Consider the following 57106-nt stretch of genomic DNA (forward strand, 5'->3'; position numbering starts at 1 on the left):
TCCCCGCAGGGCCGCGCCGTCGCGCTGCGCCGGCTGCCCGCCGCGCTGGTCCGGCTGCGGCACATCTCGGCCCGCGAGGCCGGCGCGGGCGACGCGATGCCCGAGGCCGGTGCGGTGCAGCGCGGCTCGCGGCTCGCCCGCGGCGGCTGGGCCTACCTGCGGAAGAGCCGCGCCGTCCGGCGCACCGGCGGTGCGGTTCCGCCGCTGCTGCTGCCCGAGCGGCCGCGGTCGGTCCCCGGCAACGTCCGGCGGGCCGCCGCGCGGGCGAACGCGGAGCAGGCCGACCGGGTCTCCCGCGCGTCGGTCACCACCATGCCGGGGCCGCGCCCCGCGCCGTCCTCCCGCGAGGCCCAGCCGGCCTGAGGTGGCGACCCTTCACCTCGCCGTGACGAACGGTTAGCCTGGCCTGGGTACCGGTGAGGGAGGGCTCATGTCGCTGCGCCTGCCGACCGGCAGCGTCACCGTGCTGCTCGGTCCGTCCGTGCACCGCCGTCGCACGATGAACCGGCTCGACGACACCACCGGCCGCGATCCGGTCGGCCGGCGCGCCGCCGTGCTGCGCGTCCGGGCCCGCGAGGCGGATCCGGTCGCGGATCGCCTGGCGACCGTCGCGTCGGTGCGGGGCGGGATCGCCGCGGTGGTCCTGGTCGACCGGCTCACCGACGGGCTCGGCTCCCGCGACCGCGGCCGGGTGCTGGCCGCGCTGCGCGGGGTCGCCGCCGACGGGACGGCCGTCCTGGTCGACGACGTCGATCCGGTCGCCGCGCTCGCCGTCGCCGACGGCGCGCTGCGGGTCGACGACCGGGGCGGGATCGAGCCCGAGGAGCTGGCCTACCTCGCCTCGTAGGTGAGGCAGTCCGCGGCGTCGGCGCCCGCGCCGATGTTCACCGACGACGCGGTGCACTCGAGCTTCTCGTTGAACCGGCAGTCCGCGCGGTGGCAGGCCCCGACGAGGCCGTTGCCCCCGGAGCCGCCGCGGAACGAGATCTCCACGAAGGTGCCGCAGTGCGCGTGGTCACCGGAGATGGTGATCGCGCCCGCGTGGCAGCTGTCGTCGGAGTTGTACGAACAGGTCGAGGCGGAGCACTGCTGAACCCGGGGCATCTCCTGAGCGGTCGTCATGACGGTGAGGGTGGACCGGTCCCCGGCTGCCTGCCAGGCAACGGAGGCTGCCCTGACCGGCGGTGCGGTGATCCTCAGATCCCCGTTCCACCTGGGAACGGACGGATCGAAACAGTACTTCACTGTGACGTGTGCCACTGATAGGTGCAGCTGTCCGGGTGACGGGCGCCGACGGTGCGCGGCGCGCCGCAGCACCCCGGCGATCAGCGCCGGGCGGGTGGGGCGGCATGCTCGGACCGGGAGGGGATCGTGGACGACGAGCTGATGTACCGGTTGATCCGCTACGCCGACCTGACCGCGTGGCCGGCCTTCGCCGCGTTCGGGGTGCAGGAGGAGGCGATCGACCGGCTGCTCGCCGGCACCGCCGGCCTGAACCCGGCCGACGTGGCCGGGGTGCGCGACGGGCTCGCGGCGCGGGTGCGCGCCGACGCCGCCGCTCTGCTCACCGAACGGCCGGTCGCGGCCGGACTGCACCGGATGGCGCTGCGCCCCGGCGAGCGGGTCGTCGTCGTCGGCGACTCGATCTCGGCGGACCGGCTGAGCTGGGCCCGGCTGCTCGCCGAGCTGGTGCCGCGGGTGCAGCGGGATGCGTCGGTGGAGGTGCTGGCCCTGTCCGGGCGCACCAGCTCCGAGGCGCTCGCGCTCGGCCCGGTGCTGGTCTCCCGGATGCCGACCCGGGTGCTGGTGCTGCTGGGCAGCAACGACGTCCGGCGGGAGGGCGGCACCACCGGCGTCCGGATGGTGTCGGCGCCGGAGACGGTGCGGAACCTGCGCGCCCTGCGCCTGCTGCTGGAGACCGAGTCCGGCGCCCGCGTCCGGTTCCTGATCCCGCCGCCGGTCGATCCGGCCCGGGTCGGGCTGACCCGCGAGCTCACCGGGGAGTGGTGGGACGCCGCCGACTTCCCCGAGCTGGTCTCCACGGTCCGCGAGGTCGATCCGGACGCGATCGACCTGAGCACCGTCCCGGTCCGCCCGGAGTTCTGGGAGGACGACGGCCTGCACCCCAGCCCGGTCGGCCAGGTCGTGCTGCTGCGCGCCGTGCTGTCCGCCATGTGACCCGCCAGGCTCAGCCGCGCAGCGCCGCCAGCGTCGTGCGGGTGGCCGCGGCGACCGCCGCCTCGCCGCGGTCCGGATCCTCGTCCGGGTCGTCGGGCACGGTGAACACGGTGAGCACCACCGGTGCGCCCTGCGGTGGGAACAGCACGCCCGAGTCGTTGCGCTCGCCGAGCGGCCCGCTGCCGGTCTTGTCCCCGACCTGCCAGCCGGCCGGCACGCCGGCCCGGATCTGCCGGTCACCGGTGGTGTTGGCGCGCAGCCAGCCGAGCAGCCGGTCGCGCTGCGCGCCCGGCAGCGCGTCGCCGGTGGTCAGCACCCGCAGGGTCGCGGCGAGCGCGGCCGGGGTGCTGGTGTCGAGATCGCCGTCGCGCTCGTTCAGCGCGGTCTCGGTACGGTCCGCGCGGGTCACGTCGTCGCCGAGCCCGCGCAGCCAGCCGGTCAGCTCGGCGGGCGGGCCGACCTGGCGCAGCAGCAGGTTCTGCGCGGTGTTGTCGGAGACGGTGACGGCCGCGTCGCACAGCTGCTCCACGGTCAGCCCGGTCGCCAGGTGCCGCTCGGTCACCGGCGCGTACTCCAGCAGGTCGGCCCGGTCCCAGCGGACCGGACGGGCGAGCAGCCCCGGCTCCTGCACCGAGCGGTGCAGCACGAACGCGGCGGTCAGCGCCTTCACCACCGAGCACATCAGGAACCGTTCGCCGTCCCGGTGCCCGACGGCGGCGCCGGTACCGATGTCCAGTGCGTGCACCCCGATCCGCCTGCCGAACTCGCGCTCGAGGTCGGGGAGCCCGGGCACCGGCCCGGTCGGCGCGGGTGCCGGAGGGGCTGCGGTACAGCTGACGATGCCGCCGGCCAGGGCGGTACCCAGGCCGGCGGCGAGCAGCGAACGGCGGGAGAGCGTCACCCGCCCATCGCAGCAGGCCGCAGGCGGGACGGGTGAACCGGCCGCCCTACCGCTGCCGGACCGGCCGCACGACGATCTCGTTGACGTCGACCTCCGCGGGCTGCGACACCGCGTAGGCGACGGCGTCCGCGATCGCCTCCGGCCCGATGGCGTGCGCCCGGTAGGTGGTCATCGCCGCCTGCGCGAGCGGATCGGAGATGCCCTCCGCGAGCTCGGAGGTGACGACGCCGGGGGAGACGGTGGTGACCCGGATCCCGGGCGGGGACTCCTGCCGCAGTCCCTCGGTGATCGCCCAGGCGGCGAACTTGGTGCCGCAGTAGACGGCGGCGGTCGGGCTGACCGCGTACGCGCCGACCGAGGCGACGGTGACCACGTGGCCGCTCCCGGCGCGGGTGAAGTGCGGCAGGACGGCGTCGATCCCGTACAGCAGACCGCGGACGTTCACGTCGATCATCCGGTCCCACTCCTCGACCAGGCCGGCGTCGAGCCGGGACAGCGGCATCACCCCGGCGTTGGCGACGAGCAGGTCGACCCGGTCGTGCCGGGCGACAACGTCGTCCACGGCGGCGCGGACTCCGGCGTGGTCGGTGACGTCCAGCTCGCAGGGCTCGATCCGGCCGGCCGGGGCGGATGCGGCGAGCTCGGCGAGGCGGTCGGCGCGGCGGGCCGCGGCGACGACCGTCGTGCCGTCGGCGGCGAGCCGGGTGGCGACCGCCCGGCCGATCCCGCTGCTGGCTCCGGTCACGATGGCGACGGGGTTCTCGTTCGTCATGGGACCAGCCGACCCCCGCCGCGGCCCGGGCGGCAGGCCGCGCCGATCGGGGGAGCGCCACACCCACCCACCCGCCGCCGTCCCGGGGGATGATCGGTGCCATGACGCCACTCGGCGAGTACCTCCGCGCCCGCCGCGCCCAGGTCACCCCCACCGAGGCCGGTCTGCCCGGCGGCAGCAGGCGCCGGGTCCCCGGGCTGCGCCGCGAGGAGGTCGCGCTGCTCGCCGGGGTGAGCGCCGACTACTACGTCCGGCTGGAGCAGGGGCGGGAGCGGACCCCGTCGGTGCAGGTCCTGGACGCGCTCGCGGACGTCCTGCGGCTCGGCGACGACGCCCGCACCCACCTGCTGCACCTGGCGGGCGCCACGCCCCGCCCGCGCCGCCCCGGCACCCGGGAGCGGGTGGACCCGCAGCTGCGGATGCTGATGGACGGCTGGGACACCCAGCCCGCGATCGTCCTCGGCCGGGCCTACGACGTGCTCGCCGCGAACGCGCTCGGCGACGCCCTGTTCACCGTCGGCTCCAACCTGCTGGTCAGCGTGTTCTGCGATCCGGCGGCGCGAACGTTCCAGCACGACTGGGAGCGCGCCGCACACGCCGTCACCGCCGGGTTCCGGCTGCTGCACGGCGCCGCGCCGGACGATCCGCGGATCCGCGAGGTGCTCGACGAGGTGCTGTCCCGCAGCCCCGAGTTCGCCCGGCTGTGGGCCCGGCACGACGTCCGCGGGAAGACCGCCGAGCCGAAGATCCTGGTGCATCCGCAGGTCGGCGAGCTGGAGCTGCGGATGGAGAGCTTCGACGTGCGCTCCGCACCCGGGCAGCAGCTCGTCGTGTACCACGCCGAACCCGGCTCGCCGACCGCACAGAACCTGGCGCTGCTCGGCACCCTGGTCGCCACCGGCGCCCGGGACTGATCCGGGTCAGGGCACCGGCAGCCACTCCCGGGCCGCGGCGACCAGCGCGGCGACCCCGGTCGACAGCGTCGGCTCGATCACCGGGGCGTAGCGCGGCGAGTGGTTCGACGGCAGCCCGGCGACCCGGGCCCGGATCGCGTCGACGGTCGCGGCGCCCTCGAACGCCGCCGGATCGGCTCCGCCGAGCAGCCAGTAGACGCACGGCGCCCCGGCCGCGACGGCGAACTGGCCGACGTCCTCGCTGCCGGTGACCGGCCCCGGATCGACGACCGGCAGCGGCGTGACCGTCGCCAGCGCGGCCCGGGTGCGCTCGACCGCGGCCGGGTCGTTGACCACCGGCGGGAACGTCTCGACGACCCGGATCTCCGGATCCCGCGGGGCGCCCGCGGTCGCGGCCTCGCCGCGCACGATCCGCTCGATCGAGCCGAGCAGCCGGTCGCGGACGGCGTCGGTGTAGGAGCGCACCGTCAGCCCCAGCTCTGCCGAGTCGGGGATGACGTTCTCCTTCGTCCCGGCCCGCAGCAGCCCGACCGTGAGCACCGCGGTGTCGGTGGCCGCCACCTCCCGGGACACCACCGTGTGCAGCCGGTGCACGGTCGACGCGGCCAGCAGCACCGGGTCCACCGTGGTCTCCGGACGGGACCCGTGCCCGCCGGAGCCGTGCAGCGTCGCCCGGACGGTGTCGCTGCCGGCGAACGCCGGGCCGGGGGTGACGGCGAGCAGCCCGGCGGGCAGCGGCGCGACGTGCTGGCCGAGCACCACGTCCGGGGTGCCGAACCGGGCGTACAGGTCGTCGTCGAGCATCGCCCGTGCGCCGCCGCCGATCTCCTCGGCCGGCTGGAACACCACCAGCAGGGTGCCCGACCAGGTGTCCGGTGTGGACGCCAGCTCGGCCGCCGCCCCGAGCAGGCAGGTGACGTGCATGTCATGACCGCAGGCGTGCGCGACGGCGGTGTCCTCGCCGTCCGGTGTGGTCCCGCGGGCGGTGCTGGCGTAGTCGAGACCGGTGTCCTCGGCGACCGGCAGCGCGTCCATGTCGGCGCGCAGCAGCGCCACCGGGCCGTCGCCGTTGCGCAGCACGCCGACCACCCCGGTCCGGCCGACCTGCTCGGTGACCTCGTACCCGGCCGCGCGCAACCGGCCCGCCGCGATCGCGGCGGTCCGGGTCTCGGCGAACGAGAGCTCCGGATGGCGGTGCAGGTCGCGGTACAGCTCGGCGAGATCGGCGGTCACGGGGCCGGACGCTAGCCGGGTTTCCACCCGTCCGGGGTGCCGCCGCGCTGCTAGGTTCGCCCGGCACGTCCGGCACCGGGGGAGACACGATGTCGCTGAGCCGCCGCACCCTGCTCGGTGCCGCCGCCGTCCTGTTCGGAGCGACCGCCTGCTCGGCGTCCGCAGTCGACCGGATCACCGGCGCGCCGCCCGCCCCGCCGGACCCGGACGACCCGTTCGGCAGCTTCTTCGAGCGGCTGACGGCCGCCCCGCAGGGCTGGTCGCTGCACCTCGACGACGGCCGTGGCGGCGTCCTCGAACACCGCGCCGACGAGCTATCGCCGCTCGCCTCGGCGTCGACCGTGGTGCACCTCGCCGCGTACGCGCGGGCGGTCGCCGCGGGCTTCCCCGCCGACGCGCCGGTCCCGGTCGCCGAGTGGGCGCGCTGGTACGTGCCCGGCACCGACGGCGGTGCCCACCAGCGGGCGCTGGTGACGCTCGGCGCGACCGCGGAGAGCACCGTGACCTGGACCGACGTCGCCGACGCGATGCTGCTGCACGGTGACGTCGCCGCCGCCGACCTGCTCCGCGAGACCTTCGGCGACGACCCGCTGACCGAGGCCGTCGCGGCCGCCGGCCTGCCGGGCCCGGACCTGCCGTGCTTCGCGGGCGAGACCCTGCGCTCCTGGTCGGCGCCGGTCGACCCGGCGACCCGGCGGGCCGACGCGCTGGCCGCCGGGCAGGAGTACGCGGCGTCACCGCAGCGCCGCGCCGAGGTCGCCGACCGGATGGCCGCGGCCGGCGCGGAGACGACCCGGGCGCTCGCCGATCCCGGCTACTGGGCCGGCTCACCCGGCGGCACCGCACGCGGGCTGGCCGCCGCGCACCGGGCCTGCGCGAGCGGCGACCTCGGGGTGCCCGGCGCCGGGCGGGTCGCCCGCGGCCACCTGGAGCGGGTGCCCACCGGGAAGCTCCCGGACGGCGCAGGCGCGGTCGGGGTGACCGAAGGCAGCCTGCCCGGGGTGCTCGCCGCCGGCCTCTACCAGCGGCACGATGACGGCACCGTCGCGACCGCGGCGCTGCTGCTCACCGGGCCGGTGCTGGACCCGGACGGGACGGACGCCCGGTCCCGGACCGCGGTGGCGGCGTCGCTGCGGGCGCTGCGCTCGCCGCAGACGTGGGACCGGTTCGCGGCGCTCGCCGGGTGAGCGCGGGCGGCCGGCGGCCACCGACTGGTTGATCTGGCTGTTACCGCGCGGCAACCGGCAATCGCACGCGAATTCCTAGATTCGGCGGATCGTCGGTGTCGGGGGACCGGACGGGGTGGGGGAGTCGACCACGCCTGCGGTCGGCCGACGATCCGTCGTCGCCGTCGTCAGGAGCACCGTCCATGCGTTCCGCACGCCCCTACACCCCGTCCCGCCGGGACGTCCTCCGCCTCGCCGGGATCGGCGCCGGTCTCGGCGCGGCCGGCCTGGTTCTCGGCGCCTGTGGCTCCGGTGGGTCCGAGCCGGCCGAGGCCGCGGCCGGCGAGTTCGGGGACATCGCGATCCAGCTGTCCTGGATCAAGAACATCGAGTTCGGCGGCGAGTACATGGCCGACTCCCGCGGCTACTACACCGAGGCGGGCTTCTCGAACGTCGAGCTGGTCAGCGGCCCGGTGGACAGCGCCGACGCGCTCGTGCTGGCCGGCAACGTCGACATCGGCATCACCGCCCCGGACGCCACCGCCCGGTTCATCACCGAGCAGGGCGCCCCGCTGAAGGTCATCGGCAGCACCTTCCAGCGCAACCCGTTCTGCATCCTGTCGCTGGAGGACGGCACCCCGATCCGCACCCTGGCCGATCTCGCGGGCAAGCGCATCGGCATCCAGGCCGGCACCAACCAGCAGATCTTCGCCGGGCTGCTCGCCGCCAACGACATCGACCCGTCGACGATCGAGCAGGTCGTCGTCCAGTACGAGCCGGCCCCGCTGGTGGAGGGCACCGTCGACGGCTTCATGGCGTTCCTGACCAACGAGCCGTTCCTGGTCGCCGCCGACGGGCACACGCCGGTCACGCTGTCGTTCGCCGACAACGGCCTGCCGCTGACGTCTGAGGTGTTCACCGTGCTGCAGGAGACCATCGACGAGCGCCGGGACATGCTCAAGGCGTTCCTGAAGGCCGAGATCCGCGGCTGGACCGACGCCGTCGCGGAGCCCGGGGAGTCCGCCCGGCTGGCCGTCGAGGTGTACGGCGCCGATCTCGGCCTGGACATTCCCGGGCAGACCGAGCAGGCGATCGCGCAGAACGACCTGATCGTCACCGACGACACCCGGGCCAACGGGCTGTTCACCTCCACCCCGGAGGCGCTGGAGCGGACGATCGGCGCGATCGGCGACATGGGCATCTCGATCACCGCCGAGGAGCTGTTCGACCTGTCGCTCCTCGACGAGGTCTACGCCGAGAACCCGGACCTGGTCACGGCATGACCGAGACGGCAGCCGGCCGGATCGCCACGACCGACCCGGCGGCCCATCCGGCCGCCGCGACCGGGATCAACATCCGGGGCCTGACCAGGACGTTCAGCATGGGGCGGCAGTCGGTGCAGGCGCTGTCCGAGGTGGACCTGGGCACCGCGCAGAACTCGTTCCTGTCGCTGCTCGGGCCGTCCGGCTGCGGCAAGTCGACGATCCTGCGGATCCTGGCCGGGCTGGACACGCCGTCGTCCGGGGAGGCGTTGATCAACGGCAGGTCCACCCGGGAGATCCAGCGTGACCACGAGCTCGGCATCGCCTTCCAGGAGGCGGCGCTGCTGCCGTGGCGCAGCGTCACGGCGAACATCGCGCTGCCGCTGGAGGTCGCCGGGATCACCCCGGAGAAGGGCCTGATCGACGGCCTGGTGGAGCTGGTCGGGCTCACCGGGTTCGAGAAGGCGAAGCCGGCGCAGCTCTCCGGCGGGATGCGGCAGCGGGTCGCGATCGCCCGCTGCCTGGTCGTGCAGCCCACCGTGATGCTGCTCGACGAGCCGTTCGGGGCGCTGGACGACATGACCCGCCAGCGATTGAACGTGGAGCTGCTGCGGATCTGGACCGAGCGCCCGGCGACCACCCTGATGGTCACCCACGGCATCTCGGAGGCGGTGTTCCTGTCCGACGTCGTCGCCGTGATGAGCGCCCGGCCCGGCCGGATCGTCGAGGTCGTCGAGATCGACCTGCCGCGCCCCCGGGCGCCGCAGCTGACCCGCACGCCGGAGTTCCACGGCTACGTCGACCGGCTCTCGGAGATCCTGTTCGGCGGAGGTGCGGCGGAGTGAACGCCCGCGTCGGCGGCGCGATCGGGGTGCTGGTCATCCTCGGCGTGTGGTGGCTCGCGTCGGTCACCCTGTTCACCGGGAGCGGCACCATCCCGACCCCGGGCGCCGTGCTGGCCGAGATGCTCTCGCCGCAGCGGTGGGCCTCGACGCTGCGCAACTCGGTGTCCACGGTGACCGCGGCGACCCAGGGCTACCTGCTCGGCAACGGGCTGGCGGTGCTGCTCGCCGTCGTCGTGATCCTGGTGCCGCGGTTCGAGCCGCTGGCCCACCAGATCGCGATCGTCACCTACTGCATCCCGCCGGTCGCGATCGGCCCGGTGATCGTCATCGTGGCCGGCCGGGACGCGCCGTCCGGGGCGTCGGTGGTGCTCGCCGCACTGCTCTGCTTCTTCACCACGGTGGTCGGCTGCCTGGTCGGGCTGCGCGCCGCCCCGCGGGCCGGGCTGGACCTGGTGCGCGCCTACGGCGGCTCGTCCTGGACGGTGCTGCGCAAGGTGCAGCTGATCTCCGCGCTGCCCAGCCTGTTCGCCGCGCTGAAGATCGCCGCGCCGTCGGCGTTCCTCGGCGCGATCCTCGCCGAGTACCTGGGCAGCGGCGGCGAGCAGACCCTGGGGCGCGCGCTGATCGCCGCCCAGACCCAGGCCGACGCGCCGCTGCTCTGGTACCTCGCCCTGGTCAGCGGCCTGTTCTCCGGGGTCGCCTACCTGCTCGTCGGGCTGGTCGCGCGGGTCGTGACACCGTGGTCCTCGGGCACCGACGTCATGGCAGGTGCCCGGTGACGGCCGTCCTCGCCGCCGGGACCACGACCGGCGCCGGGCTCGGATCGGTGGCCGCCGCGGTGGCCCGCCGGGCCGCCAGGGCCGCGCTCACCGTCGCCGTCGCGCTGGTCGCGCTGGTGATCCTGTGGACCGTGCTGCTGTGGGTGTTCGACGTGCCCTCGTTCGTCGGCAAGCCGCCCTGGGAGGTGCTGCAGTACCTGTTCGCCGAGGACCCGGCGCGCGGGGTGCGGCCGGCGTCGCTGTCCGCGGCCGACGCCCGCGCGCAGAGCTTCGGGGCGCTGTGGGTGACGCTGGGCAACGCCGCGCTCGGCTTCGTCGCCGGGATGGGGCTGGCCACCGTCACCGCCGTGTTGTTCGTGCTGTTCCGGCCGTTCGAGCTGGCGTTCATGCCGATCGCGATGCTGCTGCGGTCGGTGCCGCTGGTCGCGATGGCGCCGCTGCTGCTGCTGATCTTCGGGCAGGGCCCGCTCGGGATCGCGGTGATCGCCGCGATCGTGGTGCTGTTCCCGGTGCTGGTGAACGTGGTGCTCGGGCTGAACTCGGTGCCCGCGCAGACGGTCGACCTGATCCGGGTCAACGGCGGATCGGCGTGGACGGTGATGGTCAAGGCGCGCCTGCCCTCGGCGCTGCCGCAGCTGCTCGCGTCCGCCCGGATCTCGGTGCCGGGCGCGATCGTCGGCGCGATGCTGGCCGAGTGGCTGTCCGGGTTCGTCGGGATGGGCGGGGTGCTGTCCGGGTACAACGGCTCCGGCAACTACGGCGGCGTCTGGACGATCGTGGCGCTCGCGGTGCTGGTGTCGATCGTGCTCTACGAGGTGATGACCGTCGTGGAGACCGCGGCGCTGGCGAGCTGGGGGCCGGACGCGGGGCGGCCGCCGCAGGGGTGACGCGGCCGGCTCACGTCCAGCGCCGCAGCAGCGCCCGCTCCGCCACCCCCAGCACGGCGTCGGTGAGCTTCCCGAGCAGCGCGAGCAGCACGATCGCCAGCAGCAGGATGTCGGTGCGCCCGGTGTTCTGACTGTCGATCAGCAGGAAGCCCAGCCCGATCGACGACGCGATCAGCTCCGCCGCGACCAGGAACAGCCAGCCCTGGGCGAGGCCGAGGCGCAGCCCGGACAGCGCGGGCGGCGCGATCGCGGGCAGCTGGACCTGCAGGAACAGCCGCAGGCCCGAGCGTCCGTAGGCCCGGCCGACCTCGACCAGCCTGCTGTCGACGTGCTCCAGCGCGGCCGCGATCGTGGTGTAGACGGGGAAGAACGCGCCGATCGCGACCAGGGTGATCTTGGGTGTCTCGCCGATCCCCAGCCACAGCAGCAGCAACGGGACCCAGGCCAGCGACGGCACCGCCCGCACGGCCTGGATGGTGGGTGCCAGGAACGACCGGGCCCGCGCCGAGAGCCCGACGATCCCGCCGAGCACCAGGCCGGCGCCGGCGCCCGCGGCGAACCCGAGCACCACCCGCTGCACGCTGATCGCGATGTGCTGCCACAGCTCGCCGCGCCCGGCGAGCTCGCCGAGCGCGGCGACCACGTCGAGCGGGGCGGGCAGCTGGGCCGGGGAGAACCGGCCCGACGCGGCCAGCAGGTGCCAGCCGATCACCAGCAGGACCGGCAGCACGAGTCCCGCACCGAGACCGGCCAGGAGCCGGCGGCGCCGGGCGCCGCGCACCCGCCCGGACGGCCGGGCGGCCGGTTCCGTGCGCTGCGCCCCGGGGGTCTCGGTGACGGTCACGACCCGGCCGTCCCGTCGGACCGGGTGCCGGCCGCCTCCTGCGCGAACCGCGGCTCGAACAGGGTGTCCAGGGCGGTGCGGGCATCGTCCTCGGAGCGGACCAGGCCCTCCGAGACCAGGATCGGGACCAGCCGCTCCAGCACCTCGCGCTGCGCGTCGCCGGGCACCGGGTCGATGTCGATCTGGGTGCGCTCCAGCAGCTGCTTGCGGGCCACCTCGGGGCTGATGCTGGCGGCCTCGGCCAGGGTGGCGACGGCCTCCTCGGGGTTCTCCACGATCCACGCCCTGGCCCGCTCGTAGGCCCGGACGACGACGGCGGCGGTCTCCGGGTCGCGCTCCAGGAACGACTCGTTGGCGTTGAGCAGCCCGTAGGAGTTGAAGTCGAGGTTGCGGTAGATCAGCGTCGATCCGGCGTCCAGTTCGGACTGGGCCATGAACGGGTCGAGCCCGGCCCAGGCGTCCACGTCGCCGCGCTCCAGCGCGGTCCGGCCGTCTGAGTGCTGCAGGTTCACGATCTCCACGTCGGCCCGGTCGAGCCCGGCCCCGGCGAGCGTCTGTACCAGGAAGAAGTACGGGTCGGTGCCCTGGGTGACGGCGATCTTCGTGCCGCGCAGCCCTGCCGGGTCGGTGATCGGCGAGCCCTGCGGCACGACGATCGCGGACCACTCCGGCCTGCTGTAGACGTCGATCGACTTGATCGGCGAGCCGTTCGCCCTGGCGAGCAGCGCCGGGGTGCCGGCCGTCGATCCGATGTCGACGACGCCGGCCCGCAGGTTCTCGTTCGCCTTGTTGCTGCCCTGCGACAGCACCCACTCGACCGAGTCCTGGCCGAGCTCCTCCTCCAGCCAGCCCTGCTTCTTGATCACCAGGCTCTCGGGGTTGTAGTAGGCGTAGTCCAGGCTGACCCGGGTGTCGCGGGTGTCGTCGGCGGCGACGGTGCCGTCGGAGTTCTCGCCGGCGGCGCAGCCGGCGAGAACGAGCAACGAGGCGACGAGCAGGACGACGGGGCGGGTGAGTCGACGCACGGGGATGCTCCGCTTCATCGGGGGGCGCGGGTGTGGTGGACGGGGACGCCGAGCCGGTCGAGCAGGTCGGCGCGCAGCGCGGTGAGGCCCGGATCGGCCCGGTCGCGGGGGCGCGGGCCGGGCGGGGCGAGCACGTGCACGATCCCGGCTCCGGAGTGGCCGTCGCCGTCGTCGTCGGGCCGGCCGAGCACGACGATCCGGTCGGCCAGCTGCAGCGCCTCGTCGACGTCGTGGGTGACCAGCAGGACGGTCGCGCCGGAGCGCTGCTGCAGGTCGTCGACCAGGTCCTGCATCCGGATCCGGGTCAGCGCGTCGAGTGCGGCGAACGGCTCGTCGAGCAGCAGCACGCCCGGTGCGCGGACGAGTGCGCGGGCGAGCGCGGTGCGCTGCGCCATGCCGCCGGAGACGGCGCGCGGCCGGTAGCGGGCGAACTCGGCGAGCCCGACGGCGTCCAGTGCCCGGTCGACGGCGGCGTCCCGGTCGGCCCGCGACGTCCCGTCCGGCACGCCGAAGGCGACGTTGTCGGCGAGGCTGCGCCAGGGCAGCAGCCGCGGCTCCTGGAACACCACGGCGGCCCGGCGTTCGACGCCGTCGACCTCGTCGCCGTCGACCAGCACGGCGCCGCCGGTCGGCCGGTCGAGCCCGGACACCAGGCGCAGCAGCGTCGACTTGCCGCAGCCGGACGCGCCCAGCAGGGCGACCACCTCACCGGCGGCGACGTCGAGATCGACGTGTTCGAGCACGACCCGGCGGTCGGCGCCGGTACCGAAGGTCCGGTCGACCGCGCGGAGCTGCACGGACGCAGGGGGTGCCCAGGAGGTGGCGGTCTGCACGGAAAGGGTCCTGTTCGGGATGGTGCGGGCGGTGTCGGCCGGGGCGGGGCAGGCGTCAGGGCCGACAGGTCGCGCTCGCCACGTACCCGAGATCGAGCCAGGCACGGCCGACCAACAGGTCACCGGCTCCCGATCCGAGGTGCAGCACGCAGGCATCGTACGGACGGGCGAGCCGATCGCGTAGCGGAAAGTGAGCTTCGTCCGGATGCCGGGCGATCGGTCCTCCGCGCTACCGCGAACGGGCTAAGGTGTCCAGCTCCTTGCGATGCGGGCCGTGACGGGGCTCAGGTCCGTCGTAACCACCTCGGTAGCTTTGCTCCGGTTGGCCGGGCAGTGCAGACCGGGAGACTCTCGACGTGCCGCTCGCACCGGGCACATCGCTCCCGTGGTGCGCAGACGAGCGGTGCGGGGACGATCGGCCTGCCACACAGGGCCCCGACAACGTTCTCGACGACGGTGAGGGAGACCTCCGGGACGAGGTGGTCGACTGTCTCGTTCACACAGGTCGTCCAGTTCGCACGCACGAACGGCATCACCGCGACCCGGTGATCTCGGCCGTTGCCATGAGGCGCTCCCGGGGTGGACCAGCAGCTCGAGGGAGTTCAGCGGGCGGATACCGGTCTCGATCTTCTTGAGCCAGTCGCTGCTCCGGCCGACGAGGCCCGCCAGTACGGGACGTGACATCCCCCGAGCCTCACGCGCAGCCCGAATGCGCTCGCCGGTGCTCGGCGCGTTCACCTGCTCCTCAGGTCGCATGGCCGGTCACGGTAGCGTCGACGACCGGCATCCGAAGGCGCCATGACGGGCCGGATGGTCCGGTGGTCCGGATGGAGCCTGTGGAAGGAAACGAGCCATGACGGTCGTCGGCGTCACCGGGCACAGCAACCTCACCCCCGACGCGCTGGAGCCGGTCCGGCGCGCGCTGCGCGACCACCTCCGTCCACTGCGGACCGGGCTGGTCGGGGTCAGCTGCATCGCCCGCGGCGCCGACCAGGTCTTCGCCGACGTGGTCCTGGAGCTCGGCGGCGCGCTCGAGGTGGTGCTGCCGGCCGCCGACTACCTGGCGCGGATCCCGGACCCGGTCGACCGGGAACGCTGCGACGCCTACCTGGCGAGCGCACGGTCGGTGCTGACGACCGGTCGTCCGGCCTCCGGCGCGGCCGCCTACCTGGCGGGCAGCCTGCTCGTGCTGGACCGGTGCGAGGAGCTGGTCGCGGTCTGGGACGGGCGGCTGTCGGGTGGCACCGCCGAGGCCGTCGGGCGGGCCCGTGAGCTCGGGGTGCCGACGACGGTGCTGTGGCCGGCCGGCGCCCGGCGCGGCTGAGGCGAGCGGCGCGGCGCCCGCGGTGTGGTCCGTCCCGCGGCGCCGCCGGGAGCACGGTCGGCGGCGCTGTGCCGGCAGCCGGTCAGCGGCGCGGCGCCGGGAGCGCGGCGAGCAGCCGCCACAGTGGACGCTGCAGCGCCTCCGGCACGCCGTGCAGCACGAAGCTCAGGTCGTGCTCGACGTTGATCCGGGCCAGCCGGCGCAGCGGCGGCAGCCGGCCTGCGTCGGCGAGGGCCCGGAACTGCTGCTCCAGCGGACCGGCCGGGGTCTCCACGGTGCGGATCCGGACCGGTTCGGAGGTCGGGTTCGCGAACGCGTGCACCACGCCGGGTGGCACGGTCACCGACTCGCCGGGGCCGATGACGCGGCTGTCCCGGCCGATCCGGACCCGCAGCTCGCCGTCGACCGCGGTGAACGTCTCGGTCTCGAACCGGTGCCGGTGTGCGGGCGGCCCGGCCAGCCCGGGCGGGAGGACGGCCTCGACCTCGAAGGCGGCGCCGCCGGTGCCCGATCCGGTGCGCAGGAAGGTCAGCGTCTCGCCGGTCGGCATGGTCAGGCGGTCGAGGCTCATCGCGTCGTCTCCGGGGTGGGAGGGGTCAGGGTGGCAGCGCCAGCGCGGTGAGATCGGCCATCGCCGCGTCCGCCTCGATGAACTCGCCGGTGACCAGCGCGTCGTGCAGCAGGCCGCGGGCGGCACCGATCACGAGCCGGGCCCGGGTGCGGGCCGCCGCCGGTGCCAGGCCGCCCCGTTCGAGCAGCGCGCCGAGCGGCGCGATCCAGGGTGCGACGAGGGTCTCCCGGAGCCGGGCGGCATGCGCCCGGCCCTGCATGGCCTGCGCGGACAGCTCGAAGAACAGCGGGCCGTAGCGCCGGGCCCCGGCCGAGACGGTCACCCAGAACCGGTCGACTACCTCCCGCGGGCCGGCCCCCGGATCGGCGGTGAGCGCGGCCAGGGCCGCCTGCTGGCCCGCCTCCACGGTCGCGACGACCTCGGTGAGCAGCCCCTCCCGGGAGCCGAAGTGGTAGATCAGCATCCGGTGGCTGGTGCCGGTCGCGGTGGCGAGCGCGCGCAGGCTGCGGTCCGCGATCCCCTGCCCGGCGAGCTGCTCGACGACCGTCTGCAGCAGCCGGTCCCTGGCCGGTCCGGCACCTGTCACGTACCGGATGGTACGTCTCGCTCGACCGGGCTCCCATGGCGTCCTCCGCGGGGCGTACCGATTGGTACAGACTGTGTACCAGATGGTACATGCGGCGGCCGGGGAGTGCCCGTGTCACTCGATCGTGTTTCGGGCGGATGACGCCGGAGCGGGTGTCGCGGGGGTCTCCGGAAACGGCCCGGCAACGGCGATCGTGCTGTCGCCGCAATACGGCGTTCCTACGGTACTCACCGCCGGATCCACGGATGTATCCAGCAGTTCAGGCCGGGTACCGGGCAACGGACCCGGCCCGGCCGAGCCCCGGGGACGTCCTCCGGTGCGCTTCACGGAGGCGTTGTGATGAGAAGTGCGAAGCGGCTGCGCCGCGCCCTGGCGGGGGTCGCCCTGCTGTCGATGGGGTTGGGGATCGCCGCCTGCGGTGCCCGGGTCGACGACGAGGCGGACGCCGGTGCCGCCGCGGCGTCCTGCGTCGACACCAGCGGGGACAGCGTCAAGATCGGCTTCCTGAACTCGCGCTCGGGCACGATGGCGATCAGCGAGAACACCGTCTACAACAGCCTCGCGATGGCCGCCGAGGAGATCAACGAGACCGGCGGCGTGCTGGGCAAGCAGCTGGAGGTCGTCGCCGAGGACGGCGCCTCCGAGCCCACGATCTTCGCCGAGAAGGCCGAGAAGCTGATCCGGGCCGACTGCGTGGCCGCGGTGTTCGGCGGCTGGACCTCGTCCTCCCGCAAGGCGATGCTGCCGGTCTTCGAGTCGAACGACGCGCTGCTGTTCTACCCGGTGCAGTACGAGGGCCTGGAGTCCTCGGAGAACATCTTCTACTCGGGCGCGACCACCAACCAGCAGATCGTCCCGGCCCTGGACTACCTCAAGGAGCAGGGCGCGACCAGCCTGTTCCTGGTCGGCAGCGACTACGTCTTCCCGCAGACCGCCAACAAGATCATCAAGGCGTACGCCGAGGCGAACGGCATCGAGATCCTGGGCGAGGAGTACGCCCCGCTCGGGCACACCGACTTCTCCACGATCGTCTCCAAGGTCCGCGACGCGGGCGCCGACGCCGTGTTCAACACCCTCAACGGCGACTCCAACGTGGCGTTCTTCAAGGAGTACAAGAGCCTCGGCCTGACCCCGGACACGATGCCGGTGCTGAGCGTGTCGATCGCCGAGGAGGAGGTCGGCGGCATCGGCGTCGACAACATCGTCGGCCAGCCGGTGGCCTGGAACTACTACCAGACCATCGACAGCCCGGAGAACGCCGAGTTCGTCGCCGCCTTCAAGGCGCGCTACGGCGACGACAAGGTCACCTCCGACCCGATGGAGGCCGCCTACACCTCGCTGTACCTCTGGAAGGCGATGGTCGAGAAGGCCGACTCGTTCGCCGTGCCGGACGTGCAGGCGGCCGCCGACGGCGTCACCTTCGACGCCCCCGAGGGCACCGTCACCGTCAACGGCGACAACCACCACATCGCCAAGACCGCGCTGATCGGCAAGATCGGGCCGGACGGCCTGATCTACACCGAGTGGTCCTCCGGTGAGCCGATCGAGCCGGACCCGTACCTGGAGTCCTACCCCTGGGCGAGCGGGCTCGCCGGCTGATCCGCACCGCCCGACCATCCCGGGCGGGTGGCCCGGCGCGCCGCGACGGCGCGCCGGGCCATCGCCGCCGGTCCTCCGGAGGACGCATGGAAACCCTCGTCACGCAGGTCTTCAACGGCCTGTCCGTCGGCTCGATCCTGCTGCTCGCGGCACTGGGTCTGGCCCTGACGTTCGGTCAGATGGGCGTCATCAACATGGCGCACGGTGAGTTCATCATGGCCGGTGCCTACACCGCGTTCGTCGTCCAGCAGGCGCTCGGCGCGGCCGGGCTCTCGCTGCTGGCGTCGCTGCCGCTGGCGTTCGTCATCGGCGGCCTGCTCGGCGTGGTGCTGGAACTGATCCTGCTGCGCCGCATGTACCACCGGCCGCTGGACACCCTGCTGGTGACCTGGGGCGTGGCGCTGGTCCTGCAGCAGCTCGCCCGGGACATCTTCGGCACCGCCGGGGTGGACGTCGCGGCGCCCGCCTGGCTGGCCGGGCCGGTGCAGATCCTCGGCTTCTCCTTCCCGCGGTCCCGGCTGTTCATCCTGGTGCTCGCGGTCCTGTCGGTCACCGCGGTGGTGCTGCTGCTGCGCTACACCTCGCTCGGCCGCCGGATCCGGGCGACCGTGCAGAACCGGCAGCTCGCCGAGTCCTCCGGCATCTCCACCCGCCGCACCGACATGCTGACCTTCTTCATCGGCTCCGGCCTGGCCGGGGTCGCCGGTGTCGCGCTCACCCTGATGGGGTCGATCTCGCCGAACCTGGGCAGCAGCTACATCGTCGACGCCTTCCTGGTCGTCATCGTCGGCGGGCTCGGCCAGCTCAAGGGCGCCATCATCGCCGCCTTCTCGCTCGGCGTCGCCCAGTCCTGGATCGAGTACACGACCTCGGCGTCGATCGCGAAGGTGCTGGTGCTCGCGCTCGTCGTCGCCTTCCTGCAGTTCCGCCCACAGGGGATCTTCGCGCTGCGGACGAGGAGTCTGGTGTGACCACACTGCTGCGGAGCCGCTACGCGGTCGGGCTCGGGTTCCTGGCCGCGGCGGTCGTCCTGTTCGCCGTCGCCCCGCTGGTGCTGTCCGACTTCCGGCTGAACCTGCTCGGCAAGTACCTCTGCTACGCCATGGTCGCCGTCGGCATCGGCCTGGCCTGGGGCCGCGGCGGCATGCTCACCCTGGGCCAGGGGGTGTTCTTCGGCATCGGCGCCTACCTGATGGCGATGCACCTCAAGCTCGCCGACGCGGGGCCCGGCGAGGCCCCCGACTTCATGACGCTGATCTCCTCGAACGGCGTCCCGTGGTGGTGGGAGCCGTTCCGCTCCGGCGCCGTCACCGTCGTCGCGATCCTGGTGCTGCCCGCGCTGCTGGCGACCGTGCTCGGCCTGGCGACGTTCCGGCGCCGGGTGCGCGGCGCCTACTTCGCGATCCTGTCCCAGGCGCTGGCCGCCGCGTTCGCGATCCTGCTCGTCGGCAACCCGGCCACCACCGGCGGCTCGACCGGGCTGAACAACTTCCGCGGCTTCTTCGGGTTCTCGCTGCGGGACCCGGCGAACCGACTGATGCTCTACTTCGTCGCGGCCGGCGTGCTGCTCGCGATGCTGCTGGTCGCCCGCCAGCTGATGGTCAGCCGGTACGGCGAGCTGCTGGTCGCCTGCCGCGACTCCGAGGAGCGGGTCCGCTTCCTCGGCTACGACCCGGCGACGGTGAAGACCGTTGCGTTCGCCGTCGCCGCCCTGATGGCCGGCATCGGCGGGGCGCTGTTCGTCCCGATCGTCGGGATCATCTCGCCGAACGACGTCGGCGTCGTCCCGTCGATCGGGCTGCTCATCGGCGTCGCGATCGGCGGCCGCACCACCCTCGCCGGGCCCGCGCTCGGCGCGATCGCGGTGGCCTGGGCGGCGTCCTCGCTGTCCGAGCAGTTCCCGTCCGGCTGGACCTACGTCCAGGGCCTGATGTTCATGCTCGTCGTCGCGTTCCTGCCGGGCGGCATCGCCTCGCTGGTGACGCTGCGCCGGCGCCGCCGCGCCGGACCGCCCGCGGACGACGGACCGGCGGACCGATCCGTACCCGAACCGGCCGGAGGGGCCCAGCGATGACCGACGACCTCGAACTGACCGACCTCACCGTGACCTTCGACGGCTTCGTCGCGGTCGACCACGTCGCCCTGACCGTCGGGGCGGGCGACCTGCGGTTCCTGATCGGGCCGAACGGCGCCGGCAAGACCACCCTGATCGACGCCGTCTCCGGCCTGGTGCCCGCCACCGGCACCGCCCGGTTCGCCGGGGCCGACCTGCTCGGGCGCAAGGTGCACGCGGTCGCCCGGCTCGGGATCGGCCGCACCTTCCAGACGGCGACCGTGTTCGAGCAGCTCACCGTGCTGCAGAACCTGGACATCGCGGCCGGCGCCGGCCGCTCCCCGTGGACGCTGCTGCGCCGCAGGCGCGCCATCCCGGCGGTGGTGACCGAGGCGCTGGAGACGGTCGGGCTGACCGCGCTGGCCGACGCCCCCGCGGGGACCCTGGCGCACGGCCAGAAGCAGTGGCTGGAGATCGGGATGCTGCTCGTGCAGGACGCCCGGCTGCTGATGCTCGACGAACCGGTCGCCGGCATGAGCGCGGAGGAGAAGGACGAGACCGGCCGGCTGCTGCAGCGGATCAGCGGCGACCACACGGTCGTCGTCGTCGAGCACGACATGGACTTCATGCGGTCCTTCGCCCGGTCGGTGACCGTGCTGCACGCCGGCCGGGTGCTCTCCGAGGGCACGGTCGCGCAGGTGCAGGCCGACCCGAAGGTGCAGGAGGTCTACCTCGGGCCGGGGCACCACACCGCCGAGGAGGCCGCGATCGTGCTGGGTGCGGAGGTGGCCGGATGAGCGGGCCGATGCTGCTGGTGGACGGCGTCGACGTCGCCTACGGCCGGACGACGGTCGTGCACGGGGTGACCGTCGAGGTGCCCGCCGACGGGGTCACCTCGGTGCTCGGGCACAACGGCGCGGGCAAGACCACCCTGCTGCGGGCGGCGGCCGGCCTGCTGCCGGTCACCGCCGGGCGGGTGCTGCTCGACGGCGAGGATGTGACCGGGCTGCCGCCGAACCGGCGGGTGGCCCGCGGGCTCGCCTACGTGCCGCAGGGCCAGCAGTCGTTCGGGCAGCTGACCACCTGGGAGAACCTGCAGGTCGTCGCGGACGGCCGGCGCCGCGGCCGGGCGCTGATCGACGAGTCGCTGGACCTGTTCCCGGCGCTGCGCGAGCTGCTCGGCCGGGCCGCGGGCCTGCTGTCCGGCGGGCAGCGCCAGCAGCTCGCGATCGCCCGCGCGCTGATCACCGAGCCGCGGCTGCTGATCCTCGACGAGCCCACCGAGGGCATCCAGCCCTCGGTGGTCACCGAGATCGAGCGCACCATCGTCGATCTCACCCGGCGCGGCGGGCTGTCGGTGCTGCTGGTCGAACAGCACGTCGGCTTCGCGCTGGACGTCGCGGGCGGCTACTACGTGCTGGCCTCGGGCCGGGTGCGGGCGTCCGGCGCGGGCGGCGGCGCAGCGGCCGTCGATGTGCGGTCGGCGATGGCGATCTGACGGTGGAGGGCCGCGGGGCGGGAACCAGCAGGCCGGCATCCAGCACTGTGGCGGCCCGACCCGGAACCATGGACCCGTGGACGAGCAGAGCACGGTCATGTCGTCGGCCGCGGTGATCCCGGGCGGTGAGCAGCCGCCGCCGTTGCGCGAGCAGGTCTACGTCGCCATCCGCGACGCCGTCCTGAACGGCGATTTCCCGGCCGGCGAGCGGCTCACCGAGCCGAAGCTGGCGAAGCGGTACGGGATGTCCCGGACCCCGGTCCGGGACGCGGTGACCAGGCTGCTCGCCGACGGCCTGCTGAACCGGGAGGAGTACGGCTACTCGGTGGTCGTGCCCAGCGTGTCCCGGGTCCGCGACCTCTACGAGGTGCGGATCGCGGTCGAGCTGCGCGGCATCGCCCGGTGCATCGAGAACCCGGGCGTCCGCCACGACACCGGGGCGCTGGAGACCGAGCTGGCGTACTGGCACGACCTGCGGGCCGCCCCGCCCCAGCCGGCGCCGGAGTTCGTGCTCGCCGACGAGCGGTACCACGCGGCGCTGCTGTCGGCGTCCGGCAACGCGGAGCTGGTCGCCGTGCTGACCGACGTGAACAGCCGGATCCGCCGGGTCCGGATGTACGACTTCATCATCCCCGGCCGCATCGAGACCTCCATCGACGAGCACATCGAGATCGTCGAGCGGGTGCTGGACGGCAGGCTGGAGACCGCGCACCGGCTGCTGCACGAGCACATCGGCGCCTCGCTGGAGATCGTCGTCGAGCGGGCCACCCGGGCGCTGGTCGCGATGAACGCCCGGGAGTCGGGCCTGCCGCCACGGCCCTGACCTCGATCCTGACCTGGAGTCCCGTGTTCGACACCCTGCTGGTCGCCAACCGCGGCGAGATCGCCCGCCGGATCATCCGCTCCGCCCGCGCGCTCGGCCTGCGCACGGTCGCCGTGTACTCCGACGCCGACTCCGACGCGCTGCACGTGCTGGAGGCCGATCACGCGGTGCGGCTCGGCCCGGCGCCGCCCGCGGAGTCCTACCTGCGGGCCGACGCCGTGCTCGGCGCGGCCACCGCCACCGGCGCCGGCGCCGTGCATCCCGGGTACGGGTTCCTCGCCGAGAACGCCGGGTTCGCCGAGTCCTGCGAGCGGGCCGGGCTGCGGTTCGTCGGCCCCACCCCCGGGCAGCTGCGGGCCTTCGGGGACAAGCACGCGGCCCGCACCGCGGCCCGCGCCGCCGGGGTGCCGGTCCAGCCCGGGTCCGGGCTGCTCGGCTCCGCGGCCGAGGCGGTCGCGGCGGCCGCCGGGATCGGGTACCCGGTGGTGCTGAAGGCGGTCGGCGGCGGCGGCGGGATCGGCATGCGGGTCTGCCACCGGCCGGACGAGGTGCCCGCCGCGTTCGCCTCGGTGACCCGCACCGCGGCCGCCCAGTTCGGCTCGTCCGGGGTGTTCTGCGAGCGCTACGTGACCCGGGCCCGGCACGTCGAGGTCCAGCTGTTCGGCGACGGCGCGGGCCGGGTGGTCAGCCTGGGCACCCGGGACTGCACGCTGCAGCGCCGGCACCAGAAGGTGGTCGAGGAGGCACCGGCACCCGATCTGCCGCCCGCGGTGGCCGCGACGGTCACGGCGACGGCCAGGGCGCTGGCCCGGTCGGTCGCCTACCGCTCGGCCGGGACCGTCGAGTTCGTCTACGACGCCGACCGGTGCACCGCCTCGTTCCTGGAGGTGAACACCCGGCTCCAGGTGGAGCACCCGGTCACCGAGCTGGTCACCGGGATCGACCTGGTCGGCTGGATGCTGCGGCTGGCCCGCGGCGAGCACGACCTGCTCGACGGCGTCCCGGACACCGGGCCGCCGGTGACCGGGGTGGCCGTGGAGGCGCGGATCTGCGCGGAGGACCCGGCGCGGGATCACCGGCCGTCTTCCGGGCTGCTCACCCGGGTCGCGTTCGGGCCGGGCGTGCGGGTGGACGGCTGGGTGGAGACCGGCACCGTGGTCGGCCACCACTACGACCCGATGCTGGCCAAGGTCGTCGCGCACCGGCCGACCCGGGCGGCAGCGCTCGACGCGCTCGGTGCCGCCCTGGACGCGACCGCGGTCGACGGCGTGTGCACCAACCTCGACCAGCTGCGGGCCGCCGTGCGGGAACCGGCGGTGCGCCGGGCCCGGCACACCACCGCGACGCTGGGCGCGGGTCCCGGTGGATCGGCCGCCCGGATCGACGTGCTCCGCGGCGGCACCATGACCACCGTGCAGGACCTGCCCGGCCGCACCGGGCTGTGGGAGGTCGGGATCCCGCCGTCCGGGCCGATGGACGACCTGTCGTTCCGGCTGGCCAACCGGTGCCTCGGCAATCCCGACGGCACGCCGGCGCTGGAGGCGACGCTGACCGGGCCGGCGCTGCGGTTCACCCGGCCCGGCCGGGTGTGCGTCACCGGCGCCGGCGCCCCGGTCACCGTCGACGGCGATCCGGTCCCGATGTGGACCGGGGTGGACGTGCCCGCCGGGGGCCTGCTCGACGTCGGCGCCCCGACCGGCGCCGGCCTGCGCACCTACGTCGCGCTCGCCGGCGGGCTGGACGTGCCGTCGTTCCAGGGCAGCGCGTCCACCTTCACCCTCGGCGGGTTCGGCGGGTACACCGGCCGCGCGCTCGCCACCGGCGACGTGCTGGCACCCGGCAGCTGCCCGGCGGGCGAGCCCGCTCCGGCCGGGACCCGGCCGGAGATCGGCCACGAGTGGGAGCTCGCGGTCACCGAGGGCCCGCAGCCGGCGCCGGACTACTTCACCCCGGAGGACATGCGGCAGTTCTACGACACCGCGTGGACCGTGCAGAGCCACGCCAACCGGAGTGGCATCCGGCTGTCCGGGCCGCGCCCGCGCTGGGCCCGGCCCGACGGCGGCGACGCCGGGCTGCACCCGTCGAACCTGCACGACAACGCCTACAGCGTCGGCGCGCTCAACGTCTCCGGGGACACCCCGATCCTGCTCGGCCCGGACGGCCCCAGCCTGGGCGGGTTCGCGTGCCCGCTCACCGTGGTCAGCGGGCACCGCTGGAAGCTCGGCCAGATCCGGCCCGGCGACACCGTCCGGTTCGTGCCGGTCGGCACGGCCGCGGCCGGCCGGATCCGCGCCGACGACGGCGTCCGGTCCCAGGCCCGGCTGCCGGCCGGGCTGCGCACCGGCCCGGACGGCGACGACGGCGTGCTCGCCCGCCGGCCGGCCGGCCCGGACGCCCCGGCGGTGGCCTACCGGCGCGGCGGCGACGACAACCTGCTCGTCGAGTACGGCGAGCAGGTGCTCGATCTCGGGCTGCGGCTGCGGGTGCACGCGCTGGCCGCCGCGCTGCGCGAGCACGCCCCGGCCGGGCTGGTCGATCTCACCCCCGGCGTCCGGTCGCTGCACGTGCACGTCGATCCGGACGTGCTGTCGGTGCGCCGGCTCGCCGGGCTGCTCGCCGCGATCGAGGACGGGCTGCCCGCCACCGACGAGCTCGCCGTGCCGAGCCGCACCATCCGGCTGCCGCTGTCGTTCGACGACCCGGTCGTCCGGACCGCGATCGAGCGGTACTCGGCCGGCGTCCGGCCGGACGCGCCGTGGCTACCGTCGAACATCGATTTCGTCCGCCGGATCAACGGCCTGGACCGGTCGGACGACGTCGAGCGGATCATGTTCGACGCCGAGTACCTGGTGCTCGGCCTGGGCGACGTCTACCTCGGCGCGCCGCTGGCCGTCCCGGTCGACCCGCGGCACCGGCTGGTCACCACCAAGTACAACCCGGCCCGGACCTGGACCGCCGCCGACACCGTCGGGCTCGGCGGCTCCTACCTGTGCGTCTACGGCATGGAGTCGCCGGGCGGCTACCAGCTCGTCGGCCGGACCGTGCCGATCTGGTCCGGCTACCGGCAGCGGCCGCCGTTCGAGGACGGCGTGCCGTGGCTGCTCCGGTTCTTCGACCGGATCCGCTGGTACCCGGTCACCCCGGACGAGCTCGCCGAGCAGCGGACCGCGTTCGCGGCCGGCCGGTTCCAGCCGGAGATCGGGCACGGCGAGTTCACCCTCGCCGCGCACCGCGCGTTCCTGGCCCGCAACGCCGGCTCCATCGCGGCGTTCGAGCGGCGCCGGGGCGCGGCCTTCGCCGCCGAGCGGGACGCCTGGCGGGCCTCCGGCGAGCTCGGCCGGGTCGCCACCGGCGCCCCCGCAGCCGCACCGCCGGCCGCGCCGCGGACCACCGCCGGGATCGACGTCCCGCCCGGCGCGCGAGTGGTCGAGGCGCCGATGGCGGCCGGGGTGTGGCGGATGCACGTCACCGCGGGCGACCGGGTCACCGAGGGCGAGCCGCTGCTCACCCTGGAGGCGATGAAGCTGGAGATGGACGTCCCGGCCCCGGTCAGCGGCACCGTCCTGTCGGTGCACGTCGCGCCGGGCGACCAAGTGGACAGCGGCCACTCGCTGGCCGTGATCGGGGAAAGGGCAGCATGACCGACAGCCACGTCGCCGCCGGGATCGAGCGGGGGCTCCCGCCGGTCGAGCGGGTCCGCGAGGCCTACCGGCGGATCGCCGCGGCGGACCGGCCGGAGGTGTGGATCACGCTGCGGCCGGAGCGCGACGTGCTCGCCGACGCCGCGGCCGTGCAGCGCAGGCTGGCCGCCGGCGAGCAGCTGCCGCTGGCCGGGCTGCTGACCGCGGTGAAGGACAACATCGACGTCGCCGGGGTGCGCACCACGGCGGCCTGCCCGGAGTACGCCTACCTCCCGCACACCGACGCGACGGCGGTCGCCCGGCTGCGCGCGGCCGGTGCGGTGATCGTCGGCAAGACGAACCTGGACCAGTTCGCGACCGGCCTGGTCGGCACCCGCAGCCCGTACGGCGCGGTCCGCTGCTCCTGGGACCCGGACCGGATCTCCGGCGGCTCGTCGTCCGGGTCGGCGGTCGCGGTCGGGCTCGGGCTGGCCGATCTGGCGCTCGGTACCGACACCGCCGGGTCCGGCCGGGTCCCGGCCGCCTTCCAGGGCATCGTCGGGGTGAAGGCGACGCCCGGCGTGGTGCCCTCCACCGGGGTGGTGCCCGCCTGCGCCGACTACGACTGCGTCTCCGTGCTCGCCGCCGACCTGCGCACCGCCCGGCGGGCGATGGCGGTGCTCAGCGGGTTCGACCCGGCGGACCCGCGCAGCCGGGTCTGGCCCGCCGACCTGCCGCTCGCCGCGCCGGACCGGCCCCGCGTCGTCGTCCCGCGGGCGGCCGACCTGGCCGCGCTCACCGCCGGCTACCGGCGGGCGTTCGCCAGGGCCGTCGCCGGGCTGCGCGCCCGCGGCGCGGACACCGTCGAGGCCGACGTGTCGGTGCTGCTCGACGCCGCGACCCTGCTCTACGACGGCGCGCTGGTCGCCGAGCGATACACCGCGGTGGGCGGCTTCCTCGACGGCCGCCCGGCCGGGGCCGATCCGGTGGTCGCCGGGATCGTGCGGGCCGCCGCCGAGCCGCGGGCGCACGACTTCGCGGCCGACCTGGACCGGGTCGCCCGCGCCCGCAGGTACGCCCGTCACCTGCTCGACGGCAGCGCGGCGCTGCTGCTGCCCACCACCACCGAGCACCCCACCCTGGCCGAGGTCGGCGCCGACCCGGTCGGGGTCAACCGGCGGCTCGGGACCTACACCAACTTCGCCAACCTGCTCGACATGCCGGCCGTCGCGGTGCCCGCCGGCTGCGCCGACGGCGGGCCGTTCGGGGTGACGGTGTTGTCCCAGAGCATGCACGACCACGTCGCGCTGGACGTCGCGGCGCTGATCACCGGCGGCGCGCCGGGGCCGCTGCTGACCGCGGACGTCTGCACCGTGCTGGTGGTCGGCGCGCACCTGCGCGGCGAGCCGCTCAACCCGCAGCTGCGGGTGCTCGGCGCCCGGTTCCGCGGCGAGGTCACCACCTCCGACGCCTACCGGCTGGTCGCGCTCGCCTCGGTGCCCGCGAAACCCGGCCTGGTCCGCTGCGGGCCGGGGCGGGGCGCGCCGATCGCGGGCGAGCTGTGGGACCTCCCGGCCGCCGGGCTCGGCCGGTTCCTGGCCGGGCTGCCGTCACCGATGTCGCTGGGGAAGGTCGAGCTGTCCGACGGCCGCTGGGTGGTCGGGTTCGGCTGCGCCGCCGACGCCGGGGCGGACGGCGCCGACATCACCGAGCACGGCGGCTGGCGGCGCTACCTGCTGGCGTCCGCCGGGTCCTGACCGTCCTGGCTGTCGTCGCCGGGGGCGGCCGCCCTCCGCCGCGGCACCAGGTGCGCCACGGCCACCACGAGCGCGCCCACCACGGCACCGACGATCGCCGAGCCGACCGTGTTGGTGAGCCAGCCGAGGAACCCGCCGAGCGCCCCGGTCGCGTCGTGCACCAGCAGCTCGACGTGGTGCACCAGCGCGTAGGGCGCGTGCAGGCCCAGCTCGTCCGCGCCGACCAGCAGGATGTGCCCGCCGACCCACAGCATCGCCGCGATGCCGACCACCGACAGCACCGACAGCACGATCGGCATCGCCCGGACCAGCCCGCGGCCCAGCGCGCTGACCGCTCCGGTGTCCCGCGCGGCCAGCGCGAGGCCGGCGTCGTCCATCTTCACGATCAGCGCGACGACGCCGTAGACCAGCACGGTGATCGCGACCGCGACCACCGCGAGGATCACGGCGCGGGACACGAACCCCTCGGCGGCGACCTCGTTCAGCGCGATCACCATGATCTCGGCGGAGAGGATGAAGTCGGTGCGCACCGCGCCGGAGACGACGCTCCGCTCGTGGCCCTCCGGATCGGCCGCGGCGGCCTCGTCCTTGGCCTCCGGATCGGGTTCGTGGCCGGCCAGCTTCTCCCAGATCTTCTCCGCGCCCTCGTAGCAGAGGTAGAGCCCGCCGAGCATCAGGATCGGGGTGAGCAGCCACGGCGCGAACTGGCTCAGCAGCAGCGCCACCGGCAGGATGATCAGGAGCTTGTTCCGCAGCGATCCCTTGGCGATCCGCCAGATGATCGACAGCTCCCGCTCCGGGCGCAGACCCTGCACGTAGCGGGGCGTCACGGCGGCGTCGTCGACGACCACCCCGGCGGCCTTCGCACCGGCCCGCCCGGCGGCGCCCGCGACGTCGTCCAGCGACGACGCGGTCAGCCGGACGAGGGCGGCCACGTCGTCCAGCAGTGCGAAGAGCCCGCTCACCGGGCGTCCGAGGTCGGCACCCGGCCGAGCCTACGGCTCCGGTGTCGCGACGCAACGGCCACCGGCCGGTGCGGCACGATATCCCGGCCGCGAGACCGTGTCCCCGCTCCGGGGCGTCAGTGGGTCAGCGGCCCGGACGCTCGGGTTCGGTCCCGCTGTCGTCAGCGGGGAACGCCCGACCGTCCGACGGTGCGCGGGGACGCACCGGCCGAGTACGCGCTCCGAAGGTCCGCAGCACCACGCCGAGAGCCACCACGATGACCACCGCCAGCAGCGCGGACACGAGGAGCGTGCTCGTGACCGTACTCGTGACCTCGGAGCCGATGCCGATGACAACGACCGGGACCGACATGCCCAGGTAGCCGGCGAGGAAGAAGGCGGAGACCACGGCTGCGCGGCGGTCGGCGGGAACGAGTCGATTGAGCTCGGCCAGGCCGCCGCGGAAGATGAAGCCGATCGCGACACCGCTGGCGACGGTGGCCAGCAGGAACAGCCAGAGCGCCGTGATGACGAGCGCGGAGTCCAGTGCGGCCAGGCCGAGTAGCAGCAGCACGAGTCCCGTCGCCGCCGAACGCCTGCTGGGCAGCCGAGCAGAGACCGCCTGGCCGATCGCACCTGCAGCGAAGATCAGGAACGACACCGCACCGACGACGGCCAGATTCCGGACCCCGAATCCGTCTGTCAGGAATGTCGGTGTCAAGCTGCTGAAGAGACCGAGGAGCGTGAACGCGGCGAAGATCCCGAGGGCGGCTCCGGCCATCACCGACCGCAGGTCGGCGGGAACCTCGACGTCCGGTGTGAGCACGACGACCCCGTCCCGCCCGACGGCCGTCTCCGGTACCACCACGAGCGCACAGGCGGCCAGGAGCAGCAGGCCGAGATAGACCCAGAACACGGTCGTCGTGGGCCCCGGGACGTACTGGGCGAGCGCACCCGCCAGCAGCGGCCCCAGGCCCAGACCGGTCAGATTGGCGCCCGACGCGACGACGGCGGCAGCATTCTGATCCCCGCGAGGATGGAGCTCGGCGATGGCGGCGGTGGCGGTTCCGGTGGCGAGGCCGACCGCGATACCGCTCAGCACCCGGGCCACGATCAGGAGCGGCACCGCGGATGCCACGAGGAACACCACCGTACTGGCAGCGGCCACGACGACCGTGCCGGCCAGGACCTTCTTCCGTCCGATGTGGTCACTGATGCCGCCGAGGAACAACAGGGCGAGGAGCGTCCCCCCGGCGTAGGCGGCGAACACGATGGTGATCGTCAACTCGCCGAAACCGATCTGTTGCCGGTACAGCTCGTACAGCGGAGCCGGGATGGTCCCACCCAGCATCATCAGCAACAAGACACCTGCCATGAGGGAGTACGCAGCCCTCGATCGTCCGGAGTGCGTGCTCGACCTCGTCGCCCCGCTCGCCATCGGCTCCCTCGATCCACTCCCGTACACGGAGCATTTCCGGCACCGGCCCGTTGATCCGGCGATGTTCTGGAGGAGATCCGTCCAGCGGTCCGTGCCGGTTCCCCGACGCGTACCGCGCCGCGCGACCCGTCGTGTCAGCTGCGGCGGCGGGCCAGGCCCACCACGAATGCGAGGAGGACTGCGACGCCGACGGCCGGACCCCATCTCCGGATCCAGGCCGGAGTCATCGACGACAGCAGGTCACCGACGTCGAGCGCTTCCTGCGATGTCGCCGACGGAGCGGGCTGTCCGGGACGAGCGGAGATCCCAGCAGCCGGCGCGGTCGCCGGGCCCGGTCCGGGTGCAGCGGGAGCGTCGTCCTGCGCGAGGGTGGTCGCGAGGCACGTCGCGAACTGCCCGATCATCTTGTCGGCGACATCCGAGATCACGCCGCGGCCGAACTGGGCCGGCCTGCCGGTGACGGCCATGTCCGTCGTCATCCGGACCTCGCTGCGCCCGGGGCCTGCCTCCGAGACCGTGCCGGTGACCTGGGCCTTGGCCGTTCCGTTCCCACGGGAGTCGCGGCCGGTCGCGGAGATGAGGACCCGCCGTGCGGCGTCGTCGCGCTCGACGTAGACGCCCTCGCCCTTGTAGGTCAGCGAGATCGGACCGAGCTTGACCTTCACGACGCCCGCGAAGGTGTCCCCGGTGAACTCGGTCAGAGCGGCGCCGGGGAAGCAGGGAGCGACGAGCTCCGGGTCGTTCAACGCCTTCCATGCATCCTCGACGGGGACGTCGATGACGAAGCTGTTCTGCAGGATCATGTGTGGTCCGTTCTCAGACGCCCGGGGCGTAGAGCCCGAAGCGGAGCTCCGGGTCGCCCGGGGTCCAGGTGTTGGTGAACTGCGAGCGGGCGCCCATCGCGGCCACTCGGTCGATCAGCTGGTTGCCGAGCTCGAGCCGGCCCGGTTCCCACTGCTCGAGGGCGTCCCGGACGTCGGTCGCCGCGCCGAGGTGCTCGTAGAGCGTCCACGCGTCAGCGGCGGCCTTCGCCGAGCCCGCGGCCGCGTGCGGGCGGGCGGCGAACGCCGCGTCCCCGATGATCGCGACCCGCCCGTCGACCATGCCCGGGATCCGGGTGTCGAACACGACCTGGATGTAGGGCTCATCGGTCCGGGTGACGACCTCGGCCGGTCCGGGGGCCAGATCGCGGACGGCGGCCTCCCGCAGCTCGTCGACGTAGCGCTGCTGGACCGTCCCCGGATGGATCGAGACCGGGCACTCGAACCCGCGGGTGTCGGTGGTGAGCTCGTGCAGCTCGCGGCCCGGCGCCACGTTGCGGTACCAGACGTAGTTGATCAGCCGCCTACCCTCGGTGAGCTCGCCGTCCATGCCGGGGATCGTGTAGAGCACGATGTGGCTGTGGTCAGCGACGTTGTAGTTCAGGGCGTCGTCGAGAAGCGCGCGGGTCCCGGAGCTGACCTGGTCCTCGCGGACGGTGCCGCGCCAGCCGACATAGCCGGAGTACTCGCGCTCCAGGTCGGGGAACACCCGCCGGCGGCCGGTGGAGGTGATGCCGTCGGCGAACACCACCAGGTCGGCGCGCTCCCGGCGGCCCGAGACGAAGCGCAGGTCGACCCCGTCGGCGTCCTGGTCGAAACCGGCGCAGAACTCGCCCAGGTGGTAGTGCTCGGTTCCGAAGTCCGCCAGCAACGCGCGGTAGACGGAGCCCCACGAGGTGTACCGCCACTCGGCGGGTTCCTCGAACACGATCTCGTTGCGGGCACCGATGTAGCGCAGCTTGCTCGAACGGGTGCTGAGGTCCTCGATGCGGTGCGCGCTGTGCTCGTGGAACCACTTCATGGTGATCGGCTGCAGCACGATGCCGCCACCGCGGTGGTCCAGCTGCTCGGGTGTCCGCTCGAAGACGTCGACCGAGAAGCCGAGTCGGCGCAGCAGCAGCGCACTGGTGAGGCCACCGATCGAGCCCCCGACCACAACGGCGCGCGAGCCGGTGTACTGATTCACGGCCAGTCCTCCCTGACGTGGTGCGACCGACCCAGCCTGACAAGCCACGCCCCGTTCCTCGCTGTGTGAGAACACAGCGAGGAACGGATCCCTTGGGGATTTCCCCAGTGGCTGCGGGCAGCGCCCTCTCAGGTGACGGGCTCCCGGTCGTCACCGAGGACGTCGGAGGCCATGAGGGCCACCGTGAAGTGGAGCAGGGATTCCGAACGCGCCAGCACCATCCCGGTCAGCTCCTCGATCCGTTTGAGGCGCAGGCTGATCGTGTTGGGGTGGACGTAGAGGTCCTCGGCCGTGCGCGCGACGCTCGCGCCCCGGTCGAGGTACGCCCGGATCGTCTGCACCAGCTGCGCACCCCGGCGGTCGTCGTGCTCGCGCAGCGGTGCCAGCACGTGCTGCGCGAAGCGGCGCAGCTCCTCGGGGTCGTCGAGCTGGAGCAGCAGCCCGTAGACACCCAGCTCCGGCAGGGAGACCGTCCGGTCCTGACCGCGGAGCAGCGCGAGGTTCAGCGCCCCGCGCGCCGTCCGGACGGCCGGGAGCAGCTCCGCCGCCCGCTCACGCCGGTGCCCCACGACGACCGTCGCAGTGCCGCCGTCGAACGCACGACGCGCCGAGACCCGGATCAGTTCGGCGGCCTCGGCCGCCGACGGCCCGCCGGTGGTCCCGGGCCACAGCACGACGATGTGGCCTCCCGACGAGGTCACGAGGGGCCGGGGCTCGCAGCGGTCCGCTATGGACTGCGCGACGCCCAGGAGCACCCGGACGGTGTCGGTGCCTGCGTCCGGCGCGGCGACGAGGACGGTGTGTGGGGAGTTCAGGTCGTGTCCCAGCGGCGCGGCCCGGGCCGCGATCGACTCGGCGTCGATGCCTGCCAGTAGGTCGGTCAGCAGCTCGCCCCGGAGTCGCCACTCCACGTCCACGGCGGTCCGGCGGCGGAGGAACTCCAGCGCGCAGACGACGGCCGCGTGCTCGATCGCCCGGCGCTCCAGTTCACCGAGGCCGCCGACCCTGCCGGGGAGCCACAGCTGCGCGATCACCTCTTCCCCGAGCAGCACCGGCGCGAGCACCCGCTCCGGATCGTCGTGCTGGGTGATCCCGGGCGCCGACGGTGATGCCTGCGCAGGGAAGGGCCCGTCCAGTGCCCGTCGCCCAGCGCGGGCGTCGGCCACGACCGCGCCGTTCCGGTCCGTGACCACGACCGGCCGGCCGAGCAGCCGGGCCAGCGCTTCGGCGACCCCCTGCACTCCGCCGCCCCGCAGGGCGACCGCGGTGAACTCGCGGTGGATGTCCTCGGCCTGCTCGAGCATGCGCCGTTGCTCGGTCAGCGAGGTGATCAGCCGGGCGCTCTGCAGGGCGCTGGCCGCCTGGTTGGCCAGCGTGGCCAGCAGCGACAGCTCGTCCGGCCCGTACTCGTGCACCGCGCGCCGGTAACAGTTGAGCGTGCCGACCGACTCGCCGCCCACCAGCAGCGGAACGGCGGCGATCGCGCGGTGTCCGTACCCGCTCGCGAGGCTCGCCCACGGCTCGAACGACACGTCGGCCAGGATGTCGGGAATCGGCACCGGTCTGCGGTCCAGGAAGGCGCGCGTCGACGGGCCGTCCGCCAGCGGACCGGACCCCAGCGCGATGGTGTGGCGGTCGTTCACGGCGGCCACGTACTCCTCGGACAGTCCGTGCGAGCCGCAGATCACCAGTTGCCGCCGGTCGTCGTCGGCCAGCAGCACGCCACTCGCCTCGTGACCCGTGAGCTGACAGGCCGTCTCGGCGATGAGATCCAGCAGATGCGGGAGGGAGAGGCTGGCGTTCACCGCGCTCGCGATCCGGCCGACGCCGCCGAGCCAACGCCGTAGTTCATCACCGCGGGCGGCCTCACCCGATGACGCCCGACTTTCGTCCGTCCGCTCCGACACGCCCGCGAACGATACTGGATTTCGCCACAGTCGATGACGGCAGCGCTGTGGGTTACACCAGTTCTACCTGTGGTGGCCAGTATTACCGTCCGGACAGCCGGGTCCCCGGCGCGCCCTCATCCACCACGCACGACCGGCTGGTCGTGTACCGAACGACGATCGGACAGGCAATGAAGCCGCCACGGTTCCAGTACCGCGATCCCGACACGCTGGCGGACGCGGTCGCACTCAAGGCACGACACCGTTCCGACGCACTGATCCTCGCCGGGGGCCAGAGCCTGATGCCGATGCTCAACATGCGGCTCGCCGCGCCCGCCGTCGTGATCGACATCAATGGCGTCACGGACCTGCAACAGATCACCCGCAACGGCGGCGTCGTCGAGATCGGCGCCTGCGTACGCCAGTCGACTCTCGAGACCGACCCGCTCATCCGCGAGGCCGTGCCACTGCTGGCCCGGGCCGTGCCCCACATCGGGCACATCGAGAACAGGCACCGCGGAACGGTCGGCGGCAGCCTCGCGCACGCCGACGCCTCGGCCGAGCTGCCCTGCACCGCTGTCGTCTCCGATGCCGTCGTCGTGGTGCAGGGCCAGAACGGCCGCCGGGAGATCCCGGCGTCGTCGTTCTTCGACGGGTTCATGACCAACGCCTGCGCCGATGACGAACTCGTCGTCGCGGTCCGCTACCCGGTCACCCCGGCCGGAGCAGGTACCGCCTTCGTCGAGGTCGCCCGCCGCGCCGGCGACTTCGCACTCGCCGCCGCCGGCGTGATCGCCGAGGTGGACGGCGACGGCCGGTTCACGCGGCTCGCCGTCGGTGTCGCCGGGGTGGCATCGGTTCCGCTGCGTGCGACCGACGTGGAGCAGGAGCTGCTCGGCCGGCCGGTCGACCCGGCCACGATCGATGCCGCCGCCGAGCGCGTCGAGGCGGCGGTGACCACCGGCGACGACATCCATGCGACGTCGGCCTATCGCAAGCATCTCGCGGCGACCGTCGTGTCGCGTGCCGTGCTGGCCGCGGCCGCGGACGCCAGGAACGGAGGGAACCGGTGACCGCCACCGAGCACCGGGCAGCCGCGGCCGACGCCGCGAACCGGACGATCACGCTGCGCGTCAACGGTCGCGAGGTGAGCCGCACCGTCGAGACCCGCACCACGCTCGCCGACTTCCTGCGCGACGACCTGGACCTGGTGAGCGTGCACCTCGGCTGCGAGCACGGTGTCTGCGGCTGCTGCACGATCCTGCTGGACGGCGAGTCCGTCCGCTCCTGCCTGATGCTGGCGGTGCAGGCTCGCGGGCACGAGATCGAGACCGTGGAGTCACTGTCGGCCGACCAGAACGCACTGCACCCGATCCAGGAGGCGTTCGCCGAGGAGCAGGGCCTGCAGTGCGGCTTCTGCACCCCGGCGATGGTGCTGCGCTGCAAGGAGATCATCGAGGACGGCAAGGCTCGCACCGACGACGAGGTCCGGCACGAGATCTCCGGCATTCTGTGCCGCTGCACCGGCTACCAGAACATCGTCAATGCGGTCCAGAACGCGAGCCGCAAGCTCGGCGGCAAGGAGGCCGGCGCGTGACCACCACACAGGATCCCGTCGTGGGCAGCTCCGGCAAGCCCGCGGCCGGATACAAGTACATCGGCGCCGACCGCAAGCGGGTCGAGGACCCCCGTCTGCTCGTCGGGCGGGGCGGCTACATCGCCGACATGAAGATGCAGGGCCTCCTGCACGCCGCGATCCTGCGCAGTCCGGTCCCGCACGCCCGGATCGACTCGATCGACACCAGCAGCGCCGAGCGGATCCCGGGGGTCGTCGCCGTCCTTACCGGCGAGGACTGCAAGGCGCACATGAACCCGTGCATGAACTTCGGCCCGCCGACCATCGCGCAGTATCCGATCGCTGTCGACAAGGTCCGCTACGTCGGCGAGGCGGTCGCGGTCGTCGTGGCGGAGAGCCGCTACATCGCCGAGGACGGCGTCGACGCACTCGATGTGGAGTTCTCCGACCTCCCGCTGGTATCCGACCCGAAGGCGGCGCTGGAGCCCGGCGCCGCACCGCTTCACGACGAGCACGGCAGCAATCTCGCATACGAACGTACGTTCGAATTCGGCGACATCGCCGCCGCGATGGAGGAGGCGGACCTCGTCGTCTCCGACACCCTGCACTGGGGCCGCTCGGCGGGAATGCCGATGGAGACCTCCGGCGCGATCGCCCGCCCCGGGAACAACGGCGTGCTCGAGGTCTACTGCAACTCACTGAACTTCAGCTACCTGCAGTTCCTGGTCGCCGGGGCGTTGAGGATCCCGTCGAACAAGCTCAAGATGCAGCCGGTCGCCGCGGGCGGCAGCTTCGGCAGCAAGTTCACCGCGCACAAGGTGCCGACGCTGACCGCGTTCCTGGCCCTGCGCACCGGACGGCCCGTGTCCTACATCGAGGACCGCCTCGACCACCTGATGAACTCCGACCACCACGCCTCGGACCGGTACTACGAGGCACGGATGGGCCTCACCGCGGACGGGATGATCACCGGCCTGGACATCGACGTCCTCGACGACTACGGCGCCTACCTGCAGTTCGGGACGGGGACCCACGGGAACGCGCTCTCCCAGCTGACCGGGCCGTACCGGTTCCGCAACGCCCGCTACTCGCTGCGCGCCGCCCTGACCAACAAGTGCCAGCAGGGGGCCTACCGCGGGTTCGGCTCCGAGGTGCACAACTGGGTGCTGGAGAGGCTCGTCGACCAGGCGGCGAAGAAGCTCGGTCTCGCACCGGAGGACATCCGGCGCCGCAACTTCATCCTTCCCGAGGAGTTCCCCTACAAGATCCCGGGCGGGAACCTCTACGACAGCGGCAACTATCCCGCCGTGCTCGACAAGGCACTCGGGATGATCGACCTCGAGCACTGGCGGAAGGAGAAGGCCCGTCTGCGGGAGGAGGAGGGCCGCTACATCGGGATCGGGCTCGCGACCACCCAGGAACGGTCGGTGTTCTCCTCGACCGAGTTCTGGTTCTGGTCCGACGAGCCGGCCTTCCCGATCACCTCCAGCCCGGAGAGCGCCACGATCACGATCGATCCGGCCGGTGCGTTCCAGCTGCAGCTGCACTGCCAGGCGATGTGGGGCAACAGCCCGGAGACGGTCGCGACCACGGTGCTGGCCGAGGAGTTCGGCGTCGAGCCGGACACCGTCAACGTCTCCTACGCCGACACCTCCCGGGCGCTGCCCGGCACCGGCCCCGGGGGCAGCCGTTTCACGGTGATGGTGGCCGGTGCGGTCCGCGGTGCATCGCGCAAGCTCAAGAAGAAGCTGATCGACATCGCGGCGCACAGCCTCGAGGTCTCGGCCGACGATCTGGAGCTCGTGGACGGCCGGGTGCAGGTCGTCGGGGCGCCGGAGCGGTCGCTCGGAATCCCCGAGCTGGCCGGGTCGGCGTACTTCTTCGCGCTCAGCCTGCCCCCCGGGATGGCGAGCGGTCTCGAGGAGAGCCACACCTACGACCACCCGTACACCACGCTGCCGGCGGCGGACCGCTCCGACCTCGGGGTCTTCTACCCGATCATGGGGCACGCCTGTCACATCGCGGTCATGGAGGTCGACCCGGACACCGGCCAGACGAGCTTCCTCGACTACGTGGCGGTGCACGACGCCGGCACCGTGGTGAACCCCAAGAGCCTGGGCGGGCACGTGACCGGCGGCGCGGCGCAGGGCCTCGGCTCCACGCTGTACGAGGAGCTGGCCTACGACGCCGAGGGGCAGTTCAAGTCCTCGACGTTCCTGGACTACCTGATCCCCACGGCGAACGAGGTGCCGCCGTTCCGGATCGGGCACGTCGAGACCCCGTCGCCGTACACCGAGTTCGGGATCAAGGGCGGAGGCGAGGGCGGCCGGATGGTCACCCCGTCCGTGGTCTCCTCGGCCATCGACGATGCGCTGGCCGAGTACGGCATGCACATCCAGCAGCTGCCCGTCAAACCGGCGGACATCGTCGAGACCGTGCAGAACGCCCGCGTCGACGAGTAGTCGCCCCCGGTCCGGCCCGGCCCGGCAGCGCCGCCACGGCGCGATGCCGCCGGGCCGGGCCGGCTCCATCCATCCGCGCGGAGGAACCCGACGTGCCCCACCCCTTCCGTTCACCGGCCGAGCTCTCCGAGGGACTCGGATCGGTCGGCTACCTCGCCGACGACGCGCTCTCGATGGCGGCCTACCTCGCGCTGGGCCTGAACCGCCCGTTGCTGCTGGAGGGCGCCAACGGCGTGGGCAAGACCGAGATCGCCAAGGCACTGGCCGACCTGCTCGGCCGCGACCTGGTCCGGTTGCAGTGCTACGAGGGCATCGACGCCTCCCAGGCGCTGTACGACTGGCACTACGCGCGCCAGCTGATCGACGTCCGAGCGCACGAGTCGACCGGCTCCGCCGACGTGTTCACGCGCGACTACCTGCTGTCCCGGCCGTTGCTCACGGCCCTGGAGGCCGGCGACCGCGCGGTGCTGCTGATCGACGAGATCGACCGGGCCGACGACGAGTTCGAGGCGTTCCTGCTGGAGCTGCTGTCCGACTTCGCCGTCACGATCCCCGAGATCGGCCGGATCGCGGCGGCCTCGCCGCCGCTGGTCGTGCTGACCTCGAACCGCACCCGGGACCTGCACTCCGCGCTGCGCCGCCGGTGCCTGTACCACTGGGTCGGGCACCCCGACCCCGAACGCGAGTTCCAGATCCTGCGGATGCGTGCCCCACACGTCCCGGCGGCGCTGGCCAAGCAGGTCGCCGACGCCGTGCAGCGGATCCGGGCGCTCTCGCTCGGCAGCCCGCCCGGGGTCGGCGAGGCGATCGACTGGGCCGGGGCGCTGCACATGCTCGGCGCCGAGACACTGTCCCCCGACGACGCGGTGGCCACGCTCAGCGCGCTGGTCAAGGACGTCGACGACCAGCAGCGGGTCGCCGAGATCGTCGACGACCTGGTACCCCGCGCGTCGTGACAGCCGCGGCCGAGGCGCCGTTCGACGTGACGGCGACGACCTGCACCGGGTTCGCCGCGGAGCTGCGCAGGCACGGTGTTCCGGTCGGGCCCGGACAGACGACCACGTTGTACGCGGCCCTGCACCAGGTCGGACCGGTACGGCTGCGCGACCTGTACTGGGCCGGACGGATCACACTGGTGGGCGGCCGCGAGCAGTTCGCGGCCTACGACGCGGCGTTCCGCGCGTTCTTCACCGCCGAGACCGACGGCGACACCGTCGCGCTGCCCGCACCGCGGACGACCGCGCCGCAGGTCGACCGGGACACTTCGAGCTCGGCGAGCACGCCGAGCGCCCGGCCGTCGGAAGCCCGGGAGGACGAGGTCGACCAGGCCCGGCTGACGCCGTCGGACGTGCGGGTGCTGAAGGAGAAGTCCTTCGCGCGGATGGACGCCGTCGAGCGTCGACGGGCCGCCGCACTGGTACGGCGTCTGGGCGCCGAACTTCCCCGCCGCCGCAGCCGCCGCCGGGTCCCGGCACCCCGCGGGCGGCACCTGGACCCCCGGGCTCTGCTGCGCTCGGCGCTGCGCACCGACGGCGAGCCGGTCCGGCTGCCCCGCCGGCACAACCCGCTGCAGGAGCGTCCACTGACCCTGGTGGTCGACGTGTCCGGGTCGATGGCGCCCTACGCGACGGCGTTGCTGTGGTTCGCCCACGCCATGCTGCGCGCAGGGCATCCGGTCGAGGTGTTCACCGTCGGCGTCGAACCGACCCGGATCACCGACGAGCTCCGCAGGCCATCGCTGGACGTCGCGCTCGCCCGGGTCGCCGCCGCCGTCGGCGACTGGGACGGCGGCACCCGGCTCGGCACGTCGTTCGCCACCGTCCTCGAACGCTACGGCGGGCACCGTGCGCTGCGCGGCGCCGTCGTCGTGATCTGCTCGGACGGACTGGACCGAGACGAGCCCGAGATCCTCGGCGACGCCATGCGCTCGCTGCACCGCGTCGCCCACGGCACCGTCTGGCTCAACCCGCTCAAGGGCGACAGCCGCTACCGGCCCGTGCAGCGGGCGATGGCGGCGGCCCTGCCCCACATCGACGTCTTCCTGCCCGGCCACAACGTGGCCGCGGTCGAGCAGCTCTGCGCTGCACTCGCCGCCTCCCGCCGGGCGGCGTGACCCCGCACCTCGAGGAGGAGCACGTGCCTCACCCGAACCCCGCCCAGCGGATGGTCGACGCCGCCCGGGCGTGGCTGGACGGCCTCGACGAGCAACAGCGAGACGCCGCGCAGCTGCCCTGGCCGTCCGACGAGGAGCGGCGGCTGTGGTTCTACACCCCCACCGACCACGGTGGGCTGGCGCTGCAGGCGATGCGTCCCGCCCAGCAGGGCCGTGCGATGCAGCTGCTGCACAGCGGGCTCTCGGCTGCCGGCTACGTCACCGCCTCGACGATCATGGGCCTGGAGAACGTGCTCGACCACGTCGAGGGATTCACCGTCGACTGGGGACGCGAACGCGGGCGCGACCCCCAGCTGTACTGGATGCGCGTGTTCGGCGAGCCGACCCTGCACGGCCCCTGGTCGTGGCGGTTCGGTGGGCACCACGTGTCGGTGCAGCACCTCGTGCTCGACGGCCGGGTGCAGGCAAGCACCCCGTGCTTCCTCGGAGCCGACCCGGCCGAGTCGCCGCTGCTGGGCCCACACCCGTTGCGGCCCCTCGGAGGCGCCGAGGACCTGGGCCGGGACCTGGTCCGGTCCCTCGACGAGGGCCCGCTCGGCCGGGCCCTGCTCACCCCGGTCGCTCCCGTCGACATCGTCGGGGGCAACCGGTCCCGGGTCGGTGACACCGACCACGGGCTCCGCCCGCTGTGGGACACCTTCCGCGGACGTTTCACCGAGAAGCGCCTCGCCGACCGGGTCGTGACGATGCACGAGCGCGCCGAGGAGAAGGCCGGGGTGCGGCCCTCCGATGACGAAGCAGTCACGCTCACCCCCGCCCCCAAGGGGATCCCGGCCGCCGACCTCACCATCGACCAGCAGCAGATGCTGCGCGCGTTGCTGGAGGTCTACATCGGGCGGATCCCGGACGAGCTCGCCGAGGCGGAGGCGGAGAAGTTCCGCGGAGACAAGCTGCTCGACGTGCACTTCGCCTGGGCCGGCGGGATCGAGCGGGGACAGCCGCACTACTACCGTATCCAGGGCCCACGCTTCCTCGCCGAGTACGACAACACCCAGCGCGACGTGAACCACATCCACTCCGTGTGGCGGGACCCGGAGGGCGACTTCGGCGAGGACGTCCTCGCACAGCACCGGGCACGGTTCCACCGCAACGGCTGAGCAGGGCGGTGTTCTGCCCACCCTTCGGCACCGCCGGGTTCTTCCGCGACACGGGGCCCGGTGCCATCGGGACGGTCGCCGGTCCGTCGGAAACCGCGGCCGCCGGTGACGCGCGGCGGCCGGTGCGGCACCCGCGTCACACGCTTCCGTGATCGGGGTGTCCGGCCCGGACCTGCCACCGCACGGGTAGATTCGGACGATCACCGGGCGGGGTCGGCGTGCGCGCCACCGGATCCGCCGGACATCGAGGCCGTGCGGAGGGACCATGCCACGCCGGGCACCGCGGACCAGCAGGAAGGCGCTGCTGACCGTCGGCCTCGCGATGGCCGTCGGGGTACTGGTCGCGGCCGGCGCCACCGGGCCCGGGCCGGTCCGCACGTCGTGGTCCCAGGACTCCGCGCCGGAGCCCGCGCAGCAGCAGCCACCGGCCGAGCCCGCGGTGACCGGGCCGCCGCGGATGGAGATCGAGGGCCGGTTCTTCACCGCAGGCGGCGAGCCGCTGTTCTGGCTGGGCGACACCGCGTGGGCGCTGCTGGGCAAGCTGGACCGCGCGGACACCGTGCGCTATCTCGACGCCCGCAGCGAGCAGGGCTACAACGTGATCCAGGCGGTGGCGATCTTCCCGCAGGCCGGTGCGAACCGGCCGATCCGCGGCGACGTGCGCAGCGCACCCGACCACGGGGCCTTCTGGGACAACGTCGACTTCGTGATCGATGCCGCCGCCGAGCGCGGCATGTACCTGGCCATCCACCCGGTGTGGGGGGACAAGCAGACCGGCTCGGTGGTCGACGAGGGCAACGCCCGCGGGTACGGCCGGTTCCTCGGCGAGCGGTACGGCGACCGGGGCAACGTCACCTGGACGCTCGGCGGGGACCATCCGGCCGGCGGTGAGGAACGCCTCTGGGGCAACCTCGCCGAGGGCCTGCGCGAGGGCGGCGCGACCCAGCTGACGACCTACCACCCGCAGGGCGACCAGACCTCCGCGCAGTGGTTCGCCGGAGCCGACTGGCTGGACTTCCACATGATCCAGGGCGGGCACTGCCTGCGCTACGGCGTCCGGCAGCGGCTCATCGAGACCACCTACGACGCCCGCCCGGCGAAGCCGTTCATCGACGGCGAACCGATCTACGAGGAGCACCCGTACTGCTGGGAGTCCGATCGCGGGTTCTCCACCGCGCAGGACGTCCGCCGCGACGCCTGGTGGGCGGTGCTCGGCGGCGCCGCCGGGCACACCTACGGCGCGCACTCGGTGTGGCAGTTCAACGACGGCGGCCGCGGCGCGCTGGGCGCCCGCGGCAGCTGGACCGACGCGCTGCGGCTGCCGGCCGGTGGGCAGATGGTCCACCTGCGGGAGCTGATGGAGTCGCTGCCGTTCCAGCTGGGCGTGCCGGACCAGTCGGTGATCACCTCGGAGACCGGGTCCGGGAAGGACCGGATCGTCGCCAACCGCGCCTCGGACGGCTCCTACCTGCTGGTGTACACGCCGTCCGGCGGGGGCTTCGCGCTCGACCCGGCCGCGACCTCCGGGCTGACGACGGCCCGCTGGTTCGATCCGCGCACCGGCGCGTTCCGGGACACGACGCCGGGGGAGCGGTTCGATCCGCCGTCGGACGAGGACTGGGTGCTGCTGCTGACCGGCCCGGACGCCCCGGGACCGGGCGGTCCCGGGGACGCCGCGGCGGAGCCGGTCAGCTGATCGCGAACCCGGCGAACCCGGCCTGCTTCGCCTCGTCGAACCGCTGCCGGTAGAGCGGCAGGCCGCCCGGGTAGTTCAGGCTCTGGATCGGCTTGCCGGGGATGTTGGCGCCCATGTACCAGGACCTGGCCTTCGGGAACAGCGTCGGCGCCACCAGCCCGGCGACGTGCTCGGCCCACTCTCGGTCGGCCTCCGGGGTCGACTCGATCCGGCGGGCACCGGACCGCAGCAGGTGGTCGAGCGTCTCCACCACCATCTCGCCCTGGATCTCGGCGCAGGTCGGGCCGTTGCAGAAGCCGGAAGGGCTCTGCGGGCCGTAGACGAACAGCAGGTTCGGGAAGTGCGCGGTGGCGATGCCCAGGTGTGCCGCGACCCCGTCCGCCCACTGCTCGCGCAGCAGCCGGCCGTCGGTGCCCCGGATGTCGAGCCGGGTGAGCCCGCCGGAGACCGAGTCGAAGCCGGTGGCGAGCACGATCACGTCGAACGGGTGATCGGTCCCGTCCCGGGTGGTGATGCCGGTCGGCGTCACCGCCTCGATCGGGTTCTCGACGAGATCGACCAGGCTCACGGTGTCCTGGTTGAACACGTCGTAGTAGTTCTGCTCCAGCGACGGGCGCTTCACCCCGAACGGGTGCGGCGGCTCGGTCGGCGCCAGCTTCTCGGCCAGCGCCGGGTCGTCGATCCGGGCCCGGACCTTGTCCCGCCAGAACCGGTAGGCGTGGTCGTTGGACTCCTGCACGAACAGGGTGTCCTGGTAGATCGCGAGCCAGAACCGGAACCCGCCGCGGTCCCACAGCTGCTGGTAGCCCGCGGTCCGTTCCTCATCGGTGAGGTCCAGCGCGTTCTGCGGGATGAAGTCGTAGTCGAACCCGGCGAACGTCTCGCCGCGGGCGGCGAACCGGTTCGGCAGCTCGCGCCGGATCTCGTCCTGGTCGGCCGGGGTCAGTGTGCGCTGGCGCATCGGCAGCGCCAGGTTCGGCGTGCGCTGGAAGACGGTCACCGCGGCCGCGTCCCGCGCGGCCTCCTGGGTGACCTGCACCCCGCTGGCGCCGGTCCCGATCACCGCCACCCGCTTGCCGGTGAGGTCGACGCCCTCCTGCGGCCACAGCGCGGTGTGGTGCGCGGCGCCGCCGAACGAGTCGAGCCCGGGCAGGTCCGGGACGTACGGGCGGGACGCGAACCCGAGGCAGGGCACCAGGTAGCGGCAGCGGGTGGTGCGGCCGTCGGCGGTGCGTACCACCCACTGGTCGCGGTCGGTGTCGAAGTCGGCCCCGGTGACCCGGGTGTCGAACCGGATGTCCCTGGCGAGATCGAGCGTCCGGTCCAGATGGTCGAAGTAGTCCCGCACCTCGCTCCAGTCCGGGTACAGCTCGCTGTACTCCCAGCTCTTCCAGATGTCCTTGTAGGCGAACTGGTAGATCGGGCCCTCGGTGTCCACCCGGGCTCCCGGGTAGCAGTTCCAGTACCAGATGCCGCCGAGCCGCGACCCGGCCTCGTAGATCTTCACCGAGTAGCCGAGATCGCGCAGCCGGTCGAGCTGGTAGATGCCGGCGAACCCGGCTCCGATGACGAGGACGTCGAGTTCCTCGGTGGTCGTGTCGGTCATGTGCGGTCGACTCCCTTCGTCGGGGCCGGCGCGGGTCCGCCGGCGAGGATGGGTGCGGCGGTGGGGATCACGGGGTGCCGGCGTGCGGCGCGTCGACCCGGGTGCGCAGGATCCGGCCGAGCCGGGTGCTGCGGCGTTCGGCCTCGTCGAACGACGGCGCGACGCACAGGTGCAGGGTCCGGCCGTCGTCACCGCCGAGCATGCAGGCGTACACGCCGTCGTCGCCGGTGCTGATCTCCTCCAGGATCGTGCCGCCCTCGGCGACCCGCACGCACCGGTGGTGCACCGCGTCGGCGGTCCAGACGGCGCCCTCGGCGTCCAGGCAGGTGCCGTCCGGGGCGACGACGACCGAGGCCAGCATCGCGTCCAGGGCCGAGGTGTCCGGCGGGTCGCCGAACACGGCCCAGTCCCGGCGCGGCCCCAGCCCGCCGTCGTCGTGGATGTCGAAGGCCGAGATCCGGTTGCCGAACGTCTCGCTGACCAGCAGGGTCCGGCCGTCCGGGGTGATCACCGAGCCGTTCGGGAACATCAGGTCCTTCGCGACGACGGTGACGGTCCCGTCCGGGTCGATCCGGGACACGTCGGTCGTGGCGAACGGGGCGCCGCCCATCAGGTCGTAGCCGAAGTTGCCGACGTAGGCGCGGCCGTGCGCGTCGACCACCATGTCGTTGGTGTGCCCGCCGGCGACCGCCGACAGGTCGCCGTGCTCGACCAGCCCGCCGTCGGTCAGCCGCAGCACCTTGCGGTCCCGCATGGAGACCACGAGCAACGTGCCGTCCGGCAGCCAGCCCAGGCCGGACGGCTGCTGCGGCACCGTCGTCACCACCTCGGTGCTCCCGTCGGGGGCGACGGCCAGTACCTGGTGGGTGTAGAAGTCGGAGGTCCACAGCCTGCCGTCGTGCCAGCGTGGGCCCTCGAGGAAGGTGTACCCCTCGATCAGCGGGGTGAGGTCGCGGGAGGTCATCGTCGACGTCCTTTCGCCGGGTGCAGGGCGGAAGGGAGTGTCGGGCGCCGGTGTCCCCGGTCACTGTCCGACTTCGCTACATCCACCGCCGGGGCGACGGCGTGTCCTGTTTTGGGACAGCTGCGGGACGCACGACCTGCTGTGATCGGCCCCTACACTGGAACCGGCCTTCATCAACGGTGAGGGGGCGGCTGTGCGGATGCACCGGCGCGACGTCATGCGCACCCACCGCGAGCTGGTGCTCGGCGGGGACGACGGGCAGGACACCGGCGATCCGGCGGCCCGCGGCACGGTCCGCGACGAGATCGTCTCCTCGTGGCGGCGCTGCCGGCTGGTCGGCGTCACCACCAGCGGCGAGGACGTGCCCTACCGGGCGGAGTTCGAGCGTCCCAACCGGCTGCTGCGCGCCGCCGATCCGGTGATCGGCAGGCTCGCCGACCAGATCGACGACGGCCCGGCCACCATCCTGCTCGCCGACTCCGACGCCCAGATCATCGACCGGCGGGCCGGTCGCCGCGAGCTGGCGAACGCGCTCGACCGGCTGCTGGTGGCCCCCGGCTTCACCTACGCCGAGGAGTTCACCGGCACCAACGGCATCGGCAGCGCGCTGGAGGAGTGCCGGCCGTTCGTGGTGTCCGGCGCCGAGCACTTCCGGGACAACCTGCAGCAGTTCACCTGCATGGGCTCGCCGATCCGGCATCCGGTCACCGGCCGGATCGAGGGCGTGCTCGACGTGACCTGCCGGGTGGAGGACCGGCACGAGCTGCTGGCGCCGCTGGTGCTCGCCGCGGTCCGGGAGATCGAGGCCCGGATGGTCGCCGACGCCTCGCGCCGCGAACAGATGCTGCTCGACCGGTTCGTGCGCGCCGACCGGCGCAGCACGGCGGCCGTCGTCTCGCTGAACGAGAACGTGGTGATCGCGAACACCGCCGCCGCCGGCCTGGTCGAGCTGTCCGACCAGGCGGTGCTCTGGGACTGGGCGTGCCGGATCCTCGGCACCCGCGACGAGTTCACCGGCGACATCCGGCTGCCCAACGACGTCGTCGTGCAGGCCAGGGCGACCCGGGTGGGCGAGCGCGGCGCGACGGCCGGCGTGGTGATCGAGATGCGGCCGCAGCCGGACCGCGCGGCGCCGTCCGGGCGCACGCGGCAGCGCACCCGGGCCGGGGCGGGCGAGGGGCGGCTGGTCGGCCGGAGCGTCGCGAGCAGCCGGTTGCGCGACGCCGTCGACGCCGCGCTGGCCGCCGGCCGGCCGCTGCTGGTCTGCGGCGAGCCGGGGGCCGGCAAGCTGTTCGTCGCCACGCACGTGCACGGCAGGCGCGCCCCCGGCGCGCCGGTCACCGTGCTCGACGCGGTGCTGTCGGCGGACGACCCGACCGGCTGGCTGGGCCGGCTGACGGACGCGCTGGACGGCCCGGGCGGCGTCGTACTGCGCCATCTCGACCAGCTCGCGCCCGCCGTCGCCGCCCGGGTGGCCGCCGTCGTGGAGCAGGTGACGACGGCCCGGCTGGTCGCGACCGCCCGGCACCGCGGCGGCGCGGGCGCGGCGAGCCGGGTGCTCGACCACTTCCCGGTGTCGGTGACCGTCCCGCCGCTGCGCTTCCGCGGCGAGGACATCGCCGATCTCGCCCCGCTGCTGCTGGGCGCCGGCAGCAGCCGCCGGCCGGTCCCGCGGCTGCAGCCCGGGACGCTGCGCACGCTGGCCGCGCTGGACTGGCCGGGCAACGTGCGCGAGCTCGGCGCCGTGCTGTGCACCGCGGCGGTCTGCTCGCTCGGGTCCGACATCGGGCACCGGCACCTCCCGCCGGAGTACCGCTCCCCGGGCGGTCGGTCCGGCCCGTCGTCGCTGCTGCGCGCCGAGCGGGACACCGTGCTGGAGGCGCTCGCCGAGACCGGCGGGAACAAGGTGGCCGCCGCCGAACGGCTCGGCGTCGCCCGGTCCACCCTCTACCGCAAGCTGCGCCAGCTCGGGATCGACGACCACCGGCTCCCCGGCGCCGATCCGGGCTGACCGCGCCCCCGCGGCGTCACCGGTGGTGCACCGGCTCCCACAGCGCGCCCGGCGTCGGCGCCGGCCCCTCGCCGCGCAGCGACCAGCGGCCCATGACCAGCCCGAGCAGCCGCTGCACCGGGCCGGCGCGAGGTGGTGCGCGGCCACCAGCAGCCGGCCCGGGAGCCCGCCGGCGACGGTCTCGGCGCGGGGCCTGCGCAGCCGGGCGACGATGGTGCGGGCCACCCGCTCCGGTGCCGCCACCGGCGGCGGCGGGGCGACCCGGCGGCCGGTGTGGTCGGCCGACACCGACCAGATCGGGGTGTCGACGGCGCCGGGCAGCACCGTGCACACGTGCACCCCGCGCACCCCGGCACGGCGCAGTTCGGACCAGCCGCCGACGTTGACCTCCAGCACCCGGGCGGTCTGCTCCGGCGGGGTGTCCAGCACCGTGCCGAACAGCGCGACCCCGGCGCAGTTCACCCAGCCCTCGACCGGGCCGAGCCGTTCGGTGACCACGGTCGCCGCCCGGGCGACCGATCCGGCGTCGGCGACGTCGGCCGGTACCGCCACCGCCCGGCCGATCCCGCTGGACGCCCCGGTCACCACCACCACCGCACCGTCGAGCCGCATACCGGTGCTGCTACCCGCTCCGGGCCGGTGCATGCCGGGCGGAGTGCATCGCGGCCCGGCGGGTAGGCGGCGCGGATCCGCACGACGAGAGGAGCCGGGACGTGATCGAGGTACGACGCAGGCTGGGGGCGACGCCGGGGCAGGTCGACGCCGTGCTGGCGGACGGCTGGACCTACGGGCTGTGGGTGGTGGGCGCCGTGCACATCCGGGAGGTATCGGAGGACTGGCCGAATCCCGGTGCCCGGATCCGGCACAGCATCGGCGCCTGGCCGCTGATGATCGAGGACCGGACCGACGTCGAGGAGTACGAGCCGGGGCGGCTGCTGCAGCTGCGCGCGCACGCCGGCCCGGCCGGGACCGCCCGGGTCCGGCTGGAGTGGGAGCCCGACGGCGCCGGCAGCACGGTGCGGATGTCCGAGGACGCGATCGCCGGGCCGGGCCGGCTGGTGCCGCCGCCGGTGCGCGCGCCGCTGCTGCGGCTGCGCAACGGGGAGAGCCTGGCCCGGCTCGCCGCGATCGCCCGGGGCCGGCCCGAGCAGCCGGATCAGGCGTAGAGCCGCCGGTGCGCGAACCTGACCGCCCCGCGGTAGAGCGGGCCGGTCCGGCCGGTCGCGGCGAGCGCGGCCCGGGCGGCGTTCCCGCCCGGCCCGCCGTGCACGGCGCCGCCGGGATGCGCCGACGCGCCGGACAGGAACAGCCGGTCGATCGGGGTGTCGGCCCGGCCGAGCCCGGGGACCGGCCGGAACACCAGCTGCTGGTGCGGGGCGCAGGTGCCGCCGGTGATCGCGCCGTCGACCAGGTTGGTGTCCTGGGCCTCCAGGTCCGCGGGCCCGGCGACGGCGCGGGCCCGGATCAGCGACCGGAACCCGGGCGCGTGCGCCTCAACGACCTGCTCCATCCGGTCCGCCCAGCGCAGCACGTCGTCGGTTCCCCAGCCCAGGCCGCGTGGCACGTGGGTGTAGGTCCAGGCGGACTCGGTGCCGGGTGGTGAGCGGTCCGGATCGGCCGTCGTCATCTGGCCGAACAGCAGGAACGGGTCCTCGGGCAGCCGTCCGGAGGTGAGATCGGCGGCGTAGCGGCGCAGGCCGTCGACGTCCGCGCCGAGGTGCACGGTGCCCGCCGAGCGGGCGCCGGGCGCCGCCCACGGGACCGGCCCGTCCAGCGCCCAGTCCAGCTTGACGGTGGAGAAGTCCCAGTGGAACCGGTCGAGATCGGCGACGAACCGGGCGGGCAGGTGCTCCTCGCCGACCAGGTCCCGGTACAGCCGGGGCGCGTCGACGTCGGCGAGCACGGCGCGCCGGGCGGCGATCCGGTTCCCGGCGGCGTCCGCCACCCCGGTGGCGCGACCCCGGTGCACCAGCACCGAGCTGATCGGCCGGCCGCACTCGACGCGCCCGCCGCGGGTCGCCAGCCGGGCGACGAGCGCGTCGGTCAGCGCGCCCGAGCCGCCGACCGGCACCGGGAACCCGATCTGCTGGCCGAGCATGGTGAGCAGCCACCCGTAGGCGGCGCTGCCCGCCGAGTCCGGGCCGAGATCGGTGTGCAGTGCGTTGCCGGCCAGCAGCAGCGCCGCCGCCGAGCCGCCGAACCGCTCGCGGGCCATCCGGTCCACCGGCTGCACCAGCATCCGGGCCAGCCGCAGCGCGTCCCCGGCGCCGAGGGTGCGCAGCAGCCGCCCGGCCGGGCGCACCGGAGGGAAGGGGCGCAGCGCCGCCTCCAGCACGTCGCCGCCGATCCGGTCCCAGTCGGCGGCCAACGCCCGCCAGGCGTCGCCGTCACCGGGATGGTCGGCGTCCAGCGCGGCGGCGGTGTCGTCGACCGAGCGGTGCAGCACCGCGCAGCGGCCGTCCAGGGTGGGATGGGCGACCACGGCCGGGGCGTGCCGCCAGCGCAGTCCGTGCGCCGGCAGGTCCAGGTCGCGCAGCACCGGGGAGGCCGCGCCCATCGGGTGGAAGGCGCTGGCCAGGTCGTTCACGAAGCCGGGCGCGGTGATCTCGGCGGAGCGCACCGCGCCGCCGGGGGTGTCCGACGCCTCGCAGACCAGCACCTCCCATCCGGCGTCGGCCAGCAGGTTCGCCGCGACCAGGCCGTTGTGGCCCGCCCCGATCACGACGGCGTCGACACGTTCGGTCATCCGATCCACGCCGGGCGCGTACCCGCCGGAGCCGTGGTCATGCGGCCGGTCACCCGAGCACGTCGTAGGCGACGAGCACGTCGTCCTCGACCGAGTGCAGGCAGGCGCGGCGCAGCGCGATCCCGTCGGCGACCCGGTTTACCCCGAGATCCCCGACGGCCTCCACCCCGGTGCCGATGATCCGCGGCGCGATCCCGACGACGACCCGGTCGACCAGGCCGGCGGCGAGCAGCGCGGTCAGCAGCCGGGCGCCGCCCTCGACCATCACCGAGCGGATCCCGTCGGCGTGCAGCACGGCCAGCGCGGCCGGCAGGTCGACGCCGCCGGGTGCGGCCGGGACCTCCCGGATCCCGGCGCCGGCCCGGTCGATCCGGTCCCGGTCGGCGTCCGACGCGCGGTTCGTGGTGATCAGCACGGTGTCCGGCGGCCCGGTGAGCAGCTGCGCCCCGGAGGGGGTGCGCAGCGTGCTGTCGATGACCACCCGCAGCGGGGACGCGCCCGGCACCAGCCGCACGTCGAGCCGCGGATCGTCGCGCACCGCCGTCCCGGCGCCGACCACGACGGCGTCGCAGCGGGCCCGCACGGCGTGTGAGACGGCCCGCTCGGGCTCGCAGCTGATCCACTTGGAGTCTCCGCCGACGGCGGCGATCCGGCCGTCCAGGGTCTGCGCGTACTTGAGGACGACGTGCGGGCGGTCCGGGTGCGTGCGGAACGCCCCGACCAGCTCGGCGGCCACGGACTCGGCGGTGGTGGCGGTACCGGTCATGGTGCCCTCCGGTCGGGGACGGTGTCGGTGCGCAGCACAGCATGACCCCGCCACGATCGGGTGAGCGTGAGCGCGCCGGGCAGGGAGCCGACCAGGCTCAGCAGGCCGAACAGCACCGCGGTGGCGAACCCGGCCGCCGGGTCCAGCGCGGCCGCGCCGAACATCCCGGCGGTGACGCCCTCGCGGGGGCCCCAGCCGCCGACGTTGAGCGGGATCGCCATCGCGAGCAGGCCGAACACCAGCAGCGGCAGCAGCACCGGGAGCGGGGCGTCCACCCCGGCGGTGCGGGCGGCGACGACGAACAGCGCCAGGTGGCAGCCGAGCCCGGTCAGCGACAGGATCACCACGGCCGGGCCGCGGTCGCGGGACAGCAGGACGACGCGGACGTCGTCCAGCCAGCCGCGCGGGCCCGGCTGCGCGCCCGGCCCGGTCCGGGTCCGGTACAGCACGGCGACGACCGCGGCGAGCAGCACCGGCACCAGCAGCGCACTCGGATGGCCGGTGACGACGGCGAGCAGGGCCAGGCAGCCCAGCAGCACCACGACCTGGCCGCCGGCCCGCTCCAGCACGACGGCGCGGAAACCGGCCCGGCCGCCCGCTGTGGGCAGGCCGTGCGCGACGGCCCGGTGCGCGTCGCCGAGCATCCCGGCGGGCAGCACCGAGTTGAGCAGCTGCGCCCGGTAGGTGTCGGCGACGGCGGTGCCCAGCGGCACCGGTGCGCCGATCCCGCGGGCCACCACGTACCAGCGCAGCGCGGTGCAGACGGTCGCGGCGAGGCCGAGCAGCAGCGCCACCGCGAGCACCGCGGGGGTGAGCGAGCGCAGCCCGTGCAGCAGCTCGGCGGTGCCGAGCTGGGTGGCGAGCAGGGCGAGCAGGGCGAGGGTGACCGCGATCCGCAGCAGCACGCCGGCGGCGGCGCTCATCGCAGCGCCGCCGGCCGGTGGGCGGTGAGCGCCGCGTCCACCGCGGCGACGGTGTCCTCCCAGCCGGGCAGGGTGTCCCGGCGGGCGCGGGCGAGCCCGCGGGCCCGCTCCCGCAGGTCCGGATCGGTCAGCCAGCGGCCCAGCGCGGCGGCCAGCCCGCCCGGGTCGCCCGGCGGCACCAGCAGCTCCGGCGCCGCGGCCGTGCCGAGCGCGTCCGGCAGGCCGCCGGTGCGGCTGGCGAGCACCGGGATCCCGCGGGCCAGCGCCTCGGTCACCACCATCCCGTAGGACTCCACCCGGGACGGCGCGACGAGCAGATCGGCGACCGCGTACTCGGCGTCCAGCGCGGCCCCGGCGCGGGCCCCGGCGAGGGTGATCCGGCCGTCCAGGCCGCGCTCGCCGAGCGTGCGGCGCAGCGCGGCGCCGAACCCGGGCTGCCGCCGTTCGGGGCCGACGATCCGGCACCGCCAGTCGTGCCCGCGCACCTCGGTGAGCGCGTCGACGAGCAGGTCGTGGCCCTTGGTGGGGCCGAGCGAGCCGACGCTGAGCAGGCCGCCCGCGCCGTCGGTGCCCGGCGCGATCCCGGCCGGGTCGGTGCCCGGGACGGCGACGTGCACCGTCGCCGGATCGAGCCCGTGCCGCCCGACGAGCCGGTCCGCGGTCCACCGGCTGGTCGCGATGACCGCCCGGGCCGCGCGCAGCACCTGCGCCTCCCGCTCCGGGAGCCCGGCGGGGGAGCCCGGTTCCTCGCCGAGCGGGAGATGGACGAGCACGACGACGTCGAGCCGCGCGGCCTGCGGCAGCACGACGGCGGGCGCCGCGCAGCCGACCAGGCCGTCGAGCAGCACGGTGGCGCCGTCCGGCAGCGCGGCCAGCTCGCGGGCCAGCCGGGCGGAGCTGGCCGGCCCGGGCTCCGGCCACTCGCCGGGCAGCGTCAGCTGGTGCACCGTCCGCCCGGCCCGGCGCAGGCCGTCGCGGACCCGCCGGTCGTAGGCGTTGCCGCCGCTCGGCCGCAGCGGGTCGTCGACGTCGCCGGGGACCAGCAGGTGCACCGGGTCCGCGTTGCCCGCCGTCACAGGTCCCGCTCGTAGGCGGCCGATGCCACGTGCGACTCGCCCAGCGAGACGGCCAGCCCGGCCAGCCCGCGCGCGCCCTCGCCGAGCGCGCCGGCGTGCACCCGCTCGGCGAGCCGGTCGGCGACCACCTTCGCCAGGAACTCGGTGGAGGTGTTGACGCCGGCGAACGCGGGCTCGTCGTCCAGGTTGCGGTAGTCGAGCTCGCCCAGGATCGCCTTCAGCTCCTCGGTCGCCCGGCCGATGTCGACGACGATGCCGTCGTCGTCGAGCTCGCGGCGGCGGAACGTGGCGTCCACCACGTAGGTGGCGCCGTGCAGCCGCTGTGCGGGTCCGAACACCTCCCCACGGAAGCTGTGCGCGATCATGAAATGGTCACGGACGGTGATGCTGAACATGCAGTCTCCTCACGGGGATGTCGGGGCTCCCCGTAGTCCACACGGATGGCGAGCGCGTCCTGTTCACCGCCCGCCACGATCCGGTCCAGTGCGGCGGGAAGATTTTCGAACCGGACACGGCCGGTGACGAGGCCGTCGAAGACCGGATCGGCGAGCAGCCCGAGCGCGACGGCCAGGCGGTCGGCATGGCTGCGCCGCCCGCGACGGGCGGGGGCGACGGCGCCGACCTGGCTGGAGCGGATCGCCAGGCGGCGCGAGTGGAAGTCCGAGCCGAGCGCGACGGTGACCGGGCGGTCGCCGTACCAGCTCAGTTCCAGCACCGTGGCCTCGTCGGCGAGCAGTTCCAGCGAGCGGCTCAGGCCGTCGCCGGTGCCGCTGGTGTGCACGACCAGGTCGCGGCCGGTGCTGGCGTCGGCGGGCAGCGCGAACCCGGCGCCGATCCGCTCGGCGATCTGTGAGCGGGACGGCTGGACATCCACGATCTCGACGTCGACGCCGGGGAATCGGGCCAGCAGCGCGGCGACGGCGCAGCCGACCGGGCCGGCCCCGACCACGCTGACCCGGTCGCCGATCAGCGGCGCCGCGTCCCACAGCGCGTTCACCGCGGTCTCCACGGTGCCGGCCAGCACCGCGCGGCCGGCGGGTACGTCGTCCGGGACCGGCACCACCGCCGCGGCCGGGACGACGTAGCGGGTCTGGTGCGGGTACAGGCAGAACACGGTGCGGCCGAGCAGCCCGGGCGGGCCCTGCTCGACGACGCCGACGTTGAGGTACCCGTACTTCACCGGGCCGGGGAACGCGCCCTCCTGGAACGGGGCGCGCATCCGGTCGTACTCGGCGGGCGGGACCCCGCCGCGGTGCACCAGGCCCTCGGTGCCGCGGCTGATCCCGGTGTGCAGGGTGCGGACGACGACGTCGTCCGGGCCGGGTGCGGGCAGCTCGACGTCGCGGATCTCGCCGCGGCCGGGTTCGACCAGCCAGTAGGCCCGGTCGGGCGTCTGTCGTCGGGTCACCCGGTCACGGTAGGTCGGGAACGTCCGGTCGGCGCGGTCACCGGGGCAGCAGCCGCGCGGCCTCCGCGTGCACCGTCCTGACCAGCGCGGCGGCCGCGCCGGACGGCGACGGTGCGGTCACCACCCGCAGCGACCGGTCCGGTACCCCGGCCGGGTCGTGCACCGGCAGCCAGCGCACATCGTGCGGGACCGAGTCGGCGGCCAGGCCGGGGACCAGGGTGATCCCCAATCCGGCCGCGACCAGCCCGAACCGGGTCGCCCAGTGCCGCACCTCGGGCCCGGTGCGCGGCCGCTCCAGTCCCGGCCACGGCCCGAACTGCGGCTCCCCGGCGGGCCCGGTACCGACCACCCGGGTCTCACCGGCGAGCTCCGCGACGTCGACCACATCGTGCCCGGCCAGCCGGTGGTCGGCGGCGACCGCGATGCCCGGCCCGCGCGGCACCTGCACCGGGGTGGCGGCCTCCTGCAGGTCGACCCGCAGCTGCGGGTTGCGGGCCGCGGGCCGGGCGATCGCCCGGGGCAGCAGCACCGCGGCCGCGGTCGGGAACGCCGCGGCCACCAGCTGCCCGGCCAGCCGATCCCGGACGCCGGCGAGCTCGGCCAGCGCGCCGTCCAGCTCGCCACCCTCGGCGACCTGGCCGCCACGTACGGCGACGCCTTCCTCCCGCTCCCGCTCGACGTCACCGTCCGGGACGCGGTGTTCGACGCCGTCCGGGGGGCGGCCGAGCACTTCGTCCGGATCGACGTCGTGGTCAACAACGCCGGCTACGGGCACTTCGGCGCCGTCGAGGAGCTGACCGAATCGGACGTCCGGGCCCACTGGAGCCGAACTTCTTCGGCGCGCTGGGGGTGCTCCAGGCCACCCAGCCGGTGCTGCTGCCGCTGCTGGTGTTCGGCCTGCTCGCGATGGCGATCCCGGGATCGGGGCGTACCACGCGTCGAAGTGGGCGGTGGAGGGTCTGGTCCAGTCGCTGGTCCAGGAGATCGAGGGATCCGGGATCCGGGTGACCAGCATCGAGCCCGGCCCGGTACGAGACCGGCCGGCTGGAGATCGGGGCCCGGCGCAGCGCCCCGCTGCGGTCCGATCCGGTGTCGTTCGAGATCGGCGACCCGGCGGCGACCGTGCCCGCGCTGTTCGCGGTGGTCGACGTCGGCGGTCCGCCGCCGCGGGTCTTCTTCGGCCGGTCCTTCGAGCCGGTCCGCGAGCAGTACCTGGCCCAGCTCGCGGAGTGGGAGCGCTGGCAGGGCGTGGCGCTCGCCGCGTTCGGCACCGCTGGGAAGTGACCCGCGGCGGTGGCTCCAGAAAGTAGAACGATGATACAATTAGTACGATCGTTCAAGCTTATGGCTGGAGTCCCGCGTGCCCCCATCACCCGCCGTCGTCCGGGCCGGTCCCCGTCAGTGGATCGGATTGGCCGTGCTCGCGCTGCCCACCGCGTTGCTCGGGCTGGACGTCACCGTGCTGTACCTGGCACTCCCGGAGCTGTCGCTGGATCTGCGGCCCAGTAGTACCCAGGCACTGTGGATCATGGACGTCTACGGGTTCATGATCGCCGGACTGCTGATCACGATGGGCACCCTCGGGGACCGCACCGGGCGGCGTCGGCTGCTGATGATCGGGCTCGTCGCGTTCGGCGCCGCCTCGGTCGCCGCGGCGTTCGCGACCTCCGCGGAGATGCTGATCGCCGCCCGCGCCGCGCTCGGCGTCGCCGGTGCGACGCTGATGCCCTCGACGCTCGCACTGATCGGGAACATGTTCACCGACGTCCGGCAGCGCGGCCTGGCGATCGGTGTGTGGGCGACCATGTTCGCGCTCGGGATGGCGCTCGGGCCGCTGGCCGGTGGCCTGCTGCTGGAGCGCTTCTGGTGGGGGTCGGTGTTCCTGCTCGGGATCCCGGTCGTCGTGGTCGTGCTGGTCGCCGCCCCGCTGCTGCTGCCGGAGTACCGCGATCCCGCCGCCGGACGCCTCGATCCCACCAGCGTCGCGCTGTCGCTGCTCGCGATCCTGCCGCTGGTCTACGCGGTCAAGCACGGGGCAGCGGCCGGCGTCGACGCCCGCACGGTGGCCGCCGCGACGGCGGGGACGCTGTTCGCGGTGCTGTTCGTCCGGCGGCAGGGCAGGCTGGACGATCCGCTACTCGACCTGCGGCTGTTCCGGGTGCCCGCGTTCGGTGCCGCACTGCTGGTGCTGCTCGTCGCGCTGGTCGGCGTGGGCGGCGCGATGTACCTGGTCACCCAGCACCTGCAGTTCGTGGAGGGGTTCTCCCCGCTCACCGCGGGTCTGTGGATGGCGCCGCCGGCGCTCGCGATGTTCGTCGCGGCGATCGGCGCCCCGCTGCTGGCCCGGCGGATCCGGCCGGGCGTCGTCGTCGCCGCGACGCTGGCCGCCTCCGCGGTGGGCCACCTGCTGTTCGCCGCCGTCGACGGACCGGGCAACACCGGCCTGGTGGTGTCCGCGTTCGCGCTGGTCTATCTCGGGCTCGGCGCGGTGGCCGCGCTCGGCACCGAGCTGGTCGTCGGCAGCGCCCCGGCGCACCGGGCCGGATCGGCGGCGGCGATGTCGGAGACCGTGCAGGAGCTCGGCATCGCGGTCGGGGTGGCGGTGCTCGGCAGCGTCGCGAACGCCGTCTACCGCGCGTCGCTGACCGCCGCCGGACTGCCCACCGCCGCCGGACTGGACGGCGCCGCCGGGCTGCCCACCGCCGCCGGGCTGGACGGCGCCGCTGCGGCGAGCCTGGCCGGCGCGGTCGCCGCCGACCTGCCGCCGGCCGTCCTGGACGCCGCCCGCCACGCCCAGGCCACCGGGCTGGGCGTGGTCGGCGCCGCGACCGGGGTCGCCGTCGCCGCGCTCGCCCTC

52 protein-coding genes and 3 pseudogenes (1 of these 55 cut by a window edge) are annotated in these 57106 nt (G+C 74.2%); 30 read left to right on the forward strand and 25 right to left on the reverse strand.

Annotation, left to right across the window (positions count from 1 at the left end; all coding sequences use genetic code 11):
- On the forward strand, nt 1-363 hold a 363-nt coding region (locus tag ABZ881_RS24500; RefSeq protein WP_358487913.1), incomplete at its 5' end, for a hypothetical protein.
- Nucleotides 364-430: 67 nt separating this feature from the next.
- Nucleotides 431-847, forward strand: a complete 417-nt coding sequence (locus ABZ881_RS24505; protein WP_358487915.1) for a hypothetical protein — start codon at nt 431-433, stop codon at nt 845-847.
- Here the strand turns inward: ABZ881_RS24505 and ABZ881_RS24510 are convergent.
- Nucleotides 832-1122: a DUF1540 domain-containing protein gene (locus ABZ881_RS24510; protein WP_358487916.1), complete on the reverse strand. Its 291-nt coding sequence runs from the start codon at nt 1120-1122 to the stop codon at nt 832-834. The genes ABZ881_RS24505 and ABZ881_RS24510 overlap by 16 nt on opposite strands.
- A 249-nt stretch (nt 1123-1371) precedes the next feature.
- Between ABZ881_RS24510 and ABZ881_RS24515 the strand changes: the two genes are divergently transcribed.
- Nucleotides 1372-2178, forward strand: coding sequence for an SGNH/GDSL hydrolase family protein (locus ABZ881_RS24515; protein WP_358487917.1), 807 nt, complete (start codon nt 1372-1374; stop codon nt 2176-2178).
- A 10-nt stretch (nt 2179-2188) separates the two neighbouring features.
- On the opposite strand, the gene bla is transcribed toward ABZ881_RS24515, so the two are convergent.
- Both bla and ABZ881_RS24525 read right to left on the reverse strand, forming a co-directional pair.
- Complete coding sequence (gene bla / locus ABZ881_RS24520; protein ID WP_358487918.1) at nt 2189-3079, reverse strand: class A beta-lactamase; 891 nt, start codon at nt 3077-3079, stop codon at nt 2189-2191.
- Between the two features lie 46 nt (nt 3080-3125).
- Nucleotides 3126-3851, reverse strand: coding sequence for an SDR family oxidoreductase (locus ABZ881_RS24525; RefSeq protein ID WP_358487919.1), 726 nt, complete (start codon nt 3849-3851; stop codon nt 3126-3128).
- 101 nt (nt 3852-3952) lie between these two features.
- On the opposite strand from ABZ881_RS24525, the gene ABZ881_RS24530 reads away from it, so the two are divergent.
- Nucleotides 3953-4765: a helix-turn-helix transcriptional regulator gene (locus ABZ881_RS24530; protein WP_358487921.1), complete on the forward strand. Its 813-nt coding sequence runs from the start codon at nt 3953-3955 to the stop codon at nt 4763-4765.
- 6 nt (nt 4766-4771) lie between these two features.
- Here the strand turns inward: ABZ881_RS24530 and ABZ881_RS24535 are convergent, their stop codons facing one another.
- Nucleotides 4772-5998, reverse strand: coding sequence for an amidohydrolase (locus ABZ881_RS24535; protein WP_358487922.1), 1227 nt, complete (start codon nt 5996-5998; stop codon nt 4772-4774).
- 89 nt (nt 5999-6087) lie between these two features.
- Between ABZ881_RS24535 and ABZ881_RS24540 the strand changes: the two genes are divergently transcribed.
- The 5 genes from ABZ881_RS24540 (at nt 6088) to ABZ881_RS24560 (ending at nt 10937) form a co-directional block, all read left to right on the forward strand.
- Nucleotides 6088-7185, forward strand: a complete 1098-nt coding sequence (locus ABZ881_RS24540) for a serine hydrolase (RefSeq protein ID WP_358487924.1) — start codon at nt 6088-6090, stop codon at nt 7183-7185.
- Between the two features lie 182 nt (nt 7186-7367).
- Nucleotides 7368-8447, forward strand: a complete 1080-nt coding sequence (locus ABZ881_RS24545) for an ABC transporter substrate-binding protein (RefSeq protein WP_358487925.1) — start codon at nt 7368-7370, stop codon at nt 8445-8447.
- The gene (locus tag ABZ881_RS24550; protein ID WP_344018197.1) at nt 8444-9271 is read left to right on the forward strand and encodes an ABC transporter ATP-binding protein; all 828 of its coding nucleotides are present in this window, start codon (nt 8444-8446) and stop codon (nt 9269-9271) included. Before ABZ881_RS24545 ends, ABZ881_RS24550 begins: the two co-directional genes overlap by 4 nt.
- A complete protein-coding gene (locus ABZ881_RS24555; protein ID WP_344018195.1) occupies nt 9268-10050 on the forward strand; it encodes an ABC transporter permease subunit in 783 nt (260 codons plus the stop codon). Before ABZ881_RS24550 ends, ABZ881_RS24555 begins: the two co-directional genes overlap by 4 nt.
- Nucleotides 10047-10937 carry an ABC transporter permease subunit gene (locus ABZ881_RS24560; RefSeq protein WP_358487927.1) on the forward strand — a complete coding sequence of 297 codons (891 nt, stop codon included), beginning with the start codon at nt 10047-10049 and terminating at the stop codon, nt 10935-10937. The genes ABZ881_RS24555 and ABZ881_RS24560 overlap by 4 nt, the downstream gene beginning before the upstream one ends.
- Before the next feature lie 10 nt (nt 10938-10947).
- Here the strand turns inward: ABZ881_RS24560 and ABZ881_RS24565 are convergent, their stop codons facing one another.
- The 4 genes and pseudogenes from ABZ881_RS24565 to ABZ881_RS24580 form a co-directional block, all read right to left on the reverse strand.
- Nucleotides 10948-11781: an ABC transporter permease gene (locus ABZ881_RS24565; RefSeq protein WP_358487928.1), complete on the reverse strand. Its 834-nt coding sequence runs from the start codon at nt 11779-11781 to the stop codon at nt 10948-10950.
- The gene (locus ABZ881_RS24570) at nt 11778-12806 is read right to left on the reverse strand and encodes an aliphatic sulfonate ABC transporter substrate-binding protein (RefSeq protein WP_358487929.1); all 1029 of its coding nucleotides are present in this window, start codon (nt 12804-12806) and stop codon (nt 11778-11780) included. The genes ABZ881_RS24565 and ABZ881_RS24570 overlap by 4 nt, the downstream gene beginning before the upstream one ends.
- Before the next feature lie 14 nt (nt 12807-12820).
- Nucleotides 12821-13639 (reverse strand): ABC transporter ATP-binding protein, encoded by an 819-nt coding sequence (locus ABZ881_RS24575; RefSeq protein WP_358487931.1) that lies wholly within the window; start codon nt 13637-13639, stop codon nt 12821-12823.
- 615 nt (nt 13640-14254) lie between these two features.
- Nucleotides 14255-14395, reverse strand: a pseudogene (locus ABZ881_RS24580) (helix-turn-helix transcriptional regulator); the annotation flags it as partial.
- Nucleotides 14396-14492: 97 nt separating this feature from the next.
- Here ABZ881_RS24580 and ABZ881_RS24585 point away from each other — a divergent pair.
- Nucleotides 14493-14963 carry a hypothetical protein gene (locus ABZ881_RS24585; protein WP_358487932.1) on the forward strand — a complete coding sequence of 157 codons (471 nt, stop codon included), beginning with the start codon at nt 14493-14495 and terminating at the stop codon, nt 14961-14963.
- Between the two features lie 82 nt (nt 14964-15045).
- Here ABZ881_RS24585 and ABZ881_RS24590 read toward each other — a convergent pair whose 3' ends face one another.
- Together ABZ881_RS24590 and ABZ881_RS24595 are read right to left on the reverse strand one after the other, a co-directional pair.
- A complete protein-coding gene (locus ABZ881_RS24590) occupies nt 15046-15534 on the reverse strand; it encodes a cupin domain-containing protein (RefSeq protein WP_358487934.1) in 489 nt (162 codons plus the stop codon).
- Nucleotides 15535-15559: 25 nt separating this feature from the next.
- On the reverse strand, nt 15560-16120 hold the full coding sequence (locus tag ABZ881_RS24595; RefSeq protein WP_358487935.1) for a TetR family transcriptional regulator: 561 nt from the start codon (nt 16118-16120) through the stop codon (nt 15560-15562).
- A 339-nt stretch (nt 16121-16459) separates the two neighbouring features.
- Between ABZ881_RS24595 and urtA the strand changes: the two genes are divergently transcribed.
- The 8 genes from urtA (at nt 16460) to atzF (ending at nt 27470) form a co-directional block, all read left to right on the forward strand.
- Nucleotides 16460-17719 carry an urea ABC transporter substrate-binding protein gene (gene urtA, locus ABZ881_RS24600; RefSeq protein WP_358487936.1) on the forward strand — a complete coding sequence of 420 codons (1260 nt, stop codon included), beginning with the start codon at nt 16460-16462 and terminating at the stop codon, nt 17717-17719.
- Nucleotides 17720-17805: 86 nt separating this feature from the next.
- The gene (gene urtB, locus ABZ881_RS24605; protein ID WP_358487937.1) at nt 17806-18690 is read left to right on the forward strand and encodes an urea ABC transporter permease subunit UrtB; all 885 of its coding nucleotides are present in this window, start codon (nt 17806-17808) and stop codon (nt 18688-18690) included.
- Nucleotides 18687-19793, forward strand: a complete 1107-nt coding sequence (urtC, locus tag ABZ881_RS24610) for an urea ABC transporter permease subunit UrtC (protein WP_358487939.1) — start codon at nt 18687-18689, stop codon at nt 19791-19793. Before urtB ends, urtC begins: the two co-directional genes overlap by 4 nt.
- Complete coding sequence (gene urtD, locus ABZ881_RS24615; RefSeq protein ID WP_358487940.1) at nt 19790-20569, forward strand: urea ABC transporter ATP-binding protein UrtD; 780 nt, start codon at nt 19790-19792, stop codon at nt 20567-20569. The genes urtC and urtD overlap by 4 nt, the downstream gene beginning before the upstream one ends.
- Entirely contained in the window at nt 20566-21270 is a 705-nt protein-coding gene (gene urtE, locus ABZ881_RS24620; RefSeq protein ID WP_358487942.1) for an urea ABC transporter ATP-binding subunit UrtE, read from the forward strand. The genes urtD and urtE overlap by 4 nt, the downstream gene beginning before the upstream one ends.
- A 76-nt stretch (nt 21271-21346) precedes the next feature.
- A complete protein-coding gene (locus ABZ881_RS24625) occupies nt 21347-22093 on the forward strand; it encodes a GntR family transcriptional regulator (RefSeq protein ID WP_344018174.1) in 747 nt (248 codons plus the stop codon).
- A 23-nt stretch (nt 22094-22116) separates the two neighbouring features.
- Nucleotides 22117-25734: an urea carboxylase gene (uca, locus tag ABZ881_RS24630; protein ID WP_358487943.1), complete on the forward strand. Its 3618-nt coding sequence runs from the start codon at nt 22117-22119 to the stop codon at nt 25732-25734.
- Nucleotides 25731-27470 carry an allophanate hydrolase gene (gene atzF / locus ABZ881_RS24635; RefSeq protein ID WP_358487944.1) on the forward strand — a complete coding sequence of 580 codons (1740 nt, stop codon included), beginning with the start codon at nt 25731-25733 and terminating at the stop codon, nt 27468-27470. Before uca ends, atzF begins: the two co-directional genes overlap by 4 nt.
- On the opposite strand, the gene ABZ881_RS24640 is transcribed toward atzF, so the two are convergent.
- The 5 genes from ABZ881_RS24640 to ABZ881_RS24660 all read right to left on the reverse strand — a co-directional run bounded on the left by ABZ881_RS24640 (nt 27443) and on the right by ABZ881_RS24660 (nt 33664).
- Nucleotides 27443-28435, reverse strand: a complete 993-nt coding sequence (locus ABZ881_RS24640) for a DUF808 domain-containing protein (protein ID WP_358487945.1) — start codon at nt 28433-28435, stop codon at nt 27443-27445. The two genes, atzF and ABZ881_RS24640, sit on opposite strands and share 28 nt — an antisense overlap.
- A 124-nt stretch (nt 28436-28559) precedes the next feature.
- Entirely contained in the window at nt 28560-29774 is a 1215-nt protein-coding gene (locus tag ABZ881_RS24645; RefSeq protein ID WP_358487946.1) for an MFS transporter, read from the reverse strand.
- Nucleotides 29775-29986: 212 nt separating this feature from the next.
- Entirely contained in the window at nt 29987-30655 is a 669-nt protein-coding gene (locus ABZ881_RS24650) for an SRPBCC family protein (protein WP_358487948.1), read from the reverse strand.
- Between the two features lie 13 nt (nt 30656-30668).
- The gene (locus tag ABZ881_RS24655) at nt 30669-31859 is read right to left on the reverse strand and encodes an FAD-dependent monooxygenase (RefSeq protein ID WP_344018168.1); all 1191 of its coding nucleotides are present in this window, start codon (nt 31857-31859) and stop codon (nt 30669-30671) included.
- Nucleotides 31860-31987: 128 nt separating this feature from the next.
- The gene (locus ABZ881_RS24660; protein WP_358487949.1) at nt 31988-33664 is read right to left on the reverse strand and encodes a GAF domain-containing protein; all 1677 of its coding nucleotides are present in this window, start codon (nt 33662-33664) and stop codon (nt 31988-31990) included.
- Between the two features lie 68 nt (nt 33665-33732).
- On the opposite strand from ABZ881_RS24660, the gene ABZ881_RS24665 reads away from it, so the two are divergent.
- The 7 genes from ABZ881_RS24665 to ABZ881_RS24695 all read left to right on the forward strand — a co-directional run bounded on the left by ABZ881_RS24665 (nt 33733) and on the right by ABZ881_RS24695 (nt 42749).
- A complete protein-coding gene (locus ABZ881_RS24665) occupies nt 33733-34818 on the forward strand; it encodes an FAD binding domain-containing protein (RefSeq protein WP_358487950.1) in 1086 nt (361 codons plus the stop codon).
- Nucleotides 34815-35342, forward strand: coding sequence for a (2Fe-2S)-binding protein (locus ABZ881_RS24670; protein WP_358487952.1), 528 nt, complete (start codon nt 34815-34817; stop codon nt 35340-35342). The genes ABZ881_RS24665 and ABZ881_RS24670 overlap by 4 nt, the downstream gene beginning before the upstream one ends.
- Nucleotides 35339-37783 (forward strand): xanthine dehydrogenase family protein molybdopterin-binding subunit, encoded by a 2445-nt coding sequence (locus ABZ881_RS24675; protein ID WP_358487953.1) that lies wholly within the window; start codon nt 35339-35341, stop codon nt 37781-37783. Before ABZ881_RS24670 ends, ABZ881_RS24675 begins: the two co-directional genes overlap by 4 nt.
- 92 nt (nt 37784-37875) lie before the next feature.
- Nucleotides 37876-38739 carry a MoxR family ATPase gene (locus ABZ881_RS24680; RefSeq protein ID WP_358487955.1) on the forward strand — a complete coding sequence of 288 codons (864 nt, stop codon included), beginning with the start codon at nt 37876-37878 and terminating at the stop codon, nt 38737-38739.
- Nucleotides 38736-39896, forward strand: coding sequence for a VWA domain-containing protein (locus tag ABZ881_RS24685; RefSeq protein WP_358487956.1), 1161 nt, complete (start codon nt 38736-38738; stop codon nt 39894-39896). The genes ABZ881_RS24680 and ABZ881_RS24685 overlap by 4 nt, the downstream gene beginning before the upstream one ends.
- Nucleotides 39897-39919: 23 nt before the next feature.
- Entirely contained in the window at nt 39920-41053 is a 1134-nt protein-coding gene (locus tag ABZ881_RS24690) for a DUF3500 domain-containing protein (RefSeq protein WP_344018161.1), read from the forward strand.
- A 265-nt stretch (nt 41054-41318) separates the two neighbouring features.
- The gene (locus ABZ881_RS24695; protein WP_358487958.1) at nt 41319-42749 is read left to right on the forward strand and encodes a glycoside hydrolase family 140 protein; all 1431 of its coding nucleotides are present in this window, start codon (nt 41319-41321) and stop codon (nt 42747-42749) included.
- Here the strand turns inward: ABZ881_RS24695 and ABZ881_RS24700 are convergent.
- Complete coding sequence (locus ABZ881_RS24700) at nt 42742-44355, reverse strand: NAD(P)/FAD-dependent oxidoreductase (protein ID WP_358487959.1); 1614 nt, start codon at nt 44353-44355, stop codon at nt 42742-42744. The genes ABZ881_RS24695 and ABZ881_RS24700 overlap by 8 nt on opposite strands.
- Nucleotides 44356-44422: 67 nt before the next feature.
- Nucleotides 44423-45319 (reverse strand): SMP-30/gluconolactonase/LRE family protein, encoded by an 897-nt coding sequence (locus tag ABZ881_RS24705; RefSeq protein ID WP_358487960.1) that lies wholly within the window; start codon nt 45317-45319, stop codon nt 44423-44425.
- A 199-nt stretch (nt 45320-45518) separates the two neighbouring features.
- On the opposite strand from ABZ881_RS24705, the gene ABZ881_RS24710 reads away from it, so the two are divergent.
- A complete protein-coding gene (locus tag ABZ881_RS24710; protein WP_358488026.1) occupies nt 45519-47330 on the forward strand; it encodes a helix-turn-helix domain-containing protein in 1812 nt (603 codons plus the stop codon).
- A gap of 366 nt (nt 47331-47696) precedes the next feature.
- Here the strand turns inward: ABZ881_RS24710 and ABZ881_RS24715 are convergent.
- Nucleotides 47697-47975, reverse strand: a pseudogene (locus ABZ881_RS24715) (SDR family NAD(P)-dependent oxidoreductase); the annotation flags it as partial.
- 68 nt (nt 47976-48043) lie between these two features.
- Between ABZ881_RS24715 and ABZ881_RS24720 the strand changes: the two are divergent.
- Entirely contained in the window at nt 48044-48496 is a 453-nt protein-coding gene (locus tag ABZ881_RS24720; protein ID WP_358487962.1) for an SRPBCC family protein, read from the forward strand.
- Here ABZ881_RS24720 and ABZ881_RS24725 read toward each other — a convergent pair.
- The 7 genes from ABZ881_RS24725 to ABZ881_RS24755 are packed head-to-tail and all read right to left on the reverse strand — an operon-like array spanning nt 48487 to nt 54697.
- The gene (locus tag ABZ881_RS24725) at nt 48487-50076 is read right to left on the reverse strand and encodes an NAD(P)/FAD-dependent oxidoreductase (RefSeq protein ID WP_358487963.1); all 1590 of its coding nucleotides are present in this window, start codon (nt 50074-50076) and stop codon (nt 48487-48489) included. The two genes, ABZ881_RS24720 and ABZ881_RS24725, sit on opposite strands and share 10 nt — an antisense overlap.
- A 49-nt stretch (nt 50077-50125) precedes the next feature.
- Nucleotides 50126-50842 (reverse strand): RibD family protein, encoded by a 717-nt coding sequence (locus ABZ881_RS24730; RefSeq protein ID WP_358487964.1) that lies wholly within the window; start codon nt 50840-50842, stop codon nt 50126-50128.
- Nucleotides 50839-51765: a lysylphosphatidylglycerol synthase transmembrane domain-containing protein gene (locus ABZ881_RS24735; protein ID WP_358487965.1), complete on the reverse strand. Its 927-nt coding sequence runs from the start codon at nt 51763-51765 to the stop codon at nt 50839-50841. The genes ABZ881_RS24730 and ABZ881_RS24735 overlap by 4 nt, the downstream gene beginning before the upstream one ends.
- Nucleotides 51762-52841, reverse strand: coding sequence for a glycosyltransferase family 4 protein (locus ABZ881_RS24740; protein ID WP_358487966.1), 1080 nt, complete (start codon nt 52839-52841; stop codon nt 51762-51764). Before ABZ881_RS24740 ends, ABZ881_RS24735 begins: the two co-directional genes overlap by 4 nt.
- Nucleotides 52838-53236: a 6-carboxytetrahydropterin synthase gene (locus ABZ881_RS24745; protein WP_358487967.1), complete on the reverse strand. Its 399-nt coding sequence runs from the start codon at nt 53234-53236 to the stop codon at nt 52838-52840. Before ABZ881_RS24745 ends, ABZ881_RS24740 begins: the two co-directional genes overlap by 4 nt.
- The gene (locus ABZ881_RS24750) at nt 53203-54249 is read right to left on the reverse strand and encodes a zinc-binding alcohol dehydrogenase (protein ID WP_358487968.1); all 1047 of its coding nucleotides are present in this window, start codon (nt 54247-54249) and stop codon (nt 53203-53205) included. The genes ABZ881_RS24745 and ABZ881_RS24750 overlap by 34 nt, the downstream gene beginning before the upstream one ends.
- Nucleotides 54250-54286: 37 nt before the next feature.
- The gene (locus ABZ881_RS24755) at nt 54287-54697 is read right to left on the reverse strand and encodes a LysR substrate-binding domain-containing protein (protein WP_358488028.1); all 411 of its coding nucleotides are present in this window, start codon (nt 54695-54697) and stop codon (nt 54287-54289) included.
- Between ABZ881_RS24755 and ABZ881_RS24760 the strand changes: the two are divergent.
- The 3 genes and pseudogenes from ABZ881_RS24760 to ABZ881_RS24770 all read left to right on the forward strand — a co-directional run.
- Nucleotides 54653-55006 (forward strand): annotated as a pseudogene (locus tag ABZ881_RS24760) (hypothetical protein); the annotation flags it as partial. The gene ABZ881_RS24755 and the pseudogene ABZ881_RS24760 overlap by 45 nt on opposite strands.
- A gap of 332 nt (nt 55007-55338) precedes the next feature.
- Entirely contained in the window at nt 55339-55533 is a 195-nt protein-coding gene (locus ABZ881_RS24765; protein WP_358488031.1) for a hypothetical protein, read from the forward strand.
- 76 nt (nt 55534-55609) lie between these two features.
- Nucleotides 55610-57106 carry the 5' portion of an MFS transporter gene (locus ABZ881_RS24770; RefSeq protein WP_358487969.1) on the forward strand. The gene runs 66 nt beyond the window's last position, so only the first 1497 of its 1563 coding nucleotides appear in the window; the start codon lies at nt 55610-55612; its stop codon lies off the right edge, out of view.

The organism is Pseudonocardia sp. NPDC046786 (genome assembly GCF_040645415.1).
GTDB classification, from domain to species: domain Bacteria; phylum Actinomycetota; class Actinomycetes; order Mycobacteriales; family Pseudonocardiaceae; genus Pseudonocardia; species Pseudonocardia kongjuensis.

Excerpts from the sequence above, each read along its gene's own strand:
- ABZ881_RS24505 (WP_358487915.1), top strand. The coding sequence starts at position 431 with ATGTCGCTGCGCCTGCCGACCGGCAGCGTCACCGTGCTGCTCGGTCCG.
- ABZ881_RS24510 (WP_358487916.1), bottom strand. The coding sequence starts at position 1,122 with ATGACGACCGCTCAGGAGATGCCCCGGGTTCAGCAGTGCTCCGCCTCG.
- ABZ881_RS24525 (WP_358487919.1), bottom strand. The coding sequence starts at position 3,851 with ATGACGAACGAGAACCCCGTCGCCATCGTGACCGGAGCCAGCAGCGGG.
- ABZ881_RS24530 (WP_358487921.1), top strand. The coding sequence starts at position 3,953 with ATGACGCCACTCGGCGAGTACCTCCGCGCCCGCCGCGCCCAGGTCACC.
- ABZ881_RS24540 (WP_358487924.1), top strand. The coding sequence starts at position 6,088 with ATGTCGCTGAGCCGCCGCACCCTGCTCGGTGCCGCCGCCGTCCTGTTC.
- ABZ881_RS24545 (WP_358487925.1), top strand. The coding sequence starts at position 7,368 with ATGCGTTCCGCACGCCCCTACACCCCGTCCCGCCGGGACGTCCTCCGC.
- ABZ881_RS24550 (WP_344018197.1), top strand. The coding sequence starts at position 8,444 with ATGACCGAGACGGCAGCCGGCCGGATCGCCACGACCGACCCGGCGGCC.
- ABZ881_RS24585 (WP_358487932.1), top strand. The coding sequence starts at position 14,493 with ATGACGGTCGTCGGCGTCACCGGGCACAGCAACCTCACCCCCGACGCG.
- ABZ881_RS24590 (WP_358487934.1), bottom strand. The coding sequence starts at position 15,534 with ATGAGCCTCGACCGCCTGACCATGCCGACCGGCGAGACGCTGACCTTC.
- urtA (WP_358487936.1), top strand. The coding sequence starts at position 16,460 with ATGAGAAGTGCGAAGCGGCTGCGCCGCGCCCTGGCGGGGGTCGCCCTG.
- urtB (WP_358487937.1), top strand. The coding sequence starts at position 17,806 with ATGGAAACCCTCGTCACGCAGGTCTTCAACGGCCTGTCCGTCGGCTCG.
- urtD (WP_358487940.1), top strand. The coding sequence starts at position 19,790 with ATGACCGACGACCTCGAACTGACCGACCTCACCGTGACCTTCGACGGC.
- urtE (WP_358487942.1), top strand. The coding sequence starts at position 20,566 with ATGAGCGGGCCGATGCTGCTGGTGGACGGCGTCGACGTCGCCTACGGC.
- atzF (WP_358487944.1), top strand. The coding sequence starts at position 25,731 with ATGACCGACAGCCACGTCGCCGCCGGGATCGAGCGGGGGCTCCCGCCG.
- ABZ881_RS24650 (WP_358487948.1), bottom strand. The coding sequence starts at position 30,655 with ATGATCCTGCAGAACAGCTTCGTCATCGACGTCCCCGTCGAGGATGCA.
- ABZ881_RS24665 (WP_358487950.1), top strand. The coding sequence starts at position 33,733 with ATGACGCCCGACTTTCGTCCGTCCGCTCCGACACGCCCGCGAACGATA.
- ABZ881_RS24695 (WP_358487958.1), top strand. The coding sequence starts at position 41,319 with ATGCCACGCCGGGCACCGCGGACCAGCAGGAAGGCGCTGCTGACCGTC.
- ABZ881_RS24700 (WP_358487959.1), bottom strand. The coding sequence starts at position 44,355 with ATGACCGACACGACCACCGAGGAACTCGACGTCCTCGTCATCGGAGCC.
- ABZ881_RS24705 (WP_358487960.1), bottom strand. The coding sequence starts at position 45,319 with ATGACCTCCCGCGACCTCACCCCGCTGATCGAGGGGTACACCTTCCTC.
- ABZ881_RS24710 (WP_358488026.1), top strand. The coding sequence starts at position 45,519 with ATGCACCGGCGCGACGTCATGCGCACCCACCGCGAGCTGGTGCTCGGC.
- ABZ881_RS24725 (WP_358487963.1), bottom strand. The coding sequence starts at position 50,076 with ATGACCGAACGTGTCGACGCCGTCGTGATCGGGGCGGGCCACAACGGC.
- ABZ881_RS24730 (WP_358487964.1), bottom strand. The coding sequence starts at position 50,842 with ATGACCGGTACCGCCACCACCGCCGAGTCCGTGGCCGCCGAGCTGGTC.
- ABZ881_RS24735 (WP_358487965.1), bottom strand. The coding sequence starts at position 51,765 with ATGAGCGCCGCCGCCGGCGTGCTGCTGCGGATCGCGGTCACCCTCGCC.
- ABZ881_RS24745 (WP_358487967.1), bottom strand. The coding sequence starts at position 53,236 with ATGTTCAGCATCACCGTCCGTGACCATTTCATGATCGCGCACAGCTTC.